At 67.6% G+C, this 55,992-nt stretch carries 57 protein-coding genes (2 of these 57 only partly in view); 26 read left to right on the forward strand and 31 right to left on the reverse strand.

What is annotated here, in order from left to right; translation table 11 throughout:
- Positions 1-978 carry the 5' portion of a hypothetical protein gene (locus tag AC6EKW_RS07445; RefSeq protein WP_498514067.1) on the reverse strand. It extends 150 nt beyond the left edge of the window, so 978 of the gene's 1,128 nt are visible here — the first part of the coding sequence; its start codon is at positions 976-978; its stop codon lies off the left edge, out of view.
- A gap of 60 nt (positions 979-1,038) precedes the next feature.
- Positions 1,039-1,911 carry a glycosyltransferase family 39 protein gene (locus tag AC6EKW_RS07450; protein WP_498514068.1) on the reverse strand — a complete coding sequence of 291 codons (873 nt, stop codon included), beginning with the start codon at positions 1,909-1,911 and terminating at the stop codon, positions 1,039-1,041.
- Positions 1,912-2,122: 211 nt separating this feature from the next.
- On the opposite strand from AC6EKW_RS07450, the gene AC6EKW_RS07455 reads away from it, so the two are divergent.
- Positions 2,123-2,368 (forward strand): hypothetical protein, encoded by a 246-nt coding sequence (locus AC6EKW_RS07455; protein ID WP_498514069.1) that lies wholly within the window; start codon positions 2,123-2,125, stop codon positions 2,366-2,368.
- A gap of 6 nt (positions 2,369-2,374) precedes the next feature.
- Positions 2,375-2,812 carry a PIN domain-containing protein gene (locus AC6EKW_RS07460; RefSeq protein WP_273888025.1) on the forward strand — a complete coding sequence of 146 codons (438 nt, stop codon included), beginning with the start codon at positions 2,375-2,377 and terminating at the stop codon, positions 2,810-2,812.
- 72 nt (positions 2,813-2,884) lie between these two features.
- Here AC6EKW_RS07460 and AC6EKW_RS07465 read toward each other — a convergent pair whose 3' ends face one another.
- The 5 genes from AC6EKW_RS07465 to AC6EKW_RS07485 form a co-directional block, all read right to left on the reverse strand.
- On the reverse strand, positions 2,885-3,991 hold the full coding sequence (locus AC6EKW_RS07465) for a sulfotransferase family protein (RefSeq protein WP_498514070.1): 1,107 nt from the start codon (positions 3,989-3,991) through the stop codon (positions 2,885-2,887).
- Positions 3,992-4,077: 86 nt separating this feature from the next.
- Entirely contained in the window at positions 4,078-4,434 is a 357-nt protein-coding gene (locus tag AC6EKW_RS07470) for a hypothetical protein (RefSeq protein ID WP_273888023.1), read from the reverse strand.
- A gap of 64 nt (positions 4,435-4,498) precedes the next feature.
- Positions 4,499-4,852 (reverse strand): hypothetical protein, encoded by a 354-nt coding sequence (locus AC6EKW_RS07475; RefSeq protein ID WP_273888022.1) that lies wholly within the window; start codon positions 4,850-4,852, stop codon positions 4,499-4,501.
- 179 nt (positions 4,853-5,031) lie between these two features.
- Positions 5,032-6,456, reverse strand: a complete 1,425-nt coding sequence (locus AC6EKW_RS07480) for a sensor histidine kinase (protein ID WP_273888021.1) — start codon at positions 6,454-6,456, stop codon at positions 5,032-5,034.
- 3 nt (positions 6,457-6,459) lie between these two features.
- On the reverse strand, positions 6,460-7,140 hold the full coding sequence (locus AC6EKW_RS07485; RefSeq protein WP_273888020.1) for a response regulator transcription factor: 681 nt from the start codon (positions 7,138-7,140) through the stop codon (positions 6,460-6,462).
- A 141-nt stretch (positions 7,141-7,281) separates the two neighbouring features.
- Between AC6EKW_RS07485 and AC6EKW_RS07490 the strand changes: the two genes are divergently transcribed.
- Positions 7,282-8,256, forward strand: a complete 975-nt coding sequence (locus AC6EKW_RS07490) for a terpene synthase family protein (RefSeq protein ID WP_273888019.1) — start codon at positions 7,282-7,284, stop codon at positions 8,254-8,256.
- Here the strand turns inward: AC6EKW_RS07490 and AC6EKW_RS07495 are convergent.
- From AC6EKW_RS07495 to AC6EKW_RS07520, 6 genes are all read right to left on the reverse strand, one after another.
- Positions 8,241-10,139, reverse strand: coding sequence for a putative bifunctional diguanylate cyclase/phosphodiesterase (locus AC6EKW_RS07495; RefSeq protein WP_273888018.1), 1,899 nt, complete (start codon positions 10,137-10,139; stop codon positions 8,241-8,243). The two genes, AC6EKW_RS07490 and AC6EKW_RS07495, sit on opposite strands and share 16 nt — an antisense overlap.
- 130 nt (positions 10,140-10,269) lie before the next feature.
- Entirely contained in the window at positions 10,270-10,539 is a 270-nt protein-coding gene (locus tag AC6EKW_RS07500) for a 2Fe-2S iron-sulfur cluster-binding protein (protein WP_273888017.1), read from the reverse strand.
- Between the two features lie 82 nt (positions 10,540-10,621).
- On the reverse strand, positions 10,622-12,928 hold the full coding sequence (locus AC6EKW_RS07505) for a universal stress protein (protein WP_273888016.1): 2,307 nt from the start codon (positions 12,926-12,928) through the stop codon (positions 10,622-10,624).
- A gap of 216 nt (positions 12,929-13,144) precedes the next feature.
- Entirely contained in the window at positions 13,145-13,882 is a 738-nt protein-coding gene (locus tag AC6EKW_RS07510; RefSeq protein WP_273888015.1) for an ABC transporter permease, read from the reverse strand.
- The gene (locus AC6EKW_RS07515; protein ID WP_273888014.1) at positions 13,879-14,730 is read right to left on the reverse strand and encodes an ABC transporter ATP-binding protein; all 852 of its coding nucleotides are present in this window, start codon (positions 14,728-14,730) and stop codon (positions 13,879-13,881) included. Before AC6EKW_RS07515 ends, AC6EKW_RS07510 begins: the two co-directional genes overlap by 4 nt.
- Before the next feature lie 2 nt (positions 14,731-14,732).
- The gene (locus AC6EKW_RS07520) at positions 14,733-15,350 is read right to left on the reverse strand and encodes a TetR/AcrR family transcriptional regulator (RefSeq protein ID WP_273888013.1); all 618 of its coding nucleotides are present in this window, start codon (positions 15,348-15,350) and stop codon (positions 14,733-14,735) included.
- 113 nt (positions 15,351-15,463) lie between these two features.
- Between AC6EKW_RS07520 and AC6EKW_RS07525 the strand changes: the two genes are divergently transcribed.
- Positions 15,464-15,664: a hypothetical protein gene (locus AC6EKW_RS07525; RefSeq protein WP_273888012.1), complete on the forward strand. Its 201-nt coding sequence runs from the start codon at positions 15,464-15,466 to the stop codon at positions 15,662-15,664.
- On the opposite strand, the gene AC6EKW_RS07530 is transcribed toward AC6EKW_RS07525, so the two are convergent.
- Complete coding sequence (locus AC6EKW_RS07530) at positions 15,665-16,813, reverse strand: MarP family serine protease (RefSeq protein WP_273888104.1); 1,149 nt, start codon at positions 16,811-16,813, stop codon at positions 15,665-15,667.
- A 66-nt stretch (positions 16,814-16,879) separates the two neighbouring features.
- Between AC6EKW_RS07530 and rlmN the strand changes: the two genes are divergently transcribed.
- Genes rlmN through AC6EKW_RS07545 form a run of 3 tightly spaced genes read left to right on the forward strand, consistent with a single transcriptional unit; the run spans position 16,880 to position 19,825 of the window.
- On the forward strand, positions 16,880-17,920 hold the full coding sequence (gene rlmN / locus AC6EKW_RS07535) for a dual-specificity RNA methyltransferase RlmN (protein WP_273888011.1): 1,041 nt from the start codon (positions 16,880-16,882) through the stop codon (positions 17,918-17,920).
- Complete coding sequence (locus AC6EKW_RS07540) at positions 17,917-18,396, forward strand: PH domain-containing protein (protein ID WP_273888010.1); 480 nt, start codon at positions 17,917-17,919, stop codon at positions 18,394-18,396. Before rlmN ends, AC6EKW_RS07540 begins: the two co-directional genes overlap by 4 nt.
- On the forward strand, positions 18,386-19,825 hold the full coding sequence (locus AC6EKW_RS07545; protein WP_273888009.1) for a PH domain-containing protein: 1,440 nt from the start codon (positions 18,386-18,388) through the stop codon (positions 19,823-19,825). The genes AC6EKW_RS07540 and AC6EKW_RS07545 overlap by 11 nt, the downstream gene beginning before the upstream one ends.
- Before the next feature lie 24 nt (positions 19,826-19,849).
- Here the strand turns inward: AC6EKW_RS07545 and AC6EKW_RS07550 are convergent, their stop codons facing one another.
- The 6 genes from AC6EKW_RS07550 to AC6EKW_RS07575 are packed head-to-tail and all read right to left on the reverse strand — an operon-like array spanning position 19,850 to position 29,064.
- A complete protein-coding gene (locus AC6EKW_RS07550) occupies positions 19,850-22,729 on the reverse strand; it encodes an AAA family ATPase (protein ID WP_498514071.1) in 2,880 nt (959 codons plus the stop codon).
- Entirely contained in the window at positions 22,726-23,883 is a 1,158-nt protein-coding gene (locus AC6EKW_RS07555; RefSeq protein ID WP_273888007.1) for a metallophosphoesterase family protein, read from the reverse strand. The genes AC6EKW_RS07550 and AC6EKW_RS07555 overlap by 4 nt, the downstream gene beginning before the upstream one ends.
- Positions 23,884-23,889: 6 nt before the next feature.
- Complete coding sequence (locus tag AC6EKW_RS07560; RefSeq protein ID WP_498514072.1) at positions 23,890-25,935, reverse strand: ATP-binding protein; 2,046 nt, start codon at positions 25,933-25,935, stop codon at positions 23,890-23,892.
- Positions 25,932-27,095, reverse strand: a complete 1,164-nt coding sequence (locus AC6EKW_RS07565) for a hypothetical protein (protein WP_498514073.1) — start codon at positions 27,093-27,095, stop codon at positions 25,932-25,934. The genes AC6EKW_RS07560 and AC6EKW_RS07565 overlap by 4 nt, the downstream gene beginning before the upstream one ends.
- A 33-nt stretch (positions 27,096-27,128) precedes the next feature.
- A complete protein-coding gene (locus AC6EKW_RS07570) occupies positions 27,129-27,716 on the reverse strand; it encodes a hypothetical protein (protein ID WP_273888004.1) in 588 nt (195 codons plus the stop codon).
- Positions 27,706-29,064, reverse strand: coding sequence for a M20/M25/M40 family metallo-hydrolase (locus AC6EKW_RS07575; RefSeq protein ID WP_498514074.1), 1,359 nt, complete (start codon positions 29,062-29,064; stop codon positions 27,706-27,708). The genes AC6EKW_RS07570 and AC6EKW_RS07575 overlap by 11 nt, the downstream gene beginning before the upstream one ends.
- A gap of 118 nt (positions 29,065-29,182) precedes the next feature.
- Between AC6EKW_RS07575 and AC6EKW_RS07580 the strand changes: the two genes are divergently transcribed.
- From AC6EKW_RS07580 to AC6EKW_RS07650, 15 genes are all read left to right on the forward strand, one after another.
- The gene (locus AC6EKW_RS07580; RefSeq protein ID WP_273888002.1) at positions 29,183-29,680 is read left to right on the forward strand and encodes a hypothetical protein; all 498 of its coding nucleotides are present in this window, start codon (positions 29,183-29,185) and stop codon (positions 29,678-29,680) included.
- 94 nt (positions 29,681-29,774) lie between these two features.
- Positions 29,775-30,497 (forward strand): hypothetical protein, encoded by a 723-nt coding sequence (locus AC6EKW_RS07585; RefSeq protein WP_273888001.1) that lies wholly within the window; start codon positions 29,775-29,777, stop codon positions 30,495-30,497.
- Between the two features lie 79 nt (positions 30,498-30,576).
- Complete coding sequence (locus AC6EKW_RS07590) at positions 30,577-31,125, forward strand: CAP domain-containing protein (protein WP_273888000.1); 549 nt, start codon at positions 30,577-30,579, stop codon at positions 31,123-31,125.
- Between the two features lie 163 nt (positions 31,126-31,288).
- Positions 31,289-31,741 carry an LPXTG cell wall anchor domain-containing protein gene (locus tag AC6EKW_RS07595; protein ID WP_273887999.1) on the forward strand — a complete coding sequence of 151 codons (453 nt, stop codon included), beginning with the start codon at positions 31,289-31,291 and terminating at the stop codon, positions 31,739-31,741.
- 129 nt (positions 31,742-31,870) lie between these two features.
- Positions 31,871-32,671, forward strand: coding sequence for a tetratricopeptide repeat protein (locus AC6EKW_RS07600; protein WP_273887998.1), 801 nt, complete (start codon positions 31,871-31,873; stop codon positions 32,669-32,671).
- A gap of 144 nt (positions 32,672-32,815) precedes the next feature.
- Positions 32,816-34,333 carry an O-antigen ligase family protein gene (locus tag AC6EKW_RS07605; RefSeq protein ID WP_498514075.1) on the forward strand — a complete coding sequence of 506 codons (1,518 nt, stop codon included), beginning with the start codon at positions 32,816-32,818 and terminating at the stop codon, positions 34,331-34,333.
- Positions 34,334-34,343: 10 nt separating this feature from the next.
- Positions 34,344-35,264, forward strand: coding sequence for a sulfotransferase family protein (locus AC6EKW_RS07610; RefSeq protein WP_273887996.1), 921 nt, complete (start codon positions 34,344-34,346; stop codon positions 35,262-35,264).
- A complete protein-coding gene (locus AC6EKW_RS07615) occupies positions 35,248-36,387 on the forward strand; it encodes a glycosyltransferase (RefSeq protein ID WP_273887995.1) in 1,140 nt (379 codons plus the stop codon). Before AC6EKW_RS07610 ends, AC6EKW_RS07615 begins: the two co-directional genes overlap by 17 nt.
- Positions 36,363-37,136 (forward strand): WecB/TagA/CpsF family glycosyltransferase, encoded by a 774-nt coding sequence (locus AC6EKW_RS07620; protein WP_498514076.1) that lies wholly within the window; start codon positions 36,363-36,365, stop codon positions 37,134-37,136. The genes AC6EKW_RS07615 and AC6EKW_RS07620 overlap by 25 nt, the downstream gene beginning before the upstream one ends.
- 41 nt (positions 37,137-37,177) lie before the next feature.
- Positions 37,178-38,416, forward strand: a complete 1,239-nt coding sequence (locus AC6EKW_RS07625) for a C39 family peptidase (RefSeq protein WP_273887993.1) — start codon at positions 37,178-37,180, stop codon at positions 38,414-38,416.
- A gap of 46 nt (positions 38,417-38,462) precedes the next feature.
- On the forward strand, positions 38,463-39,818 hold the full coding sequence (locus tag AC6EKW_RS07630; protein WP_273887992.1) for an exopolysaccharide biosynthesis polyprenyl glycosylphosphotransferase: 1,356 nt from the start codon (positions 38,463-38,465) through the stop codon (positions 39,816-39,818).
- Positions 39,819-39,937: 119 nt separating this feature from the next.
- Positions 39,938-41,413 carry a sulfatase family protein gene (locus tag AC6EKW_RS07635; RefSeq protein ID WP_273887991.1) on the forward strand — a complete coding sequence of 492 codons (1,476 nt, stop codon included), beginning with the start codon at positions 39,938-39,940 and terminating at the stop codon, positions 41,411-41,413.
- Between the two features lie 41 nt (positions 41,414-41,454).
- On the forward strand, positions 41,455-42,096 hold the full coding sequence (locus tag AC6EKW_RS07640; protein ID WP_273887990.1) for a hypothetical protein: 642 nt from the start codon (positions 41,455-41,457) through the stop codon (positions 42,094-42,096).
- A gap of 10 nt (positions 42,097-42,106) precedes the next feature.
- A complete protein-coding gene (locus AC6EKW_RS07645) occupies positions 42,107-43,720 on the forward strand; it encodes a flippase (protein WP_273887989.1) in 1,614 nt (537 codons plus the stop codon).
- Entirely contained in the window at positions 43,713-44,633 is a 921-nt protein-coding gene (locus AC6EKW_RS07650) for a sulfotransferase (RefSeq protein WP_498514077.1), read from the forward strand. Before AC6EKW_RS07645 ends, AC6EKW_RS07650 begins: the two co-directional genes overlap by 8 nt.
- Here the strand turns inward: AC6EKW_RS07650 and AC6EKW_RS07655 are convergent.
- Together AC6EKW_RS07655 and AC6EKW_RS07660 are read right to left on the reverse strand one after the other, a co-directional pair.
- A complete protein-coding gene (locus tag AC6EKW_RS07655; protein ID WP_273887987.1) occupies positions 44,630-45,229 on the reverse strand; it encodes a sulfite oxidase-like oxidoreductase in 600 nt (199 codons plus the stop codon). The two genes, AC6EKW_RS07650 and AC6EKW_RS07655, sit on opposite strands and share 4 nt — an antisense overlap.
- Entirely contained in the window at positions 45,230-45,913 is a 684-nt protein-coding gene (locus AC6EKW_RS07660) for an L-2-amino-thiazoline-4-carboxylic acid hydrolase (protein WP_273887986.1), read from the reverse strand.
- 376 nt (positions 45,914-46,289) lie between these two features.
- Here AC6EKW_RS07660 and AC6EKW_RS07665 point away from each other — a divergent pair, with 376 nt between their 5' ends.
- Positions 46,290-46,835 carry a helix-turn-helix domain-containing protein gene (locus AC6EKW_RS07665; RefSeq protein WP_273887985.1) on the forward strand — a complete coding sequence of 182 codons (546 nt, stop codon included), beginning with the start codon at positions 46,290-46,292 and terminating at the stop codon, positions 46,833-46,835.
- On the opposite strand, the gene AC6EKW_RS07670 is transcribed toward AC6EKW_RS07665, so the two are convergent.
- The 3 genes from AC6EKW_RS07670 to AC6EKW_RS07680 are packed head-to-tail and all read right to left on the reverse strand — an operon-like array spanning position 46,828 to position 48,313.
- Positions 46,828-47,016 carry a PCP reductase family protein gene (locus AC6EKW_RS07670; protein ID WP_273887984.1) on the reverse strand — a complete coding sequence of 63 codons (189 nt, stop codon included), beginning with the start codon at positions 47,014-47,016 and terminating at the stop codon, positions 46,828-46,830. The genes AC6EKW_RS07665 and AC6EKW_RS07670 overlap by 8 nt on opposite strands.
- A 56-nt stretch (positions 47,017-47,072) precedes the next feature.
- The gene (locus AC6EKW_RS07675) at positions 47,073-47,438 is read right to left on the reverse strand and encodes an Mth938-like domain-containing protein (protein WP_498514078.1); all 366 of its coding nucleotides are present in this window, start codon (positions 47,436-47,438) and stop codon (positions 47,073-47,075) included.
- A gap of 8 nt (positions 47,439-47,446) precedes the next feature.
- The gene (locus AC6EKW_RS07680) at positions 47,447-48,313 is read right to left on the reverse strand and encodes an NAD(P)-dependent oxidoreductase (RefSeq protein ID WP_498514079.1); all 867 of its coding nucleotides are present in this window, start codon (positions 48,311-48,313) and stop codon (positions 47,447-47,449) included.
- Between the two features lie 164 nt (positions 48,314-48,477).
- On the opposite strand from AC6EKW_RS07680, the gene AC6EKW_RS07685 reads away from it, so the two are divergent.
- The 3 genes from AC6EKW_RS07685 (at position 48,478) to AC6EKW_RS07695 (ending at position 52,539) form a co-directional block, all read left to right on the forward strand.
- The gene (locus tag AC6EKW_RS07685) at positions 48,478-49,431 is read left to right on the forward strand and encodes an ABC transporter ATP-binding protein (RefSeq protein WP_273887981.1); all 954 of its coding nucleotides are present in this window, start codon (positions 48,478-48,480) and stop codon (positions 49,429-49,431) included.
- On the forward strand, positions 49,409-50,131 hold the full coding sequence (locus AC6EKW_RS07690) for an ABC transporter permease (RefSeq protein WP_273844418.1): 723 nt from the start codon (positions 49,409-49,411) through the stop codon (positions 50,129-50,131). Before AC6EKW_RS07685 ends, AC6EKW_RS07690 begins: the two co-directional genes overlap by 23 nt.
- Before the next feature lie 74 nt (positions 50,132-50,205).
- Positions 50,206-52,539 (forward strand): penicillin acylase family protein, encoded by a 2,334-nt coding sequence (locus tag AC6EKW_RS07695; protein WP_498514080.1) that lies wholly within the window; start codon positions 50,206-50,208, stop codon positions 52,537-52,539.
- On the opposite strand, the gene AC6EKW_RS07700 is transcribed toward AC6EKW_RS07695, so the two are convergent.
- The 6 genes from AC6EKW_RS07700 to AC6EKW_RS07725 form a co-directional block, all read right to left on the reverse strand.
- Positions 52,536-53,381, reverse strand: coding sequence for an ABC transporter permease (locus AC6EKW_RS07700; protein ID WP_273887978.1), 846 nt, complete (start codon positions 53,379-53,381; stop codon positions 52,536-52,538). The two genes, AC6EKW_RS07695 and AC6EKW_RS07700, sit on opposite strands and share 4 nt — an antisense overlap.
- Before the next feature lie 17 nt (positions 53,382-53,398).
- Positions 53,399-54,202: an ABC transporter ATP-binding protein gene (locus tag AC6EKW_RS07705; RefSeq protein WP_498514081.1), complete on the reverse strand. Its 804-nt coding sequence runs from the start codon at positions 54,200-54,202 to the stop codon at positions 53,399-53,401.
- Entirely contained in the window at positions 54,169-54,384 is a 216-nt protein-coding gene (locus tag AC6EKW_RS07710) for a hypothetical protein (RefSeq protein WP_273887975.1), read from the reverse strand. The genes AC6EKW_RS07705 and AC6EKW_RS07710 overlap by 34 nt, the downstream gene beginning before the upstream one ends.
- A 383-nt stretch (positions 54,385-54,767) precedes the next feature.
- Positions 54,768-55,034: an OsmC family protein gene (locus AC6EKW_RS07715; protein ID WP_273888103.1), complete on the reverse strand. Its 267-nt coding sequence runs from the start codon at positions 55,032-55,034 to the stop codon at positions 54,768-54,770.
- Positions 55,035-55,235, reverse strand: a complete 201-nt coding sequence (locus AC6EKW_RS07720) for a hypothetical protein (RefSeq protein ID WP_273887974.1) — start codon at positions 55,233-55,235, stop codon at positions 55,035-55,037.
- Positions 55,236-55,286: 51 nt separating this feature from the next.
- On the reverse strand, positions 55,287-55,992 hold the end of the coding sequence (locus AC6EKW_RS07725) for an MDR family MFS transporter (RefSeq protein ID WP_498514082.1). The gene runs 833 nt beyond the window's last position; the window shows 706 of its 1,539 coding nt (coding positions 834-1,539); its start codon lies off the right edge, out of view; it ends in the stop codon at positions 55,287-55,289.

Below are 55,992 nucleotides of genomic sequence, written 5' to 3' on the forward strand. Positions count from 1 at the left end.
GGCCCGCTCGCATCGTACGAGCCCCAGGATCGTCCTCGCCCCCATCCAGGTCGGAACGGGCCTCGGAGGGTCACCGGTGCGCTCCAGCAACGCAAAACCAGCGTTTCCCTGATCCCTTCCTTCCTGGTGTAGCTTCACGAAGAGCCGGCTCTCCACCAGCCCGTCAGAAGACACCATAAGCCCGGTAAGTCTGGGATCGCCGGCAACCATCAGATAGCGGGCGTTTTCCTTCCTCAACTGATACATTATGTGTGGTATGGAATAAGAGAGCACCGTGCAGTTCGATTCATCCCTGCTCATCATCACCCAGAGGGCCCGCGGCGGGATCTGGTAGATGGTGTCGGTATCGACGTCCTGGGAGTATCCCTTGGCAGCCGTGGGGTTGGTGATCGGAGGGGATTGATCGAGCCCCAGGGTCGTCCAGCGGTGGCGCCCGCCGTCCTTGAAAACGAGGTACGACGCATGAAACGGCATGGTGACAACCATGCTCCCCGGAGGCACGTTCCTCTCCATCCAGCGCACCATGTTCGTGGCCTCCACGACGCTCCTGCCGCCTCCGGAGGGCCTGACGGGGTGATCGTAGAGCAGGTTGTGGACTTCTTCCGTGGCGACCACCAGCGGGTACGCACCCAGGATCAACGCCGAGACGGCGGCGATCCAGTCAGGGAAACGCCTCGCCTTCACATCGCGTGCCACGATGGCGAAGACGTCCGTCACGAGCACGGCGAGCGCGCAGAGCAAGAGGGTCTGCGGGATGAGAAACTGCCTCTGGTTCCATCCCTCCAGGGTCACGAACAGGACTATGGGAGCCTGGAACAACAGAGAGATGGAGAACACGCGCCACATCCGGCCCCCCTTCACGGCCCTCCAGACGGCGTAACCGGCCGCCACCGGCATGAGAGGCCACAGCGCGATGTAGGGCGCGAGGTGACTCGCGAAATAATCTCTCAGGGCGGCGAGCGATGCTTCCGGAAACACCGAGCCCCCGGTCTTCGACAGCAGCAAGAAGACGACCACGGGCCACACAGCGAGAATGCTCTAGCCGGTCCAGGATCGCCTGCGACCGCCGGCGAGAAACCGGTCGAAGGCACCGGAAAAAACGGATACCCCGACGAGCACGACGACCGCCGCCGCGCCCAGGGCCATCGGGCGCTGCAGATCGGGAGAGAGCCGCCCCACCAGGTATATCTGGCCGCTGGCGGCGTAAACCCAGGCCCACCACGGCAGGCAGGCCAGAACCACCCCGAGGTAGTGCAGGAAGGCCCTTCGCGACCCCCAACCGAAGAAAAGCACCGCCAGCAGCGCCAGAGGAAGGTTTACGAACGCGGTCTCTTTGACGAGTATGGCGGCGCCGAGCGCCACCCCGGACAGGAAAGCCGACAGACGGGTGTTCCGCCGGAGGGCGTGCATCAACGCCAGCAAAGAAAGGAGGTAGGCGGTCATGAGCACCGCGTCTATGTTGAGGGCCTGCTTGTTTATCGTAGTGTAACCAAGGAGCGTGACGGCCGCGGCGGCGACGAGCGCGGCGATGGGGGACGCGAGCCGCCTGACCAGCAGATAGGCGAGGAGGGGGTTGAGCAGCGCCAGGAGACGCACGGTGAGCGCCAGGGTTCCGGTATCCCGTCCCAGGAACGTCATCAGCCCGCCCAGCAGGCCCGGGAACAGGGGGCCTCTCTTGATGAAGGGTGCCCCGTTGATGAGGGTGTAGCCCCGGCCGGAGACCAGATGCCACCCGGCGAGGAGATATTGTTCCGCATCCTGGGCTAAAACCCACTCGTACCTGAACCATACGAGGGAAGGGATCGAGAGGAACAAGACGATGGGCAGGAGCGCGAGATCGGTCCACCCGAACCGGCGTGTGACCTTTCCTGATAGAGCTTTTGCCGAAAGCTTCCCGTCCGTACGCCTCATCCCCCCGGCCCGGATCAGAGCGGCGATCTCCTCGGATTATCGGGAAGTATAGAAAAGAGCCGTGCGAGGCATCAATGCCTCTCAGAACCGCTCGTAGCCGGGTCCGAGGTGAGAACTACCTATCGTGGACCACCGGCATATTTTGTGGCACAATGTGGCCATAATCTGGTCAGATCTTCCCCATGCGAGGAGTTTAGTGAGAGAAGTAGGAGTGAGAGAGTTCAGGGATCACGCCTCCAGCTACCTGTCCAGTGGCGAGCCTCTGGCCGTACGGAGGCACGGCCGCGTAATTGGTTTCTACTTCCCGGTGAAGCAGAAGAGCGATACGGAGGAGCTGCGCGCTGCTCTGCGCGACCTGAGCGAAAGTCTGGCAGAACTGCGGCGCGAGAGCAGCCTCTCGGAAGAAGAACTCGTTCGGGAGCTGGTGCCCCGCGAGCATGAAAGCCCGGGCAGTTAGGGCAGCTTGCGCCTGGTCATAGACGCCAGCACGCTCGTCGCGGAGCTGCTTCGAGAACGAGGACTGGAACTACTCGCCAACCCCAATCTCGATCTGTACGTACCCACCCGGATGTGGGAGGAGACCCGGCATGAGGTATCCAGGCGGCTCGAAGTCCGGGTATCCCGGGGGCTTCCCGCTCCGGTTGCCGCGCGCTTTTGGGACGCTGCCCTGCGTGTTAAGGAACACAGCGTCACGGAGGTACCAGAAGAAGTCTACGAAGGTTCGAAGGGCGAAGCGCTGTCCAGGTTACCACGGGATGAGAAAGACTGGCAGGTGGTCGCGCTCGCTCTTTCACTCGAAGCAGCCATCCTCACCGAGGATAGAGATTTCTTCGGCTGCGGGGTTGCAACGTGGACGGCAGACACCATGATCACCTGGCTGCAACGCCATGGTTTATCTTAGCTCGAGGATTCCTGCTTTTCTCACGCAAGACCGGGACCATGAACCCGGCAAGTAGTCGGCTTACCCGGCTCATCAGCTACTGTTTCGCTCGTAGCCGAGCCGGGCGAGGGTCTCGCCGGCCGTCTCCTCGAAGATCTCACGATCCTTCGGAGTGAAGAGCCTCCGCCAGTCGCCCGCCACGCCCTTGCGGAAGAACGAGGAGGCATCCTCCTCGCCGCGCCCGCGACCGCCGGAGAGACGCTCGAAGCTCTGCGAGCGGACGCACCCGGCGACGGTCTCCTCGTCGGAGACGGCACCGAGGAAGGAGAAGATGCTCCGCATGTGCCGTTCAGGGTCTGCGACGAGGTCCTCGTAGCGCACCTCCATGTAGCGGTCCCCGAGCAGGGCTGGACCATCCTGCGCCGCGCCGCCCGTGTAGGAGGACCAGTCGGAGGCGAGGGTTCGGAGCTGGTCCCCGGTGAAGATGCTCCTGCCGGAGCGGACGAAGCCCTCCGGGTCGGCGCGGTAGGCGGCGCGCTTTTCGGCGACCTCCGTCCCCTCCTTCACGTTGCCGAAGTTCCAGAGGTGGAAGGCGGCTGAGACGGCGACGTCGCGTCCGTCCCTGATTATGTGGATCACCCGCGCCTCGGGGTAGATGCGCGAGATCTCACGCACCATCCGGTCGTTGAGGAGCGGGGACTTGTCGCCGACGAGGCACTTGCCGCTCTTCAAGAGCTCCCGCGTCATGAAGTAGCCCGCGGCCATGCGGGTCATGGCTTCGATGTGTTCCCGCGGATCTCCGTCGCGGCTCCAGACGGAACGTTCGACCCAGAGCCTCAGGTACTCCGCGTCGAGCAGAGCCTCGTAGAGCGAGCTCGCCGGGCGGTCGACGCCGTTCTTCTTCAAGGCTTTGCGCTTCCATCCCGCGCCGAAGATGCGCCCCTCGCCCCGGCAGAGGACCTCGGGGTGGGCGTCGAGCATCCGCATCAGCCAGGTCGTCCCCGAGCGCATGAACCCGACGACGAAGAAGACGGGCGAGGCAGCCTCCGGCGGCCGCAGCCCGCATCTCCGCAGCTCCTCCTCGAGCGCGGCGATGCGGGCGTCGCGGGCCGAGATCTCCCGGCGAGCCCGCGCCCCCGGAACGAGACCGCGCACGAAGCCGGCCGGGTCCCTCAGCGCCCGTCTGGCCAGCCTTTCCAACCTCTCGTGCGTGTCCGGAGCCATCTTCCGCGGCGAGCGATACGGCATGCGGGTATTCTAAGCCAGGACGGCCGGGTTTCCCCGCCTCACGAGCGGCGGGCTTCGATCATCTCCTTGAGCTCTCTCCAGCTTATAGTCTGCACGGCGCTCTCGAAGCGCACCTCGAGCCCCCGGCGCGTCAGGCGGACTTCACCTCTCCCGCGGTCGAGCCAGCGGTTGCTCAGCGGCCCCTCCGCGAGAACGGCCCGGCGGGCCCTGCGCCACCCGAAGCGCCGCAGGTTGTACTCCAGGTCCCGGTAGCGATACAGCCAGCAGGCGTCGGATACCGCCTCGTAGAGAGCGTGTGGATTATCTTCCTCCCAATACCGGATCCCGTCCTCGCCGGGGATGGCATCGGCTCCCGTCCTGCGGACACCCGGAAGCCGCAGTCCAATCATCTTCATCTTCTCTTCCCATCGAGTAGACAAGTGGTGGCCCCGGGTCTCCGGGGCCACCGAGATAGAGGTCTTACTTTCCGCTGCTTCCGGCGGTATCCGGAGCGCTCTGGTCACCCTGCTGGAGCTGCTGCCCGGGTCCCTGCTGCAGGTTGTCCCTGTCGGGCCCCTTCACCTCACCGGATTCGGCCTTCTCCCCGGCATGCTCTATCCCATCCGGGCCCTTCTGGTCACCCTGCTGCACGTTGTCGGGGTCGGCCTTGGTGTTCTCCTGGTGAGCCTGCTGCTGAGCCGCGGAGACCTGACCGCTGGAAGCGGCGCTGGTGTTGTGGGTGGCCTGGGCGAGGGCGGTGCCCCCACCGAGCGCCAGTACCGCCGGTACGGCCATCGCCGCAAGGAGCTTCTTCCTGTCCATCTCGTTCGTCATCCTCCTGTTTCTGAGGGTCTTCTGGTTTCGTGTCCCGACGTTCTGGCTGCTTGCCTACATCTTCCTCTCCTTTCTCTGCTGTCGTGTACGCTCAAGTATTCGCCCGGGGGATGAGAGGGTGCTGAGCAGAGGGTGAGAGTCGGATGAATAGTCCGTAAGAATCTTTTGAGACTACCACCTCAGAGAAGATCGGCCCGCGTTCCGCCACCCGAAGGGAGGTCCTCGGGGAGCAGGAGGGTGAAGGTGGAGCCTTCGCCGACCCGGCTCTCCACCTCTATGGTGCCGCCGTGGGTCTCGGCGATCTGCCGGGCTATGGAGAGGCCGAGCCCGGCCCCTCCGGCGCCGCGCGAGGGGTCCACCCGGTGGAAGCGCTCGAAGATCATGGGCAGCTCGTCCTCGGGGATGCCGATGCCGGTATCCGTGACGGAGAGGAAGGGGGATCCGCCCCGGCGGCCCACCTCCACGGAGATCCGGCCGCCCTCCGGGGTGTACTTGACGGCGTTGTCGAGCAGGATGGAGGCGGCCTGCAGGATACGCTCCCGGTCGCAGTTCGCCTCGACCGGCCCCTGTGGGGGACGAAACTCGACCTCCACCTTGCCCTGCGCGGAGGCGCGGGCGGCGTCGGTGGCTTCGGAGGCGATGGAGGCGAGGTCGTGCCGCCCGAGGTTGAGTGGAGCACCCTCGTCGCCGCGGGTGAGGGCGAGCAGCGACTCGACGAGCGAGCGCATCCTGCCGGACTCCTCGCGGATCGCGCGCACCGCCTCCCGCGCGGTCTCGGGGTCCTTGAGCGCCCACTCATCGAGCATCCGGGCGTAGCCGCTTATGGAGGTGAGGGGAGTCCTGAGCTCGTGGCTCGCGTCGGCGGCGAAGCGCCGCTGGCGGGCGAGGGCCTCTTCCCGGCGGGCGAACGCGGCCTCCAGCCGGGCGAGCAGGGCGTTTATCGTGGTGGTGAGGCGTCCTATCTCGTCTTTGGGGTTCGCCACCGGCAGCCTCTTGGCGAGATCCCCCTCCCCCATCTCGCGGGCGGCGACCACGACCCTGTCGACCGGCTTGAGCGCGGCGCGGGCCAGGATGTACGCGCCGGCGATCGAGAGCAGGAAAGCCGCCCCGATCCCGGCGGCGAGCACGGCGGAGAAGTCCTCCAGAGTCTCCTGCGCACCCTGGTAGGGCTTTCCCGCCTCGACGATGCGCAGAGCACCGCTGCCCTTCAGCCGCACCGGGACGGCGTAGACGTAGTCCGGGGCCTGGTTGGAGAGGTTCGCGGTGCCCGAGGCCGGTTTCCCGCTCCTGGCCGCCTGCTTCCAGACGCCGTCGCGGGAGCCTCCCTGGACGCCGAGTCGGAGCGTCTCGCCGACCACCTTGCCCTGTCCGTCGCGCACCACGACGAAGACCCCCTCCAGGGTGAGCCTCTCGCGGTTGCTCTCCTCCAGGGTGCCCCCCGAGCGGATGGTCTTCGCCACCGAGACCGCCGCCTGCCGGACCGTGTTCTCGGTGTTGGAGAGCAGCGTGTCGCGCACCAGGACGTACAACCCGATGCCGAGCACGAGCAGGATCACACCGATCGCCAGCGCGTTGAAGAGCGTAAGACGCCAGCGGATCGGCAAGGCCTACCGCTCCTCCCGGAGCGCGTACCCCACGCCCCTTATGGTGTGGATCAGCTTCTTCTCCCCCTCCACGTCTATCTTCCGCCTCAGATACCCCACGTACACGTCGACCACGTTCGTCGAGAGCGCGAAGTCCTGCTCCCACACCCGCGAGAGCAAAAGGTCCCGCGAGAGTACCCGCCTCGGGTTCTGCGCCATGAACTCGAGCAGCTCGTACTCCCGCGCCGTGAGGTCTATCTTCCTCTCCCCCCGCCTCACCTCCCGCGTGGAGCGGTTTATCTCGAGGTCTCCTACCCGCAAGACCTCCTCACCCTCCACCCGCCTCAACAAAGCCCGCATCCTCGCCAGCAGCTCCTCCACCTCGAAGGGCTTCGTCAGGTAGTCGTCCGCCCCGTAGTCGAGGCTGTGCACCTTGTCCTGGGTGCTGTCGCGGGCGGTGAGCATGATGACGGGCAGCTTCTCCCCGCGTTCCCTGATGCGCTTGAGGACCCCCACCCCGTCGAGGCCGGGCAGCATGATGTCCAGCACGAGGATCTCGGGCCGGAAGCTCTCCAGCACCTCGAGCGCCGAGGGCCCGTCGTAGACACACCTCACCGAGAGCCCCCGATGCTCGAGCTCCAGCTCCAGAAAGCGGGAGATCGATCGATCATCCTCGACTATGAGAACCCTGGTACCTGGCTTCATGCTCTTCCACCTCCTCGCCTCGTAAGACACGATTCTATATCTTCCCCCGATCTGCTGAGGGAGCGCTGAGAGATCCTTGCGGGTGGCGGGACGAAGTGTGAACATGCTTGCCTGGAGAGAACTCCCGGCAAAGGAGAACAGATGAAGACGAGACCAGCGGCGACCCTCCACGTCCCACCACTGGACTACCCCTTCCCGCCCCGGATGAACGAGCACGCCGAAACCGCCCAGCGCGGCACTTCGGGGTGGGTGAGGACGTTCGGGCTGCTGCCGGACGAGAAATCTCTGGCTCTCTTCGACGCGACGGGGCTCGGACACCTCGCCGCCCGCAACCATCCCGAGCTCGCCGCCGAGGATCTGCGCTTCGTCTCCGACTGGTACGCCTGGCTGTTCCTGCGCGACGACAAGGGGGACGCCTCCCCTGCAGGCCGTGATCCCCGCAGGCTCTCGTCCGCGGATGGCAGGTTGCTGGACGTGCTCGAGGGCGCCGAGCCCGGGGAGGAAGACGAGCCGCTCGCCCACGCCCTGCGCGACCTGCGGGAGAGGACCCTCGGCTACCTGCGCACCAACTCTCTGCCCGGCGTCTGGATGCGGCGGCTGGTCCGGGCCGTCAGGGAGCACCTCGAGGCGACGCTCTGGGAGGCCTCGAACCGGGCCAGGGGAGTTGCCCCCTCCCTCGAGGCGTACGTCAGGATGCGCCCGCTCACCGGCGGGCTCTCGATCGTCACCGAACTCGTCGAGATCGTCCGCGGCCACCACCTCCCTTCAGAGGTGCGCGAGCACGCGGCGGTGAGGCGGCTCACTTCGGCCTCGCACAACGTCACCTGCTGGGCCAACGACATCATCTCCCTGAAGAAGGAGCTCGCCGCCGGCGAGGTGAACAACCTGATCCCGGTGCTCCAGGCCGAGCGTGGTCTCTCCCTGCAGCGGGCGTTGTGGGAGGCGGCCCGGATGCACGATGCGGAGGTGGAGGTCTTCGTTGAGACCTCACGTACCCTGCCCTCTTTCGGACCCGCCGTGGACGAGATCCTGCGGCGCTACGTCGTCTCGCTCGAGGCCCGCATGCGCGGCGTCCTCGACTGGTCGCTCGGCTCAGAGCGCTACCGCAGCGAGTGAGCGAGGATCCTCTCAGCCTCCATAGCGTCCACCGGTTTCGAGAAGAAGAACCCCTGCGCGTAGTCGCAGCCTGCCCGGCGCAACCTCTCCAGCTGCTCCCCGGTCTCGACCCCCTCGGCTATGACGTCCATCCCCAGGCTGTGCGCGAGGGTGGTGATGGTCTGTACGATCTGCGCGCCGTCCGCCGAGCCCACGTTCTCCACGAAGGCGCGGTCTATCTTGAGCGCGTCCGCGGGGAGGCGCTGCAGAACCCCGAGCGAGGAGTAGCCGGTGCCGAAGTCGTCTATGTGGATCCTGGCCCCCAGCTTACGCAGAGAGCGTGCGGCGGGCTCGGCGCCGAGCATTATGGCGCTCTCGGTGACCTCCAGCCGGAGGTGATGGCTCTCCAGCCCGCTCTCGGAGAGAGCCTCGGCCACCTGAGCGGCGAGGGAGGGCTGCGAGAGCTGCACCGCGGAGAGGTTCACGCTCACGGTGAGCGGGCGGTGCTCCGGGAACCTCTCCAGCCAAGTCTTCGCGTCCCGGCAGGCCTCCCGCAACACCGCGTCGCTTATCCGGGAGATCAGACCGGTCTCCTCCGCGAGCGGGATGAACTTCGCCGGGGAGACCTCGCCTCGTTCCGGGTGCCTCCACCTGGCGAGCGCCTCGAAGCCGACCACGGCCCCGCTCCTGAGCGAGACTATCGGCTGGTAGCGGACGTAGAACTCCCCCCGCTCCACCGCCCGCCTGAGGTCGTTCTCGAGCCTCAGGGTCTCGAGCACCCGCTCGCGCATCTCACCGGTGAACACCTCGTAGCGGGCCTTGCCTTCCCGCTTGGCCTGGTACATCGCCGTATCCGCGTCGCGCAGCAAATCTTCCGGGCTTTCGTACCCGCGAGAGTCCGGGATGACCCCGATGCTCGCGGTGGTATAGAGCTCGTGTCCCCGTACGTGGAAGGGATGGGACAGGGCTTTCTGCAGCCTCTCCGCCACCTCGAGAACCCCACGTGTGTCCCGGGCGCTCTCGACCAGCACGGTGAACTCGTCCCCGCCGATCCTGGCGACGGTGTCATCCGGACCGACGCTGGCCTCGAGCCGCCTCGCCACCTCGACGAGCATCCCGTCCCCCACCGCGTGCCCGAGTGAGTCGTTGACGTTCTTGAACCGGTCGAGGTCGAGGAAGAGCACGGCGAAGGGATGTCCATCGGCCCCACGTGCCCGCTCGAGCGCCTCTTCGAGCCTCTCCGAGAAGAGGACGCGGTTGGGCAGCGCGGTGAGGGGATCGTGTGCGGCGTCGTAGAGGGCCCTCTCCTCGGCGAGTCGGGCCTGTACCAGCGCCCCGACCAGACGGCTCCTGAACTGCCAGAGCAAAAGCAGCACGACCGCGACCGCCGCGGCGAGGGAGGCCACGTGGAAAGGCGCGGCGTACCAGCCGGGAAGCCGGGAGGCGGAGGGTGAGATCTCGCCGAGGACGGCGATGACGACGGAGACCATCCAGGAGATCACGAGCAGGTAGCGCAGCATCTTTCCGCTCGCGTAGGGCAGCGCCACGCCGACGGCGAGCAGCGGGGCGAGGATGATGACGGTTATCAGGAAGGGCTGTGCGAAGGCGACCACGATGCAGGCCAGAAGGAAGCCGCAGCAGACGATCGCGATCGCGGCGTTCGCCCGCTCGCTCCTCCTGGCCCACCTGCGCGCCACCTCCAGCGAGAGCCCGTAGGCGAACAGCGTGACGCCGGCCACCCCGGAGCCGAGATCCCGAAAAGCGGCGGAGGCCCCCACCTCCAGCAGGCCGAAGGCGAGGACGAGCGGCACGAGCCACCTCAGAAACTGCCCTATCTGATGCGCCTGGCCGGAGATCTCCTCCACCAGCGTCTCCTCGCCAGGCCGCCCGGGGGGAACTTTCACCCCCACCTCCCGGCCTCGCCCTCCACCTATCAGATAAGATGTGATCATCTCGATATTATCGGAGGGAGGGGCGTCCTTCTTTAGCCGGAGCTCGAAGGGAGCGTAGGGATCCCTCCCCCGCACGAGCCCCTCAGGCGTCGAGCACGACGTCGGAGAGGGGGCTGCCGATGCAGATCAGACGATATCCCTCCGCAAGCTCCTCGTCGGAGATCGCAAACGCAAGCTCCTGGTCTATCTCCCCCTCGAGGCACATCTGCATGCAGGTGGTGCAGGTGCCGCTCCTGCAGTCGTAGGGGAGGTCTAACCCGTTCTCCTCGGCCTTCTCGAGGATGTACTCATCCTCGGAGCACTCTATGGTGATGCCGCTCTTCTTGAAGGTTACCCTGTGCGTCTTCGCCATCGCGCTTCTTCCTCACACGGAAGCCCCGGCCCGAATCGGAGAGCAAGACCGGGGCTCCCGCCGACAGATCTGAAAACCGTCTTCAGCTCTTCTCTTCGAAGTCCTCCGGCGGCGCGCCGCAGACCGGGCACTCCTCGGGCGGCGCGACACCCTCCATCTCCTCGCCGCAGACGGTGCAGACCATGGTCACGGTCGCGACCGGGTGCGGCGCGCCGCCGTCCGGAGCCTCTATCTTCTCGCCGGTGTCGCGGGCGAGCTCGGCGATGGAGATCTTGCCCGTGATCACGTCCTCCATCGTGTTCCGGGCCCCGGAGAGCGCGTCCTCGACCAGCGCGAGGTCTATGTGGTTCGTGCCGCGCTCGCGGGCGAGCTTCTCGGTCATGTTGCGCGAGATGTTGCGCATGAAGCCCTTCGGCGCCCGCTCCAGGCGCTCGACGGCCTCCTCGGTCCAGGTGAACTCCTTCGAGCCGCCCTCCGGGACCAGCTTCCCGGCCTCCTTGAAGGCCCGGTGGTCGATCGGACACTTCCCACCGCTCTCGCGCTCGACCTTCTCCCTGGCGTGGTGCACCGGGCAGCCGCTCGCCTTCGGCTCGGGTGCCTCGCGCCCGGTCTCCTCCCGGTAGCACTGCTCGGCGTACTCGCGGGTTATCGTGGTGTAGCCCTTCTTGAGCGCGCTCTTCTCCACCCGGGCCTTGACCCGGCGCTTCTCCTGCCACTCCTCCAGAGAATCGAGGAAGGCTTTGGCGTCGTCGGTCCAGTGCAGCTCGCGCCCGTCGTAGACCCCGGAGCGGTTGAGGTTCTCACCCTCCGCGGCCCGCGCGATCTCGGCGTCGACCGGGTGGAAGTGGGTCGGGTCGGACCCGCAGACCGGGCAGCGGGCGGGCTTGCCCTTCGCGATGTAGTGGCACACGTCGCACTCGTAGCGGTCCTTGCCCTGCGCGGCCCGCCGGATCTCCTCCTGCACCTCCTCGGAGACCCCGACGAGGTCCCCCTGGTCCTCGGCCTTGCCGAAGCCGCCGCGGCCGGAGGAGAGGATCTCCTCCTTCTCGGAGGAGCCGTTCTTCCCGTGACCGTTCGAGGAGGAGCCGTTCTGCTTCGTGCGCTCGTCGAAGTCCTGGAAGAGGGAGTCTATCGGGGCCTCCTCGCCCGCGGCCTCCCGCTCGCGGATCTGGTCGCCGATGGCGTGCATGCTCTCCATCGCCCCCGGCGGGAGGATGTTCTCGATCACCTCGTCTATGACGCTCTCTGTGATGACCGTATAGCCCTTCTCGATCGCGTAGCGCAGGACGGCGCCGGTGGCCATCCCGACGACGAAGCCCGGGACCCGGTCCATCCGGGCCAGCGCCTCTTTGGTCCAGGTCATGTGCTCGGCGGCGGTGTAGAGGTCAGGCGCCTGGTACTCGTAGTTGCCCACCAGCACGTTGGTCGGCAAATAGCGCATCATGTTCTCCGAGTTGGACCCGATGTCCATGTCCTCGTCGGAGTGGTAGCCGATGCGCCCCATCACGACCAGCGTCGGGTTGACCTCTTTGACGTACTTGAGCGTCTGCTCGAAGGGCTTACCCGCAAGGAGCGTCGTCTTGAGATCCACGCCCTCGTCGGCTGCTATCTTGCGGGCGACCTCCAGATGGGCCGTGTAGATCTTGGCGAGCCCGGAGTCGATGATCTCCTCGTGCAGCTTCTCCTGCTCCTTGAAGCGGAAGACCTTCTGCGCCTTGGTCGAGAGCACGCCCGCGATGGAGTGGAACATCGCGTAGTGGAAGTACGGGTCGAAGACGGCTATCGCCTCGACCTCCCCGTCGAAGGCCCGCGCCAGGTCTATCGCTCTCTTGAGGCCCCCGAGCGACTTCGCCGAGCCGTCTATCGTGACCACGATGTGCTCGAAGGGGTTGCGGTCGAGGTCCTTGACGATCAGACAATCCGCCTTCTTCAGACGCCTGACCACCCGCTCGGTCACCGAACCGAGGACGGTGTCCTTGACGGCGGCCATGCCCATCGCGCCCATCACCACCAGGTCGTAGTCGCCGGAGTTGACGTCCTCGACGATGACCTTGAAGTTCTTGCCCTCCAGCGAACGCCGCACGAGCTCCACCCCGTACCGCTCGCACAAAGGCTCCAGCACGTCGATGTAGGAGTCGGTTATGATCTCCAACCCCTTGGTGATGAGCTGGTCGTGGATCTTGCGCTGGCGCTTCATCTCGTCCTCGTCGCGGAACTCCTCCGGGAGCCCGCTCTCCATCTGCCTGAAGCGCACGTCGTGCATCCTGGCGGCGTAGGCGTGGCAGCCGGCGACCCGCCCGCCGAAACGGCGCGCCACCTCCACCCCGATGACGCACGCCTGGTTGGAGTAGTCCGAGTTGTCTACCGGAACGTAGATCTCCTTGTACATAGAACCCCTGCTCCCTAGCTTTCCAGGACGCGAGAACCGACGCTGATCACGCCAAGGTGGTCTCCCTCTCTACATCCCCGCAATCTATCTCTCCGCCTCCACCTCGCAAATGAAAACGTTCACAACACATACGTAACGGCCTATGATATCGCTTCATGATAGCTTTTCGTCCTCTTCGATTCTACTCGTGTGTGGGACGAATATCACGCACGTGGATCATTCGGGATCCCGGAGGGTGAAGGAAGCGAAGAGCAGCAGGACGGCGCCGTAGCCGACGAGCACGGCGAGGCTTCCCCACGCGTGCTCGAGCGAGCCGCTCGGGGAGATGACCTTCTGGATCACGTCGTTCGCCCAGAACAGGGGGAAGAGGTGTCCGAGCCAGTCTGCCCATGTGGGCAGCTTCCCCACGTCGACGAGCAATCCCGAGAGGAAGACCGAGGGGAGTATGATGAGCGGGATGAAGGGGAGGACCTGGCTCTCGCGGCGGGCGAAGGTGGAGACGAAGATCCCGAGCATCACCGAGGCCAGCGCGAGGAGCCAGATCACGACGAAGAGCGTAAGGAGGGTGCCGGTACCGTAGTCGAGTCCGAAGAGCCATATCACCTCGGTGAGTGCCGCCAGCGCCTGCAGGGTGGCCAGCCCCAGGTAACCGACCACGTAGCCGCCGATGATCTCGGCCCTGCGAAACCCGTTCACGAGCATACGCTCCATGGTCCCCGCCGTCCGTTCCTGCACCAGCGCGATGGCGCAGAGCAGAAAGGCGAGGAAGTGGACTATGAACGCCGCCACCGGCACCGCGTAGCGGGCGACGTCGAAGCCGGGCGGCAAAGTGTCGAAGAACAGTTTGAGGAGGTAGACGATCACGAGCGGTGCGGCGATGGAGAGGGCGACGAACCTGCGGTTGCGCAGGAGCTGCCTGACCACTCGCCCGGCGACGACCATGGTGAGCTTCATCCTTCTCCCCCCTCCTCGATGAGCGAGAGCACCACCGTCTCGAGCGAGTCGCTCTCGACCTCCACGGCGGCGACGTCGGGTGCGAGCCCGTAATCCTTCAACGCCGCCGCGAGATCTTCGGGACGCCCGCCTATGGTCTTCTCTTCTTCCCCACCTTCTCTTCTGATGCGAAGGTGGGTCTTTCCCATGCGCAGGATGCCGCGCGGCGTCTCCGAAGTGACGATCCGGCCCCGCCGCAGTATCGCGACGCGGTCGCAGAGCATCGCCTCGTCCATCAGGTGCGTGCTGATGAACAGTGTGGCGCCTCCCCCGGCGAGCTCCCTGAAGGTCTCCCAGAACCGGCTCCTGAGCCGGGGGTCCACCGCCGCCGTCGGCTCGTCGAGGAAGAGGACCCGCGGCCGATGAACGAGCGCGCAGGCCAGGGAGACCCGCCGCTGCATCCCGCCGGAGAGCGTGTACACGGGGTCCCTCGCGCGTCGGGACAGGTCGGTGAACTCCAGCACCTCCGCGGCTCTCCGCCTTGGATCGGACACGCCGTGGGCCGCTGCGAAGAACACGACGTTCTCCTCGGCGGAGAGGTCGTCGTAGAGGGAAGGGGTCTGGGGCATGTAGCCGATGCTGCGCCGCAGCTCGCGTCTCTCCTCCAGCGGGTCGAGCCCGAGCACCCGCGTCCGTCCCCCGGTGGGCCGCAGGGAACCCACCAGCGCCTTTATGAGCGTGGTCTTCCCCGCACCGTTGGGGCCGACGAGCCCGAAGACGGCTCCCTCGGGGACGGCCAGGTCCACGCCCCCGAGCGCTTCGACCCCCCCGTAGCGTTTTACGAGCCCCTCCACCTCTATGGCGTACATCGTTATTCCTCTTCCAGTCTGAGCCCCTCCAGGAGCACCCCGACCGCGTTTTCCACGTGCTCGTCGTCGGTGAGCCCATCCTCTGTGATGGCCGGCAAAAAAAGCTTGCCCCCTGCTTGCGGGAGCAGCATCCCGATGAAGGCCCGCGCGCTGGAGCGGACGTCGTGCGGACGGAGCCTTCCAAGCTCGACCTGATGCGCCATGTAGCTCTTCAGAAACCCGAGTATCCTCTTTATGACGGCGTTGCCGAAGATCTCGGCGATCTCAGGCCGTCTCATGGCCTCGCCCACCAGCAGCCGCGCCATCTTCTGGACCGTCGGATCGTCGAAGGTCGAGAGGTACCTTCTGGCTATCAGCGGCAGCACCTCCTCCGGCGGACGCTCCAACAGTTTTGCCGGCTCCCGCACCGCGCGCAACACCGGAATCCGCGAACTCAAAACCTCCCTGAAGAGCGCCTCCTTGTCCGGGAAATACCAGTAGATCAAAGCCGGAGAGTTCACCCCGGCAGCCTCCGCAATGTCCTTGATCGTGGCCCCGTTGAACCCTTTGGCCGCAAACTCTTCGAACGCCGCCTCCAGGATCTGCTCCCGCCTTCCCGGCTCTCCTCGCTTACTCGCCACCAAACGATCCTCTTCTTGATTGAATATTCAATTTATTCGTTGCAGTGTAGTTCAGGGTGAAAGATGTGTCAATCACCTGGGAGGCTGCTGGTGGCTGGTAACATATCGCCACGATGTCCGAAAGAGAAGAAATCCTCGCGCTGGAGAGCGCGGTCACGGCGATAGAAGAGGCGGCTCAGGCGGTCTCCCGCGAGGTCGAGCGGGGGCGGTTGGGAGAGGCTTCGATCGCCCGACTCTCGCGGGTCGAGGCCGAGCTCGACCGCAGCCGGCTGACGCTGGAGAAGATCATCCGGGAAGAGACCTCCCGCGGGTAACTACTTGGTACAGGAGCCGGTGCTCACGGGGGCCGTGCGTCCTGCGGCGAGGGAGAGGTAGCGTTCCACGACCTGGGTTGGTATGCCGTAACCGGCGTGGTCGGAGTCGGCGCGGCTGGCGAAGATGGTGGCGACGACCCTTCCACCGCCGTCCACGGCCGGCCCGCCGGAGTTGCCGGGCCGGACGAAGACGCGGAAGCTGGTCACGGTACGCTCCACCGGGCCCCGACCGTAGGCGTTGGTGGAGATCACCTGCTGGGTCTCGCCGGTGCGCCCGGGCTGGACGTCGAGTGGTCCGTTGTCCGGGAACCCTATGACGGCGACCGGCTCGCCGGCCTCGGGCACGCCGAGCGGGAGCGGGCGCATCCCGAGGTGGTGCACCTTCAGGATCGCGATGTCGTTCCTCGGGTCGAAGAGGACGACCCGGGCGGGCATCATCGGGCCCACGCCCCCCGGCTGCACGCGGGTGAAGCTCTCCCCGGCGACGACGTGGGCGTTGGTGACGATGGTGTTGGGGGCGGCGACCCAACCGGTACCTTCGATGCCGTAGCCGCAGGCCACACCGGTCACGCGCACCACGCTCGAGCGCGCGGCCAGCACCTCGGGGTCTTCGAGTATCCTGCGGGTCGGCGTCGGGACGTCGGCGCTGGGACCCTGTATCTGGGGGAGCGGGTCGAGCTGGGCGACGGCGCGGGTGATGAGCCCGGTCGGCATCCTCTGGTCGAGAGCCTGGAGGATCCGGGAGTCTCTGGCGAGCGAGCCCAGCCCGGTGAAAGGCGGCGCCTTCATGGCGAAGGTCCCCGCCACCCAGATCAGGGTCAGCGCCAGGGCGAGCCCGAGCGCCGCCCCCCCGAGCCCGTCCAGGGCCCCCGATATGGGTCCCTTGAGCCGGGATCTGAGCGCGCCGCCGATCGTTCGGGCGATCACGTCACCGAGGATCGCGAACGCCACGATGCCGACCAGCGTGATCGCGACCCCGGAGACGGGGTTGCCGTCCCGCGGCAGGAGCAACGGAGCGATCCGCGAACCCACCGCGGCCCCGACGACCATGCCGGCGAGCGAGAACGCCCCGGCGAGAAAGCCGGTGCGTGCCCCCCGGAGCGCTCCCAGGAGGGCGATGACCACTATGAGGACGTCGAGGATGCTCATGTGCACCAGAATTCTACAGCCGGAAGGTTCCCTTTACCCCGGCGAGATCGCGGTTACAATCGTCCCATGCTGGCGCGCGACCTCCTCCCGGACGTACACGGAGTCCTCGAGGCCCGCGGGGAGCCCTCCTACCGGCTCTCGCAGGCCTACCGGGCGCTCTGCGTCTCTTTCGTGCGCGACTGGGAAGAGTGCACCGTCCTGCCGAAAGGCCTGCGCGCCGAGCTCAACGAGAAGGCCCCGGCGGCCACGCTCGAGCTGCTCAGGATCGCGCGCTCGAAGGACGGAACCCGCAAGTACCTCTTCCGGACCCATGACGACCACCGCATCGAGACGGTCATGATCCCGGAGAAGGACCGCCGCACGGTGTGCATCTCGACCCAGATCGGCTGCCCGATGGGCTGCGCGTTCTGCGCCACGGGGCTCCTGGGGATAAAGCGCAACCTGAAGGCGCGCGAGATAGCCGAGCAGGTCTTCGTCGTCACCCGGGACATCGCCCCCGAGCGCGTCTCGAACGTGGTGGTGATGGGGATGGGCGAGCCGTTCCTCAACTACCGCCAGATGATCCTGGCCCTGAGGGTCCTCAACGATCCGGACGGCTTCAACCTCTCGGCGCGCCACATCGCAGCCTCCACCAGCGGGCTGGTGGACAGGATCCGACGCTTCGCCGACGAGCCGGAGCAGTTCCACCTGGCGATCTCGCTGCACACACCCTTCGAGGAGGAGCGCCGCCGGCTCATGCCGGTCGCCTCGCGGCATTCGATCTCCGAGGTGATGTCCGCGGCCCGCTACTACGTCGAGAGGACCCACCGCAAGCTCTTCTTCGAGTACACCCTGCTCGCCGGCGTCAACGACCAGCCCCGCCACGCCGAGGCGCTCGCCACGCTGCTCGACCATCCGCTATATCATCTGAATCTTCTTCGCTTCAACTGGACGGATACGGGCTTCAGCGCGACCTCCCGCAAAGACGCCCGCGGGTTTCTCGGGATGGTGCGCGAGCTCGGGCTCTCGGCCACCCTCCGGCCGAGCCGCGGGGCGGACATCGACGCGGCCTGCGGTCAGCTGGCGGCGAAGGACCTCAGAGGCCGCCCGGCCGTCACGGCGGGGTGAGCGAGGGACCCTGCCGGAGGCTCGATCCTAAGGCCAGGACCCTCTGGCGTGTGCACGGCACGCTGTTCTCCCCACCCGTGCTGGCGGCGGGCGGGGGCGGCAGCTGGGCGTTGCTGGAGAGGGCGCAGCTTCCTCCCTGGCTGGCCTTCTCGCCGGGCGTGGCCGCCGCCGCGCTCGCGCTCGTGCTCGTCACGGTGCTCCCACCCGCCCGCTGGCACCGCTGGCGCTACGAAGTCCGCGGGGAGGAGGTAGACCTGGAGCGCGGCGTGCTCTGGCGGAGGCGTACGCTGGTCCCGCTCTCGCGCGTCCAGCACGTGGACACTAAAAGCGGCCCGCTGCAACGCCGCTTCGGGCTCGCGACCGTGGAGATCTACACCGCAGCGGGCTCCGAAGAGATTCCTCAGCTCGCCGTGTCGGTGGCCGACGAGCTGAGAGAGAACATCTCCGCCCTGGCGCAGACCCACGATGTCCTCTGAGAACGCACGCCGTCTGCACCCGGTGGCGGTGCTCTTCGAGGCCGTGCAGATCACACGCCACTGGCTCGGCGTGCTGCTGGGCGGTGGCGTCGCGGCGCTGGCGAGCAATGGTCTTCCGGTGCATGTGGTCGTCGCGGCGGGGGTCGCACTCCTGATCTCGGGTTCGGCCGTCTGGGGGGTGCTTTACTGGCGGACGACCTCCTACTGGATCGCGGAGGGATCGTTCGTGCTGCACCGGGGGGTGCTGAGCAGGAAGCAGCGGACGATCCCGCTGGAGCGCATACAGTCCGTGGACGTGGTGCAGGGCGTGCTGCAGAGGCTCTTCGGCGTCGTGGAGGTGCGCGTGGAGACGGCAGGGGGTGGTTCGCGCTCCCCCGAGGCCGTCCTTCCGGCCCTGAATCGGGAGGCGGCCGAAGCGCTGCGCAGGGAGCTCGAAGGCCCCGGTACGGCGGGCGAAGGCAGGAGGCCCCCGGACAAGACCCTGCGGCGGCTCTCGACCGGGGATCTGCTCCTCGCCGGGGCCACCTCCGGTCAGATCGGGATCGCTCTCTCGCTCATCGGGGCCGCCTGGCAGGCGGCGGACAACTTCCTCCCGCAAGACCTGACGCTCCGTCTGGCCGAGAGGTTCGCCCCCCACTCGGCGGTGGGCTGGGCATCGCTGGCACTCGCCGCCGGGCTGCTCGCCTGGCTGCTCTCCATCGGGGGCACGGTCCTGGCCTACGCTGGCTTCACCCTCTCGCGAGAGGGGGGGATGTTACACATAAGGCGCGGCCTGCTCGAACGCAACGAGGCGACGCTCCCCGTCTCCCGCATACAGGCCGTCCGCATCGTCGAGGGCGTCCTGCGCCAGCCCCTCGGCCTGGTGACGCTGCGCGTGGAGAGCGCGGGCTACGGCAAGGACGCGGGCGTCTCGACGACTTTGTTCCCTCTGCTCCCGCGCACCCGCGCCCACGAGTTGCTCCTCGCCGTCGTACCCGAGTTCGCCGCCGACCCCGTCCTGCACCGTCCCCCCGCCCGGGCGCGACGCCGCTACGCGATCCGCTCCGCCCTCCCGGCCGCCGCGCTCGCCGCCGCCCTGATCCTCCTGTTCACCACCCTCGCCGACGCCGGGCCCCCGGGTTTACTCCCGGTGCTCGTCGTCCCGCCGGCCCTCCTCTACGGCCTGCTACGCCACCGCGACACGGGATGGGCCATCTCCGGGGACCGGCTCGTCCTGCGTACCCGCCGGCTCTCCCGGACGACCACCATCATCCCCCTGCGATGTCTGCAATCGCGCAGCGTGGTACAGAACCCTCTCCAGCGCCGGGCCCGCCTCGCCGGCTTCCAGGTCTCGATCGCCTCCGGCAGGGGCCGGGTGCACACGACCATAACCGACCTTGACGCCGCAAGCGCGCACACCCTGCTGGTGCGAACCGGGAGCCCCGCCTGAGCGACCTCCGGGGTCACGCGGGGATCACGGCCGCCCGGGAACGTCCGCACCGGAGTACGCGGAGGCCGGGCGGGGGAGCTCAACGCGCTGGACGGTGCTCTTGTTCTCTTCGTCCTCGCTCACGAGCCAGAGCTCGTCCAGCAGGGCCGACTCCTGTATGTCCCCCACGTGGGAGATGATGAAGACCTGCCCGAAGGTGCGCTTCAGACGATCGAGCGCCAAAAGCACGTTGTTGCGCCGCTCGCCGTCGAGGGATCCGAATACCTCGTCGAGGACGATGAACCCCGGCGCGTACCCCGAGCTGCGGGCGGAGATCATCTTCGAAAGCGCCACGCGCGCCGCCAGGCTCACTATGTCCGCCTCCCCGCCCGAGAACCTCTCTATCCCGTAGGCGTCCGAGAGCCCGTCGAAGAGCAGGATGCCGTAGTCCTCGTCGAACTCGACCCGCTCGTAGCGTCCGTCGGTGAGCGTGCGGACCATCTCGCTGGTCTCGGCCTGCAGGGCGGGTCGGGCCCGGCCGCCGAGCCGGGCGTAGAAATCCTTGAAGAGCTCGTTCATGCGCCTGAGACGGGAGGCGAGCGCGGCCTGCTCGTCGGCCTCCTTCCGCTCCCGCTCGTGGCGGGAGATCTCACGCTCCGCCGCCTCGAGCGCGTTCTCCAGGCGCATCCACTCCCGCTCGAGCTCCTGCGCCCTACCCCTCTCCTCCTCGAGGCGCGCCTCGGCGAGCCTCAGCTTCCGCCCGGCGGCCGCGTAGGCCTCCTCGTCGAAGCCGAGCTCCTCGAGCCGACCCCGCAGTTCTCGCGCCCTCCCCTCGGACTCCTCCGCGGCCGCGCGCGCCCCTTCGAGCCTCCGTTCCAGCTCCTCGCGTTCGGCGATGCGCCGCCGCATCGCAGCGACGGTCCCCCGGATCTCCTCGAGCCTCGCCTTCTCGCGGGCGAGCCGGTCACGCTCGGCGGGCTCGTAGGAGACCCCGGCGAGCCCTTCGAGTTCCGACTCGATCCGTTCCGCCTCCGCCCGGTACTCGAGGAAGCTCTCGACGAAGCCCTCGAGGAGGGCTCGGGAGCCGCGGAAGCGCTCGAGCCACGACACGCGCTCCTCCGCACGACGAACCTCCCCGGCATCGGGCGGGGGACCGGCGAGGAGGGAGCGCCGTTCCTCGAGCTCGGTGCTCCGGCGTGAGATCTCTTCGAGCCTGCGCTCCAGGGCGGCCGAGAGTTTCAGGTGATCCTCCCGCAGCGAGCGCCAGCGCGCGAGACGCCCCTCGAGCTCTCGTAGCCTCCGGTCACACTCCTGTGCCCTCTCCCTCAGCTCCCCGGCCCGCGCCAGGGTCTCACGGGCCCTCCTCAGGAAGCCCTCCACCTCGTCCTCCAGCGTTCCGAGCACCTCCTGGTACTCGTCCTCCCCCTCGAAGCCCCGGTGACAGGTCGGGCACTCTCCCTCCGCCCCGGCCTCCTCGACGATCTCCGCGGCCCGCTTCAGGTTGCGAGCCTGCCGCTCGTCGGCCCGCGCCGAGCCCTCGAGAGAAGAGGCCTCCCGTTCGAGCGCCCCCTGCTCCTCCCGCAGCCTCCCGACGGCCGCCTCCAGGTCCTCACCACCGGAGACCTCGTGCAGGCGCTCCTCGAGGGCCGCGAGGCGGGCCCGCTCCTCCGCGGCCGCCGCTTCCATCCCGCGCAGCTCCGCGGCGGCCTCCTCGACCGCGGCGTGTCCTTCCGCGAGGTCCTCGAGGTTCCTCAGGTGCTCCTCCGCCGAGCGTGCGGCCTCGGGGACCTCCCGCCGCAGGAGGTCCAGCGCCGCCTCGGCCTGCCGGGACGCCTCGGACATCCCCACGAGCTCTCGCCAGCCGGGAACGGGTTCGCCGGGCACGTCGAGGTCTTCGATCAGGGCCGAGATCCGATCGAGGGCCTCCGCGGCCCGCCGGCGGGCGCGGGCGAGATCTCCCCGCAGCTGCTCGCGCTTCTCAGCTTTTCTGCGCGCCTCTTCGAGCCGCGCGAGGTCCCGCTCCACCTCCGGCAGCCGCCCCAGCTCCGGCTCGAGCCGGCGGACCTCGCGCTCCTCCTCCGCGAGCCTGGCCAGCCGGCCCTCCAGGTCCCGCCCCCTCTCCCCGGCCGACTCCCGCTCCGAGAGGGCCGCCTGCAGCGCCGAGGAGAGGCGGGTGTGCTCCCGGTAGAGCCCCTCGAGCCGCTCCCGCTCCGAACGGGCGGAGTCGAGCTCTTCCCTGCATCCCTCGACGCGTCTCGCGGCCCCTTCGCGTGCCTCTTCGAGCTCCTCGCGGCGACGCAGGAGCTCCTCGCGCCGGGAGACGAGCTCCCGGTACGCTCCCTCGTCCAGGCGTCCTGCGAGCACCTCGGCCCGCTGCCGGGCGGCCTTCAAGTCCTCGTTGAGCAGCTCCCGGGCCCGCTCCACCCGGCTTATCCCGAGCAGCCTCGCCACCTCCCGCTGCCGGGCGACGCCGGTGATCCCGGAGAAGAACTCGAGCTCCTTCTGGCGGGCGAAGAAGGTGGCCTCGAAGGCCGGAAGGTCCATCCCGAGCAGGTTCTCCCTCACCCATCGGGTGACCTCCTCCGGTCCCCCGACGAGCTCCTCCCCCGAGGTACCGAGGACGTGGGCTTCCGCCCTTCCGCTCCTCAGCGACCGCTCGACGGTGAACGAGTCGCCGTCGGCGTCCAGCGTCACCCGCACGACGCTCCTGTCCCGCGTGGACCCACCGCTCCAGGGGATGAGTTCGTTCCTGAACCGGTCCCGGCCGGCCCTCGGGCCGAAGAAAGCCCAGAGGATGGCCTCGAAGATCGTGGTCTTCCCCGCGCCGTTGGCCCCGACGACGCCGATGGCCCCCTCGGGGGGCTCGAGCTCGAGCGGCTCGCGGAACTGCTTGTAGTTCTCCAGGTAGAGCCTCTGCAGGATCACGCCGCTCCTCCCCTCTCTTCCTCCCCGGCCCGCTGCAGATACCCGAGCCCACGGCGCAGGAAGTCCTGCGCGAAGCCTTCGTCCATCTCCCCGTTCTCACGCCGGGCGCGCACGAAGCCCTCGAACTCCTCCTCGAGCGGGCCGAAGGTCGCGGAGGAGGGCGCCTCCTCCGCTCCCCCGGCGCCCGCCTCCGCCCCGCTCACCTCGAGGCTGAAGTTCAGGCAGCGCCCCCGCAGCTCGCGCAGGAGGGCCCGGTCCACCTCGCCGCCTATCCCGGACGCGGCTCCGGTCACCTTCAGGCGGACGATCGCCCCGTCCAGCTCCTCCCGCGAGACCCGCTCCCGGATCGCCTCCGTGAGGTCCGCGCCGTCCATCCCGCGGGCGTCTATCGCGGGCAGGTCGATCATGGGGCGGGCCGCGATCGGGACGTGTTCGATCTCGAGCCCGTCCCCGGAGATCTCCACGAGCGCGAAGCCCGGCTCGAAGTCCACCTCGGCGAAGCTGAAGCGCTCGGTCGCCCCGGCGTAGCAGGAGGCCTTCCCGTGCCGGCCGAAACCGTGGTAGTGGCCGAGCGCGACGTAGTCGAAGCCCAAGTCGAGCACGCCCTCCGGCAGGTCGACCTGGCCGAGCTCGTGCCCCTGGATCTCGAGCCCGGGCACGGTGCCGTGGGTGACCAGGATGTTCAGGTCGGCCTCCCCGTCGGGGTTCACCACGAGGTCGCGGTCGGCGACCGCCCCGTGCGGGAGCAGGGTCACGCAGACCGTGGCCCCCCCGGCCTCGAGCCGGACTTTATCCGGCTCGAAGCCGTAGGCGAAGTCCGCCCCGAGCAGGTTGGCGTAGGCCAGCGCCGCCGTCGTCGAGCGCAGGCGGGGGGTCTCGTGGTTGCCGGCGATCCCGACGTAGGGTATGTCCTCCCTCAGGATGCGGTGCGACTCCCGGAGGAAGTCCACGATGACGTGCGTCGCGGGCCGGATGGTGTCGAAGACGTCCCCGGAGTGGACGACGAGGTCCACGTCCCGCTCCAGGATCGCGTCGACGGCCCGGCGGTAGGCGTCGCTGGCGTCGACCTCCCGCTGGTTGCGGTGGGTCTTGGGGCAGAGCTTCGCGTAGCGGCTGTACCCCAGGTGGGTGTCCGAGACGTGGGCTATGCGCACCAGGGTTCAGCCCTCCAGACGGTCTATCCCGCGCAGGATGCGCGAGCCCCTCCCGTCGTATCTGCGGGCCCCGCCCCCGAGCTCCCTCTTCAGGACCCGGTACGGGTCCCCCCGCATCCCGTTGCGAAAAGACGCCCTCACCCTGTTCAGCTCCTCGATCACCTTCTCCTTCGGCACCCCCTCCACCAGCGCCCGCACCTCCGGCAGGGAGGGCGGGGTGTGCCCGAGGCTGCGGATCGTGGCCTGCACCTCCTCGGCTATGTCGAGGTTCCGGGAGCCGAAGATGTCCGTCCCCTGCCGGCCCATCAGAACCGGCGGGCGCGGGAAACGCCCGAAGACCGGAACGGCGTAGTGGGCGTGGCGCAGCAGCAGGCGCCCCTTCTCGAGCGAGAGCAGCTCCTCGCGGGTCGTCTGGGAGAACGAGCGGTAGCTGGCGTTCGTGATCTCCTCGTCCCCGATCCTGCCGTAGAGGCTCGTCGCGGCGTTGCCGACGACCTCGTCGTCGACCTTGCTGCGAAACTGCTGCGCCCCGAAGAGCGTCAGGTTCAGGTGCCGCCCGCGGGCCGAGATATCCACGAGCGTCTCCTTGAGCGGGGAGCTCTTCGCGCCGGAGGGCGCGTACTTGTTGAGCTCGTCGACGAAGATGATCAGCTTGTCCACCCCCAGCTTCCCCTGCTCGGCCATCTCCCAGATACGCCCGATGACGCTGGTGACGATCAGATCCTGCGGCACCCCGGAGAGCTGGGAGATGTCCACCACCCGCATCTCCCTGTCCTCGAAGGGGGCCTCCACCCGCGGCAGCCCGCCGTAGTCGACCCTCCCGTGCACCAGGAGCCCCGCGCACTTGCTCGGCAGGCCGCTGAAGCGGTTGTACGCCTTGCGGATCGTCGCGAGGTGGTGTCCGTGCCAGGCTGAGACGGTCTTGCCGTCGTCCTCGGCGTCCTGGACGTAGTCTTCTATCTCGCGCATGAGGCCCTCGTAGTCCGCCATGGTCCTTATATCGCGGGCCTTGAGCTCCTCGACGAAGCCGCGGAACTTGTCGTCGTAATCTGCGGGGTCGAAGATCCTGCCGGCGTAGGGCAGGACGTCCCCGAGCTCCCAGACGATCGGGTATACGCACCCGCTCTCCGCCGGGGTGTTGCGCAGCGTGTTGAGCTCGCCGGCGGAGACGGAGGCGGCGTCCAGGGTTCCCACCTCACCACGAACCCCGTAGCGCAGCGGGGCGAAGACCCTGAAATTCTCGAAGGGCCTCTCCTCGAGCCCGAGCGCCCGGTACATCCGGCGCTCTTCCTCGCTCAGGCCCCCCTGACCGGCCTGCTCGTAGCGGGCGGCGAGATCCGGGGCATCCTGCGGGGGCTCGACCGGCTTGTCCAGGAACAGCAGGTCCGCGCCTTTGACGTTGAACATCAGGGCGGCGACCTTCTTGTCGGGGACGTTCTGGAAGATGCTCGCGATGGTGAAGAGGGCGTGGCTGGTCTTGGTGGAGAGCCCGCTCATGCCGGTGATGTTGAGGTGGCCGGCCTCGGGCCCGAGCAGGTAGTCCTCGTCGACGTACAGCGGGGTGCGCTGCGGGTCCCCGTCGACCTCGTTGCCGTTCTCGTGCAAAAGCAGCGGGATCCTCCTGCCGGAGAAATCCTCCACCCCCAGGGCGAACTCTATCGCCCGGCGGGTGGCGAAGTAGACCGGGCCGCTCCTGACCGGCCGCCGGCTCTTCCGGCCCGGATCGCGGTGGCAGGTGTCGAGGACGCGGGCGCACCACACCAGGATCTCGACCCGCTCGGAGAGCGCCTCCAGCGCCGGGTCGCCGTCGTAGGCGTAGAAGTCGTCGAGGAAGCTCTCGAGGTCTGAGTAGCGCCGGGGGTCGTCGAGGACGGCGATGGCCGTGGCGTCCTCGCTCTCGGCCGCGACGATGTGCCCGATGTCCAGACGGCGGGCCGCCTCGGTCTCGGCCGTCCAGAAGTAGAACTCGTGGGCCGTGGCCGGGTACTCCTCGCTGGTCACCACGCGACCCACCGGGCCGGATCTCTGGTCTATGAACTCCGGGTGTATCATCCTCGTCCTCCCTCGAGAGCCGCGATCTCGCGTTCGAGCCTGTACCGGGCGCGCCTGCCCTCCTCGAGCAGGGGCTTGAGCAACCGCTCGACGTGGGCGATCGGGTAGATCATCGAGTGCCAGCGGGGGTCGGGTTTTGCGAGCGGGGCCCGCTCGGCGAGCAGCCAGCGGCTCACCTCGTCGAAGACGTCGGTGCTCTTCTCCCCGGAGGGGCTCGGCACGACCGTCTCGACCCGTACCAGCCCGGCGGTGGCGTCCGCCCCCTCCCCGGAGGCGTAGGCCGGGTGCAGCCTGACGTACCAGGAGGCCCGCTCCTCCTCCTCCCTCCCGGCCTCGACCCTCTCCTTCCGCCAGGGGGGGACGAAGGCCGTCGTCCTCATCCCTTCCTCCAGCTCGAGGAGCATCCGCGCCTCCTCCCCGCCGAAGAAGAGCCTCCTGGCCCCCTTGACCAGCCCGGCGGCGTTCGCCACCGGGAGCGGCAGCTGTCCGTCGACCGCGATCCAGCCGTCACCCGTCTCCATCTCGGCCCACCGGCGCAGGAGCTCGGCCTCGAGCGCCCCGCGCAACGCGTTCGCCCTGCGGTAGGCCCGGCCCTTGAGCGCCGGGTAGTCGGCCGGGTCCGTCTCACCGTGCAGCACGGAGTCCACGAGGAGCATCTCCTCCCCCGAGGAGATCGCCCCGGCGTCGGAATCGACGAGCGGGAGCCCGCTCTCCCGAAGGGTCTCGCCGAGCACCTGGATCCTCTCGTCCCCGCCGCTCACGGGCAGGATCACGGCCCGCAAAACCCGAGGTACGCCCTCCACCGGGAAATTTCTCAGCCTCCGGCCCTCGCGGCGCGCGATCCCGGCCGCCACCGTGGTCACGACGACCGGCACCATACCGACCCGCCCGATCTCCTCGGTCCTCTGCACGCCGTCGAGGAAGTACTCGAACCTGCTCGTTTGAGCGGGCTCTCCGGGATCGCGGGCGACGACGGGATCGTGCTCGAAGGCGTCGAGCGTGCGGCTTCCACCTCCTCCGTCGGGTTCCTCCTCGAGACGGAAGCTTTCCCACTCGAGGTTCGCACCTCCGGCGTGGAAGCGCAGCCCGGCCTGCGAAGCCTGGCTGAATGCCTCCCCCAGCAGCCGCGCGAACTTTCCGGCCCCGCTCTCCGCCTGCATGCCCCCAAGTATACGCGGGCCCGGGGCGCGGGACTATCCCTCCACGCCGGGTTCCGGCACGGGGAGTTCGAAGTTGCGGCTCGCGAGCGCGAGCGCCCGGCGGAAACTCCGGCGCTCTTCGGGGGTGGCGGAGAGGTGCTCGCGGGCCATCCCAAGCACTTCCTTCGCCTCCGCGCGCCGCTCGTCGTCGTTGGGGATCACCTTCGAGAACGCGTACTCCAGATCCCCCTCGCGGGCGGCGTAAAAGTGGAACGGAAGCTCCCGCTGGCGACCGAGACCCGAGAGCGCAGCATCCCCCGAAACCCGCAGGACGTCGATGACGGTCGCCGCGGAGAGCACCTCCGTGGCGTCGTGGTAGATGCTGAAGGCTAGCCTCACCACCGGACCGAAGGACGTTCTGTAGAGCTCCAGGCGGCGCACGATGCGCGCCGGCCCCCGGGCCGACTCGATCTGCCCCTCCCCGGCGGCGACGACGACGTGCGCCCGCGGCGGGCGCATCGAACCGCGGGCGCGGGTGCCCATCAGGCGTGCCTGCGGCGCCTCCGCTGCCGCTGCAGCCAGGGTCCGGCGCAGTCGCTCCGGAAGCTTCAGCCCCGTCGAAGCCGACGTCCTATCGCTCATCGGCGAAGCGGCGGAAGAAGCGGGTGAAGTACGCCACGGTCTCGAAGTAGTCCTCGAGCCTGACGCACTCGTTGGGGGAGTGGATGCGGCTGCCGGCGAACGCCACGTTGCCGGTCATGACCGTAGGGATGCCGAGCTCGGTGGCGATGAGCGAGGTCGGGCCGCTGCCACCGATGGTCGGGTAGACGACGGCGTCGTCGCGGCCGCAGTCCTCCCAGGCGGCGACCGAGGTCTTCACGACCGGGGAGTCGACCGGGGTCTTGGCCGGCTCCACGCCGTGCATCTCGACGACCTCCACGTCGTCGAAGCCGTGCTCGTGGAGGTGCCGGCGCAGAAGCTCGACCACGGCCTTCGGGCTCTGTCCGGAGACGAGGCGGAAGTCCATCTTCACGAAGGCCTCTGCGGGGACGATCGTCTTCGAGCCGGGGCCGGTGTAGCCGGACTGGATGCCGGCGATGTTCGCCGTCGGGCGCAGCAGGTACTCCTCGAGCACCTCCCGTCCAGAGAGGTTCCGGTCGAAGGCGGAGACCCCCCAGGACTCCATGAGCGCCCCGCCGTCGAAGGGGATCTTCGCTATCGCCTCACGGTCTTCTTCGGTGGGCTCGTCGGCCATCTCCAGGAAGCCTTCGAGCGTGATCTCGCCGCGCTCGTCCTTTATCGTGCGCAGCACCTGCACCAGCCGCCAGACCGGGTTCGGCGCGATCCCGCCGTACATGCTGTGCAGATCGTGGGAGGCTCCGCGCGTCCTGAGCTCGACGTAGGCGAGCCCCTTGGTGCCGCAGCAGACGACGGGCCTCCCCCCTTCGTCCTTCGCCCCGCCCTCCCACAGGCAGGCGTCGGCGGCGAGCCTCTGCGCGTTCGACCTCACGAAGCTCCCCAGGTTGGGGCTCCCGATCTCCTCCTCGCCCTCGACCAGGAACTTCACCCGGAAGGGGAGCTCGCCGTAGAGCCTGCGGTAGAGCCTTATGGCCTGGATGCGAGAGAGCACGTCCCCCTTGTCGTCGGCAACCCCGCGGGCGTAGAGGACCCCGTCGCGCACGACCGGCTCGAAGGGGTCGCTCTCCCAGAGCTCCAGCGGCTCAGGCGGCTGCACGTCGTAGTGCCCGTAGGAGAGGAGCGTCCTCTCCCCCTCCCCGAGCTCCGCGTAGACCACGGGGTGACCTCCGGTCTCGACCACCTCGACCTCGGCGCCGAGCTCCTCGAGTTTCTGCCGGACCCACCCGGCACCCTCCCGGAACCGCTCGCCACCCTGAGCGGAGATCGAAGGTATCCGCAGGAACTCGACCAGCTCCTCGAGGAACCCCTCCCTGGCGTCATCCAGCAGCCGGTTCAGATCGTCCGCCGCCATGCCACCTCCCTCTCGTCGACTCCTCCGAGAGATTAGCATTTTCCTCCGGGGAGGCGGTGGTTCTGATATATTTCGGGTATACGCAGAAGAGAGCGCCCCCGTCCACGGCGGAGAGAGGATGCCTTGCCACATCGGATATGACCGGTCCCCGAAACGGCGCCACCACCGGGACCCGGACGAGTTCCTCGGCCTCGACCTGGAGGACATGAGCCCGAAGGCCCAGGCCGTGACCGGGGTCGTGGTCGGGGGGATCATCCTCACCGGGGTGGGGCTCCTCCTCGTCTTCCACCCACAGTTCTTCTGGCTGATCTTCGTGTTCGGCTGGCTCGTCTTCCCGGCCATCAGGCTCTTCGCCAGAGGGATCGCGGGGCTCGCGGACGCCCGCGAGATGTCCCCCGCCAAAGCCGGCAAGGAGAGGGAACTGCTGCGGGCGCTCCAGGCGCGCGGGGAGCTCACCCCGGCGCAGGCCGCGCTGGAGACCTCGCTCTCGGTCGCGGAGGCCGACGAGATGATGAAGGGGCTCGCCGAGGGCGGACACCTGGACGTCCGGGTGCACGGCGGGGCGCTCTACTATTCGCTCTGGAAGGAGAAAGAGGAGGAGACGAGGGGCGGCTGAGAAGATCCCGCGGGGTGGTGATCGTGGTATCATTCTTAGAGCTTGGAAGAGGGGTTGACCCGTACCAGAGCGGGGGACGGACAGGCTAAGCTCTATGGAAGAGAGAAAGATCCCGGAAACCCTCGAAGAAGCCTACAGGCTTCGGGACGAAGCCGAGGACCCGGAGACGCGCGAGTTCTACCAGGAGCACGTCTATCGTCTGCGGCGCGAGGAGTACCGCGCGCGCGGGATACGTACCGAGATCTCCTCCCGCCGCCGCGAGCGTCAGAGCGCCATCGAGTTCTCACGCGAGATGTTCTTCCTGGAGGTCTCCGAGCTGGCCGGAAGAGAGGGCCCGCAGGTCCAGCAGGAGGCGCGCCGCTACGCCTCCAGGCTCGACACCCATGCTTTCCTGAAGCAGCTCGCCTCCCCGAGCTCCAGGGCCGTCGACCTCTACCGCCGCAACTACCTGGAGCTCCTGAAGCTGGGCAAACCGCCGGCCGAGGCCTACTACCTCTCCCGCATCATCGGGCTCGCCGGCAACGAGGAGTTCCGGCAGGCGATCGACTCCATCCGCCAGACGGGTTACCCGCACGGACGCTTCACCTACGCGCTGGAGCGAGCGGCGATCCAGATCCGGGACCTCCCGGGCGGCATGATCCTGATCCTGCTGACGTTCTTCGCCTCCTTGTTCGCCTTCGTCTGGGCGACGGGCGCGTGGGGCAAGGCGAGCCCGGGGACGATCTTCTTCGTCTCCTTAGGGCTCATCGCGGCCGGGGCCCTGATGCTGGTCTCGGCGGTGTTCATCGTCACCTTCATAAGATCCATAAACAAATAGTCAGCCGGGAGGAAACCGCTCCCCTCATCCGTTAACATACCCTCTGGTTCTTCGAGCGAACTCGGAGGGGGGTTCGATCATGAGACATCCCGTGCTCGCGCTCTGCGCGGTGCCGGTCGTCGCGCTCGTCATCCTGCTCTACTGGGACACCTCGATCCGCGCAGAGACGCCAGCGAGCTCGTCCGCGGGAGGGTACGTGAGAAAGTGCGGTGGGGGTAGGATCTTCCTGAAGGCAAAGGAGCGGCGCACCTTCGTGCTCCACAACCGGATCCGACGTCGCCACCACCTCAGAACTTTCTGCCTCAACCCGAAGCTAGAACGCGCCGCCCGGGCTCATTCCCGAGCCATGATAAGACGCGATTTCTTCGCCCACGGTAACGTCGGCCGCAGGCTGCACCGCTTCGGTTACCACTGGATCCGCTACGCGGAGAACATCGCCTGGGGCCAGAGATACAAAGGATCACCCCGGAACATCGTGCGCGCCTGGATGCACAGCCCGCCACACCGCCACAACATCCTCGATCCTCGCCTGCACGAGATCGGGGTCGGCACCAGCGCGGGAACCTACAGGGGTTACAGACACGTGACCATGTACACCGTGGACTTCGGAACCAGAGCCAGACGCTGAAAAACCCTCACAACAGAGGGTTGTACATACCAACAACACCACACAATATTGAGCAATGTTAAGGAAAGCTAAGCAGGTGCGTTATTTTTGGTTGACGCGCATATTTTGACGTGGGAAAATTCATCCCCGTCAGGGAGGGTCCTCGAGACAGGAGGTAGAGGATTTGAAGAAGGTAATGCTGTTGGCCGCCATGCTGGCGATGGTGCTCGCCGTCGCGGCCCCGGCCTTCGCGCAGGCTGCCGGGTCCAACGCCCAGAGCGGTGGCGCGGCTGGTGCTCAGGGTGGCACGAACGACGTGCAGTGCGTGCAGAACGCGGTGCAGCAGGAGGCTGGCACGGTCCAGTACAGCCAGTACGGCAACAACTACAACGTCCAGCAGATAGCTCAGACTTGTAACATCAGCGTGAGCCAGGTGCAGAACATCATCAGCTCCATCAGCAGCTCGGCTGCCAGCTCGCAGTACTCGAGCAGCGCCTCCGTGAGCAGCGCGGCTTCCTCCGCGTCCGGTGCGGCGGCCAGTGTTCTCCCGAACACCGGTGGTGCTTCGGTGGTGGCGCTCGGCGCTGGTGCGCTCCTCGTCGGCGGTGGTCTGCTCGCCCGCAGGATGCTGAGGTAGTCACCGGCGAAGACCGGTTCCCAAGGGTTAGTGTAACGGGCCCCGATGAACGGGGCCCGTTACATCTTGTTTCTTGTATTCGGTTGGGGATGCGGATATCCTCTGGTGCGGTGAGAGTGCTTGACTCGTGTGATCCTGAGAATCTCCGCCGGGTTGCTGGTTGGCGTGCTGTTCATGCTCGCCCTTTCGATAAGGCTCTCCGACCACTACATGAGCGAGGAGCAGCGTCTGGCTGCGGCGGGGGATCACAGGGGGGCGATGCAGAGCATAAGGACGGCGGCGAGGCTCGATCCCTTCAGTCCGGAGCCGCTGGAGCTACAGTCCTACCTGCTGCAGACGCAGGGCGACGACCGTGCGGCGGCGGAGGCGTTGCGCGAGGCGATATCGCGTGATCCCCACAACTTCGCCCTCTACCTCCTGCTCGGCAACCTGCAGGCCTCCAGGCTGAACGACCTCGCGGCCGCGGAGAAATCGTACAGAGAAGCCCTCCGGCTCAACCCACACGCGACGATGGTGAGCGACGCGCTCGCCCAGGTGTTGGTGAGGGAGAACAAGCTGAGGGCCGCGGGCAGGGTCTACCAGCAACTCGAGAACGCCAACAAGATCACCGTCCAGGGACTCTACGACCTGGGTCGGATCTACGTGCGCACCGGCAAGCCGGAGAAGGGGCTCAGGTACATCCGGCAGGCCAGGTTCCGCCTGAAGAAGATGATGCGGGGCACGAGCGGCGCCGACAGAGCCCGGCTCGAGGAGCTTTCGAAGTCGATGCAGCTGGCGATGGCGGACGCGCTCGTGGTCGAAGGCAAATACGCCCAGGCGCGGCATCTGCTGCAGCACAGCGACGCCGCCCAGGCCCCGGCCATACTGCAGCTGATCGAGACGGATCCGGCGGGGTACCGCCGGCAGGTGGAGAACAGTGCCATCTACTGATGGAGTACTCCGCAGTGTGGGCGGCGCTCCCGGCGGCTCGATGAAGTCCCGTCGATCTCTCGCCGGGTTGTCGCCCGTGTCCCCCGACGCGAAAGCCGACGTTCGAGGCTTCGTCCTCGACCCGCGAACCCCGGGAGCCCGGCGATGACGGAGAGGCCCGGGAGATCCCTCGTCACGTACAAAGCCCTCGTTCTGGACGTCCTGCTCGCCGCCACCTGCTACGGCATGATAAGAGACGGCCTCTACACCGAGGAGCTGTGGCTCCCGGTCGCCGCCGCCATCCTCGCGCTCCTGTTCGTCACGCTCTTCGCGGAGCGCTATTTCGAGGACATCCCGGCCCCCGGGTGGGTTCTCACCGGCCTGCTGGCGGTGCTGGCGGGCATCAAGGGCATCTCGCTGCTGTGGACGACGAGCGACATACTCACGGTGGAGGAGACCGTACGCTCCTCGATGTACCTGGCCACCTTCCTGCTCTCGGTGGGAGCACTCTGCCGCCGCTGGCAGCCCGGGCTCTTCATGGACCTCGCGGCGCTCACGGTGCTCCCGGTCTGCGTCTACGGGCTCTTGCAGAAAGCCGATCCCATCAGGTACCCCGTCACCTCCTTCGGGGGAGTCAGGGTGGACTCCACGCTCGGCTACGCCAACACCACGGCCCTGGTGCTCGCGATGGGCGCGCTGCTCATCGTGGCGCGCATGACCCAGATGAGAAACGCCCTGGTGCGTGCCGTGTACGCGGTCTTCGCCCTCGCCTACCTCACCACCCTCTACCTGACCGTCTCACGCGGGGGGCTGGGTTCGATGGTCATAGGGGCGGTGGTCCTCCTCGCGCTCACCAGCCGCAGGCTCGGCACGCTGGCCAACCTCGCGCTCCTCGCCGCGCCGGGGCTCTGGCTCGTACGGCGGATAGATCACACCCGGGGCCTCATGGAGAACGTCCCGGACCCGCAGAAGCTCGCGGCGGCAGGGGCGTTCCGCACCGACCTCGCGCTGGCGCTCGTGGCGGCGTTCCTGCTCCAGTTCGCCTACGCCGCGGTGGCACGCCGCAGCACGCTCTCGCCCACCACGCGGCGCCGGATCGGCGCGCTCGTGGCCGCCCTCGTCGTCGTGGCCGGTCTGATCGGAGCCGGCGCGCTGGTGGAGAAACACGGCGGTCCGGTGGACACCTACCGGACGCTCATCAACAACCCGGACTCGACCAGGAACGTCAGCGACCGGCTGGCTTCGGCGAGCATAGGCTTCAGAAAAGACTACTGGAAGGTCGCCTGGCAGGAGTGGAAGCGGCATCCGCTCACCGGATCCGGGGCCGGCACCTTCCAGTACACCTGGCTCAAACACCGTCCGGATTACCAGGGGGTGAAGCAGGTGCACAACCTCTACCTGGAGCAGGGGACGGAGACCGGGCTCTTCGCCTTCCTCGCGATCGTGGGCTTCGCGGGGTACCTGGTCTTCTACACCGCCCGCGCGACGCTGCGTGCGAGCCCGACGGGCGAGCGGAGGCTGCTCCTGGCGGGGATGGTGGCCGCGATCGTCGCCTACCTCGTCTCCTCGGCGTTCGAGTGGCACTGGTACATTCCCCCTTCCACCCTGCTCTTCTTCACGCTGGCCGGGGTGGCGGTGAAGCTGTCCTCGATGAAGGACTGGGACGCCGGGGAGAAAACCTGAAGGAGGAGCCGTGAAGGGCCGGACGCTCGCAGAGCAGGCCCTCTCGGGGCTCTACGTGGACGTCGGAGGAGACGAGAAAGACTCCGTCTTCGTCGCCGGGAGCGGGCGCAGCGGCACGACCTGGCTCGCGGAAGCGCTGTGCGCCCGCGGCGGCTGCCGGCTCATCTTCGAGCCCTTCTGCCCCTGGAGGGTAGGGACCGTCCACCACTTCTCGAGCAAGCAGTACCTGCGTCCCGACGACGCCCGCCCGGAGTACCTCGACCCCGCGCGCGCCATCGTCACCGGCCGCATCCGCGATCGGTGGACCGACCGCCTCCACAAGAGCTTCGTCGCCCGCCGCCGCGTGATAAAGGACATCCGGGCGAACCTGCTGCTGGGCTGGCTGCACCACAACTTCCCGGAGATGCCCCTGATCCTCATCATCCGCCACCCCTGCGCCGTCGCCGCCTCGCGGCTCTCCCTGGGCTGGCGCGACAACCTCGAAGAGGTGCTCTCGCAGCGGGACCTGCTCGAGGACTTCCTCCGGCCGTTCGAGCACCAGATCCGCCGCGCCGGGACCCCCTTCGAGCGGCACGTCTTCCTCTGGTGCATAGACAACTACGTGCCGCTCGCACAGCTCGGCCCGGGCGCGCTGCACGTGGTCTTCTACGAGGAGCTCCTCGCCGACCCGCAGACCACCCTCACCCGCCTCTTCCGCGCGCTGGGAGAGGACCGGCCCCCCGGCAGGGTGCTGCGGAGCCTGAGGAGGCCTTCGGCGACGAGCGGCCCGGGCGGTCTGCGGGTGAGCCGGGCGCAGGCCGGACGGGTCGAGCGGATACTCTCGCTCTTCGGGCTCGAGCGCATCTACGACGAAGACGGCCGCCCCGACAGGAAGGAACTCACGCGCATCATGGAAGGGGGGACGCAGCCCGACCGTGCAAAGGGACACTAGAGGAGATCTCCCGACCGTGGTGCTGCTCGCCGGGGTCCGGTGGGACTTCCTCTGGCAGCGCCACCACGAACTCGCCGTCCGCTTCGCCCGGGCCGGCTACCCGACCGTCTTCGTCGAGACCACGGGCTTCTCGCGCCCGCGCCCGGACGCCCGGGCTCTTGCGAGGAGGCTCTCCGGCAGCGGGAGAGGATCGCCCAAAGAACCCGCCCTCACCGTATACTCCCCGCTCACCCTCCCGCCGACGAACCCACTCTTCAGGGCCGCCGACCGGCTCCTCCTCGTCCCCCGGGCCGCGGGGGACCTGCGCGCTCTCTCCGGCTCTTCCCCGGTCGTCATCGCCTACCTGCCGACCGGGGCCACGCTGCGCCTCGCCTCGGAGCTCAACCCCCGGCTCCTGGTCTACGACCTCTGCGACGACTACACGGCCTTCCCCGGGGCCCCTCCAGGGGTCGAAGAGAGCGAGCGGGAGCTGCTCGGGCGCTCGGATCTCGTGCTCTGCACCTCCGAAAACCTGCTGCAGAAGGCGCGGAGGGTGAGGCCGGACGCAATCCTCTGCGGGCCCGCGGCCGACTGCGAGCGCTTCGCGTCCCTGAGGAGGGCGGAGCCCGTCCGCCGGGTGCGCACGGTCTGCTTCTTCGGGGACATCGGCGTCCACCGGCTGGACCTGGAGACCCTGGAGAGTGTCGCGCGCTCGGGGTTCTCCCTCAGGCTCGTCGGCAGGCTCGACCGCACCTCCCGCCGCCTGCTGCGAATCCCCGGCGTCGACCACCGGGGGGAGGTCTCCCACGAGAGGCTCCCCGAAACCCTGCGGGGGGTGGACGCCTTCGTCCTGCCCTACCGTTCGGGGAAGCTCACCCGGGCGATCTTTCCGGCCAAGACCTACGAGTGCCTGGCCACCGGGCTCCCCGTCGTCACCTCCCCGCTGCCCGCCTTCGCCGGTCTGGAGGATCTCGTCTACCCGGCGCGAAGCCCCCGGGAATTCGTCGGGGCGCTGCGCAGCCTCGGCAGCCTGGAGACGCTCCAGAAAGCACGGAGGAGGATATCCCTCGCCGAAGAGAACTCCTGGGAGAAGCGCTTCTCTCAGGTGGAGGAGCTGTTGTGGGAGCGGATGAGAGACGGGTAGAGATCCTCGGCGTCGGCGTCGACCCGCTCGAGGTCGGCGAGCTGCACAGAAGGCTCGCCCGTGCCGTCCGTCGGGAAGAGCACGCGCTCTTCATGAACGTCAACGCCCACGCGTTGAACCTGCTCTACGAAGACGAGGAGCTGAGAAGCTTCTTCGGCCGGGCGCAGGTAGTCTTCTGCGACGGGGCCGGGGTGATGCTCGCGGCCCGCCTCCTCGGGAGGCACATACCGGAGAGGATCACCTACGCCGACTGGATCTGGCGTCTCGCCTCCCTCGCCGCCGCCGAGGGATTCACCCTCTACTTCCTCGGAGGACGTCCCGGGGTCGCCGACGAGGCAGCCCGTAACCTGCGCCGCCTGAACCCGGGCCTCGAGGTCCGCGGCACCCATCACGGCTACTTCGACCACCGCGCCGGGAGCCCGCAGAACGAAGCCGTGATAAAGCAGATAAACACCGCATCCCCGGACATCCTGCTCGTCGGGATGGGGATGCCGCTGCAGGAGCGCTGGCTGATGGAGAACTGGGAACGCATCGACGCCCGGGTCGCCCTCACCGGAGGGGCGGTCTTCGACTACGCCTCCGGGCGTCTGCGCCGGGGGCCGAGGCTGCTTACGGACAACGGCCTCGAGTGGCTCGCCCGGCTCTTCATCGAGCCCCGCCGCCTCTGGCGGCGTTACCTGATCGGCAACCCCCTCTTCCTCTGGCGCGTGCTGCGCCAGCGGTCGCGTGGACGGCCCCGCCGGCGGTAGGGTAGACTACCGCCATGAATGAGGGGGGAGGTGGGTATGGCATGCTGCGCAGGAGCCTCGGGGCGGGTCTGTTCGTTGTGCTCTCCGCCATGATGTTGTTCTCGTCCGGCGCCACGGCCCGGGCAGGGGCCGCCCGTCCTTACGTACACTTCGACCGCTTCGACACCCACCGCGCCCTCTCGGAGGGGCACCGTGACGCCGTGGTGATCTCCAGGAACGCCGGCGGCACCGCGACGGTCCGGCTCGGCGCCCACCCGCACCGGGGCACGGACAGGAGCGGCAAGTACAACGGCGGCGCCTTCTACTGGGGCTCGATCCTCTCCCCCGTCCACCGGCCCGGCATCGCCTTCGACACCCTGAACCCCTCGTGGAACGGCTCGACTCCCCCGGGAACCTGGATCGAACTCGACGTACGGGTACGCTCGGGGGGGAGCTGGACGCGCTGGTTCGACCTCGGCATCTGGGCGAAGGGCACCGGCACGATAGAGCGCCACAGCGTCGACGGGCAGAAGACCGCCCGCTGGCAGGTGGCGACCGACACCCTGCAGGGCCGCGGGCGCGTCTTCGCCGGAGCCTACCAGTACCGCCTGAAGCTCTTCACCGCGAAGAAGGGGATCTCACCGGGGGTACGGGCGCTGTTCTTCACCACCTCGAACTCCTACCGCGCCGGGGAGCCGCTCGGCGTGGGGCCCGACCGGAGGATATGGGGGAAGAACCTCGCCGTTCCGCCCCGCTCGCAGATGGTCTACCCCGACGGCGGCGAGGTCTGGTGCTCACCGACCTCCCTCTCGATGGTGATGGCCTACTGGGCGAAGAAGACCGGGAGGGAGACGCTCGACCAGCCGGTCCCGAGGGTAGCCCGCGGCACCTACGACCACGTCTACGGCGGCACCGGCAACTGGCCGTTCAACACCGCCTACGCCGCATCCTACGGGCTCGTGGGCTCGGTCAACCGCTTCTCCTCGCTCGGCCAGGCGGAGCGCTTCATCGGTGCGGGGATCCCGCTCGTCGCGAGCGTCGCCTGGCACAGGGGCGAGCTCGACGGCGCCCCCATCCCCTCGACGGAGGGTCACCTGCTCGTGATCCGGGGCTTCACCCGCTCCGGGGACGTCATCGTCAACGACCCGGCGGCGAAGAGCGCCGCCGGGGTCGAGCGGGTCTACGAGAGGGACCAGTTCCGCAAGGTGTGGTTCGAGACCGGCTCGGGCGGGATGGCGTACCTGGTCTACCCGCGGGGTCACCAGCTACCCTCGCACACCTACGCCCGGGGCAGCTGGTAGTCCTCCAAACCCCTCCCCCCGAAGGGTTATACTCCGGAGGGGTGAGATGAGAGAAGCGATCAGGAACCTGCTGAGCAGCGGGGTGCTGCGCCGTCCGGCGAGCGTCCTGATCCTTCTCCTGATCGACGCCGGATCGCTGGGCGCGGCCCTCTCCCTGGCCTCGGGCTCCCTGCATCTCGTCCCGGTGCTCCTGGCCGTGCTCGTTCCCGTCTTCGTCTCCTGCGGGATGTACGGGCGCGCCTCCAGCCGGCGCAACCCCGGCGCGCTCGTCGGGGCACTCCTGTTGTGGGCCGCGCTCGTGGTCGCCGGGGCACACTTCTACCCGGAGAGCGGGCTCCCGGGCGAGGAAGCAGTGGCCGCGGTGGTGTTGTTCGGCCTCCTCTCCATCCCGCTGCGCCTCCTCTACGAGCGAGGTCTCGACACGGTCTACCGCCGGGGCATCGGGCTCATCCCTACCCTCATAGTCGGGGACGAGGCCGGCCGCGAGAGGCTCAGGCGCCTGCTCGACCTCGCCCCGGGAGCCTATACCCCAGCCGGGGAGGCAGGTCTCACCCCGCAGGGACGCGTGGACATCGACGAGCTGCGCCGGACGCTGGAGGAGAGCGGCGCGAAGCTCGTACTCCTCGCCGGTGCCGAGCGCCTGCCGGACGACAACCTGCTCGAGGTCTTGCAATCGGTGCGGCTGCGCGGGGTACAGATGTGGGTGGTCCCGGGAGCGCTGGGCCTCATGCGGCTGCGTCCCTCCGTCTCCCGGAGCCTGGGCGTCCCCCTCCTCGACGTGCGCTACCCCCGCCTCGACAACTTCCAGCGGACGCTCAAGCGGGCACTCGACCTGGCGCTCTCCGCCACGGGGTTGCTCGCGTTGCTGCCGCTCTTCGCCCTCGTCGCGCTCGCCATCAAGCTGGACTCTCCCGGCCCGGTTCTCTTCCGGCAGAGGCGGGTCGGCGCCGACGAGAGGGTCTTCACCTGTTACATGTTCCGCTCGATGTACGAGGGGGCCGAAGAGCAGCAGGAGGAGCTCGAGGAGGCCAACGAAGCCGACGGCATCCTCTTCAAGATAAGGGACGACCCCCGGGTCACCCGCGTGGGCCGGTTCCTGCGGCGCTGGAGCATAGACGAGCTGCCGCAGCTCATCAACGTGCTCAAGGGCGAGATGAGCCTCGTCGGCCCCAGGCCCCTCCCGCTCAGGGACCACGGGCGGATGAAAGAGGCGCACAAGAAACGCCTCGCGGTCATGCCCGGCATGACCGGCTACTGGCAGATAAACGGGCGCGACAGCCTCTCCTTCGAAGAGATGGTCCGCCTCGACCTCTACTACATCGAGAACTGGTCCCTCTCGTTCGACATCAAGATCATCATCCTCACCATCGGGGCCGTGCTGCGCCGCAAGGGCGCCTACTGAGCTCGAAAGAAGGGGTATCATCGCGCCCGGATACCGGGCTCCGTCTGGGTTAACATATCTGCTATAGAATACGCTGCGGTCTCTGAAAGCCATCTTTGCACGACGACGAGGAAGGGGCCTTGGACCGGACGAGGATCACCCGCAAGAGCTTTCTCAAGGCCACCGGGGCCGGCGCGGCGGGAGCCGTTCTCCTGGGCTCTTCGGTCGCCGCCGGGAGCAGGTACCAGAGTTACCTTCCGAAAGGCGGCTCGAAGATGAACGTCATACTGGTGATAATAGACAGCCTCCGACGCGACCACGTCGGTGCCTACGGCAACCGCTGGATAAAGACCCCCAACCTCGACGCGCTGGCGAAGGAGAGCCTGGTCTTCAGCCGTCCCTACCCGGAGTCCCTTCCGACCATCTGCGCCCGGCGGGCCATCCACACCGGCACCCGCACCTGGCCCTTCCGCAACTGGCACCCGGTCAGGGGCGAGGGGTACATGCCGTGGGGCTGGGAGCCCATCCCCGACGGGCAGACGACCCTCGCCGACGTCCTCAAGCAGAACGGGTTCGCGAACGCCCTGATCTCGGACACCGACCACCTCTTCAAGCCCTTCTACAACTTCCACCAGGGCTTCGACGTCTTCGAGTGGGTTCGGGGGCAGGAGAAGGACCACTACAAGCCCGCCTGGACGGTCTCCGAGAAGGAGATGAGCAAGTACCTGCTCAAAGGGAACAAGTTCCGGGTCCACGACACCATCCAGCAGTTTCTGGCCAACACCGCGGGGCACAGGAACGAGACCGACTGGTTCGCGGCCAAGGTCTTCGGCGGGGCCGCGGACCTGCTCGAGGGCCTGCGGGAGAAGCAGCCCTTCTTCCTCGTCGTGGACAACTACGACCCGCACGAACCGTGGGCGCCGCCGAAGAAGTACGTCGATCTCTACGACGACTCCTACCACGGACCCGAGCCCATAGAGCCCGACTACGGCCCGAGCGACTATCTGACCGAGGCCGAGCTCAAGAGGATGCGCGCGCTCTACTCGGGCGAGACCACCCACGCCGATCGATGGCTCGGGCACTTCCTGAACAAGGCGGACGAGCTCGGGGTGCTAGACAACTCGCTCCTGATCCTGCTCTCCGACCACGGGCACTGCCTGGGGGAGCACGGCTACGTCGGCAAGCCCTACAACGCGCTCTACCCGGAGCTCACCGACACCGTCTTCCTGATCCGCCACCCCGAAGGCAAGGGTGCGGGGAAGAAGAGCGACTACTACGCTTCGACCCACGACGTCGCCCCCACCATCCTCTCGGCGATGGACATATCTCCCCCCGCGCAGATGCAGGGGACGGACCTCTCGCCCATCCTCGAAGGCGGGGAGCCCAAAGAGAAGCGGGACCACTTCACGCTCGGCTACGACGCCTACGTCTGGGCGCGCGACGATCGGTACCTGATCCACGGCCGCTACGACGGGACCCAGATGCAGCTCTACGACGTGAAGAACGACCCGGACCAGAGGCACGACCTGGCGGGTAAGCACCCGGATATCGTCCGTCGCATGTTCCGTGACTACGTGCTCAAGGACGCCGGTGGGCCCCTGCCCCACTACTCCTAGGCATGCCGGCTGCGGGCCGTCGGCGTGGAAAGGAGCAGGCTTTGACCGAAAAATCCACACGTTCCCTGCTGCGGGCGCTCTCCGTGGCCTGCCTCATCGGGGGGATCCTCTGGGCGCTCTCACCGCTCGGCGTCCACCTCTCGGAGGTGAAGTTCAAGAGCCCGAACTTCTTCTGGAAGCTCTTCCCTTCGGCCCCGCTGATGCTCGCCGTGGGGCTCATCGGGCTCCACTCCTGGCAGCGGAACCGCACCGGCTGGACCGAACGGTTCGCGTTCCTCTTCACCCTCTTCGGGCTCCTCCTCGTCATCGCGGGCGACGTCATGCTGTTCTGGCTCAAGCTCGACGAGGTCTACCTCACCGCCGCGCCGGGTTACCGCACCTTCCGGGTCGGGCTGTTCGCGCTCGCCGCCGGGGCGATCCTCTTCGGGCTCGCCTCGGCCCCGGCGCGGGCGCTCCCGCTGTGGGGCACGCTCCCGCTCACGATAGGCGCGTGGGCCGGGCTCATCGCCTTCTCCGAGAACCTGGGAGGCCTCGGAGCGGCGCTCTGGATACTCTTCGGCGTGGGCTGGGCGTGGATGGGCTTCGCGGCCCTCTGGGAGATGGCGGCGGGCCTGTGGCGCAGAAAGAACGGGAAGGAAGGGAGCAGGAGGGCAGCCCCTTCTCCCGGCGGAGAACCTCTATAATCCTCCGCTAATGGACTCCCGAGGACAGGACAGGACGGGCGGTCTCCCGGGCAGGGAGCCCGAGCAGGACATAGCGCCCGGGGTCACCCCGACCGGACGGGACGACACCTACGTCGCCCGGGTCGCCCGCGGTGCCGGGATCAGCACGCTCGGGCAGGGGGTCGGACGCCTGCTAGGATTCATCACCCAGATCGCCATCTCCAGGCTCTTCGGCGCCGAGACGTACGGCTTCTACTCCTCCGGGGTGGCGGTCGTGACCGGAGCACAGACCGTCTCCCGCTTCGGCATGGAGAACAGCGTCGTGCGCTACGTCGCCCACCACCGGGCGAAGGGAGACACCCCGAGGGTCAAGGGCACGATCGTGCAGACCGTCCTGATCACGCTCGGGATAAGCCTCGCGCTGGGCGCGGCGCTCTTCTTCACGGCCCCCTTCGTCGCCACCCACCTCCCGAACAGCAGCCCTGAGATGGCGACGGTCATCCGGGCGTTCGCGTTCGTGTTGCCGTTCTTCGTGTTCATGAGCATGGTCGCCTGGGCGACCCAGGGCTTCCAGACGGTCACCTACGCCGCCTACGTCCAGCAGTTCGCAAGGCCAGCGCTCTTCCTGGTGCTGCTCGGCGTCTTCTATCTGTTCGGCAGGAGCGTCACCAGCGTCATAGCCGCCTACGGCGCCGCGATGCTGCTGGCCGGGCTCCTCGGGGTGTACTTCCTGAAGAGACTCTTCCCGCCGCTCTTCGACCGCCGCGTTCCCCCGAAGATGGAGACCCGCGAGCTCTTCAAGGTCTCGATCCCTCTGAGCATCGCCACCGGGGCCCGCTACCTGGACAACCAGTCGGCGGTCCTGATCCTCACCGCTTTCGCCGCCGGAGCCCCGGTCGGGATCTTCAACGCCGCCGCCCGCACCGCCACCCTCTCGACGATCGTGCGCTTCGCCTTTTCCGGCATCTTCTCCCCGATCATCTCCAGCTTCTACGCCCGGGGCGAGCTCGATCAGCTCGGCAGGCTCTACAAGGACGTATCGCGCTGGATCTTCATCGGGGCCTTCCCCATCTTCCTGGTCATCGTGGTGCTCGGGCACGACATCCTCGCGGTCTTCGGCAAAGACTTCGTCAGGGGGGAGAGCGCGCTCTGGATCGTCGCGGTGGCCCAGCTCTTCAGCGCCTCGGTCGGGACCACGCCGCGCATGCTCGCGATGACCGGCCGCCAGAACATCGAGATGGTCGCGACCACCTCCGCCGCCATCCTCGGCGTGATCGTGAGCCTGCTGCTGGTCCCGCACTTCGGGATAATCGGGGCGGCCGTGGGGATGGCGACGGCGATCGTCGCGGAGAACGCGGGGACGATGGGTGCGGTCAGGTGGAAGATTGGCTTCTGGCCCTACAGCCCGGAGTGGCTGAAGCCGCTCATCGCGGGCGTCGTCGCCGCTCTCGCGACCTACTTCCTCGGCCTCTTCTTCCCGGTTCACATCCCGATCGTGCGGGTGGCCGCCCTGGGCGTCTTCCTGGGGATGGTCTTCCTCGCTGTCCTGCTCCTCCTCGGCCTCTCGGAGACGGACCGCGAGTTCCTGCGCACCTTCTGGAACGTCGCCCGCAGGTACCTTCCACGGAGGCTGGGGCGTGGTTAAGGTCCTCTACGTCGTGGGCCTCGGGCGCAGCGGGAGCACGATCCTCTCGAACTCCCTGGGGCAGATCAGGGGGTTCTTCTCGGCCGGCGAGCTGAACTTCCTCTGGCGGCACAACGTGCTGGAGAACCGCCTGTGCGGCTGCGGGAGGCCGTTCCACGAATGCGCCACCTGGCAGGAGATCATGCGGCGCGCCTTCGGCGGCCCGGACGAAGACTTCGCCCGCGAGATGATCCGGCTACAGCGGGCCGGCACCCGCACCCGCCACATCCCGCTCATGCTCGCCCCCGGAGGGTGGAGGCGGATGGAAGGCCGCATCGGGAAGCTCCTCGCCTCCTACGGCAGGCTCTACGAGGCCATCGGCGAAGTCGCCGGCAGCCGGGTGGTCGTGGACTCATCGAAGGAGCCCGCGCACGGCTACGCGATGTCCCACGCCCCCGGCGTCGAGCTCTACGCGCTGCACCTCGTCCGCGACCCCAGGGCCGCCGCCTACTCCTGGCAGAAGAAGAAGCGCCAGCCCGACACCGAGAACCGGGAGTACATGTTCAGCTCCCCCCCGGCCCGCAGCGCCGTCATGTGGAACGCCTGGAACGCCGCCGCCGAAGCCCTCTGGCGGAAGACCCCGGATAGATACCTCCGCCTGCGCTACGAGGACTTCGTCGCCGATCCGCGTGCGAGCTTCCTGAGCATCCTGAAGCTGGTGGACGAGGAGGACGCCCGCATCCCGCTGACCGGAGAACGCGGGGTCGAGCTCGGCGTGAGCCACACCGTCTCCGGCAATCCCAACCGCTTCGAGACCGGCACCGTCGAGCTGCGAGAGGACCGCCGCTGGCAGACGGAGATGTCCCCCCGCGACCGCGCGCTCGTCACCGCACTCACCGCGCCGCTGCTCTCGCGCTACGGGTACCGCCCCTAGAAGCTGAAGCTGTAGCGCTGCTCGCGCCAGGGGTCGCCGTAGTTGTGGTAGCCGTTCTCCTCCCAGAAGCCAGGCCTGTCCTCGGCGAGGAGTTCGATGCCGCGCACCCACTTCGCGCTCTTCCAGCCGTAGAGGCGCGGGACGACGAGCCTCAGAGGATACCCGTGCCCCGGCGAGAGCGGCTCGCCGTCGTGGTGGGTGGCGAAGAGGACGTCCTCCTCGTATAGCTCTTCGAGCGGGACGTTGGTCGTGTAGCCGCCGTCGCAGAACACCGAGACGAACTCCGCCTCCGGCTCGGGCTTCGCGAGCTCCAGGATGTACTTCGCCTGCACGCCCATCCACAGGTTGTCGAGCCGGCTCCAGGAGGTGACGCAGTGCATGTCCGCCCTCACCTCGACCTTCGGGAGCCTGCCCCACTCCTCCCAGGTGAACCTCAGGGGGTTCTCGATAAGCCCCTCGACCCGGAAGTCCCAGCTCTCGGGGTCGAACCCCGGGGTCGGCCCGGCGGTCAAAACCGGCCACCTCTCCCCCACCAGGTACTGCCCGGGCGGCACCCGCTCGCGACCCCGCGCGGTGTCTATCTCGATACGCTTCATCTACTCCGCCGGGGCCTTCTCTCTCTTCCCCGGCTTGCGGCCGATCTGCACCATCTCCGGCTTCACGCCCCCCGCGGGACCGTCGCCGAGGGCCTCATCCCTGTACTGGTAGACGCCGCGGCAGGTCTGCCCTCCGGTGGTCCTCTTCTCGGTGTAGGAGAGCTTCACGTTGGGGTTTATCGCCTTGACGAGCGCCTTCTCGTAGGTGGAGAAGGCGGCGCAGGGCTTGACGTCCCAGCCGGGGACGCCCTCCTTGCCCATCCCGCCGAACCACGGGCAGCGGTCGGCGTTTATGACGTACCGCCCCTCCTTCTGCTCGGTCAGCGTGATCTCGATGTCGAAGAAGCGGTTGGCGAGCATGACCACGTCGACGGTGTCCTTCATCGTCCTCACGCCGAGCTGCTCGCGCAGGTCCCGCCCCTGCTTCTCCCCGATGCGGCTCATCGCGAGCTGCGCTATCTTTTGCCCGTTGTAGCCGAGGTCGTCCGCCGCCCGGATCATCTCGTCCAGGATCACACCGGTCCCGCTCGACGCGGCCTTCCACTTGTACCACGAAGGCCCGGGCAACCCGAGCCGCATCGCGATCCGGGCGAGAAACAGGGGCAACCTCGGAAGACCGTAGACCTTGAGCCACTTCATGGAGATCGAACCGAACCCTTCCTTCGCCTGCAGGCTACGGACCATTATACCCGCCACGCGGGGAGACCCGACGTGTTATCATGGTTACAGGTTGTTGGCCTCTGGGTAGGAGGGAAGGGTCCGATGGACAGCTGAACCCGACAACCTTCCGGGAGCCATGAGGTGCCCGGACCGGGCCGGTGGTTGCGCGTCCGTGTAGCAGTGGGGGCGCTTCGCCGGCCCGGATATTTTTTGCGGATCCCGGCACCAGCCCACCGGAAACCTCCCCCTCCAAAACCGCCCGAACAACCAAACCCCACAGCCCGTCTAACATTCTTCCACGACTACTTCAAGACAGAAAATTAACAATCTACTATGCAAAAAACGGCTTGCGGAACAGGCATGCTATACTTACGGGTGAGTAGAGGCGTATGAAGAGGGCATGGAGAGGAACGAGAACATAGGGGAGCGGCTGGTCGAGATCCGACGGCTGAAGATGTGGACTCAGAGCAAGCTCGCCGAGGAGGCGGGGGTGAGTCCGACGACGGTATCGGGGATAGAGAGCGGCAGGATCTCGAACCCGCACTTCGGGACGGTACGCAAGCTTGCGCGGGCGCTGGGGGTCGATCCCCGGGGGCTGCTCTCGCCACAGGGGGGGCAGGGCCCTGCGACGGAGCCCGAGGCGTCGCTGGAGTGGGCGATGTCGGTCGGGGAGGACGAGTTCGAGCGGATGCTCGAGAGGTTTCCGCTCGCGGATCTCGAGCGTCTGTTGCGCGAGCTCTACGAGGAGTGCCGGAGGCTGCAGGAGCTCTACGGCGAATTCCCGGCCAGGAGCAACCAGCGCTGGTTCATAAAGCGTCAGATCCGCGAGGTCTACGCCCGTTCCGGGTCGATAGAGACGACGATCATGTTCCACCGCGAGGCACGCGAGGGGCGGCCCGCGGAACGGGCGGAGGAAGGCGGTAGATCGCGAGGCCGGGTTACTTGAAGCGGTACTGGCGGTAGGAGCGAGCGCTCTCGTCCACGTCGGCTTCGGTCACGCGGTCGCGGCCGCGGCTCGCGACGCGCTCTTCGATGCGCTTGCGGATGTAGCGGCGCATGAAGAAGGGGCTGCGCTTGATCCTGCGTTCGGCCTCCGGATCCCAGGTGATTTTCTTGGTCTCCGCCACGGCGATCTCCTCCTTTCGAGTACAGCGTCTCTCCTCGGTCATTATATCCCCAGCCGCTAGCAGGTCGAGTGCACCAGCGCACCCACCGCCCGGCCCTCTTCGCACAGCCGCTCGTAGAGTGCGGCGGCCTCGGGAGTTTGGAGAACATGCAATTCGATGCCGTGCCCCTCGAGAAATACCCTGGTCTCCGGCGAGACCCCGAGGCGGCCGTGGAAGCCGCAGCCGATGATCACCTCTCTGGCGCCCCTCTCGAGCAGCTCGGACACGTCGGCCGGTTGCACGCCGGGATGATGATGGGTTCCGGTCTCGCCCCAGTCCCACTCCCGCGCTCCACCGGGAAAGAGCTTGGCGTCCCGGAAAACGCCGCGATCCGTCTCGACCCTGCCCCAGGAGAGGCCGGTCACGCGCGGCGCGGGTCTCATCGCATCCCTCAGGAACTTTGCACACCCTCGTAGATGGCGGCCATGTCCTCCTGACCGTGGCCGGACTCGATCGCACGGTCGAAGTGTGAGGCCACGGCCTCGGAGACGGGCATCCCGAGAGCCCCTCCCGCGGCCGCTTCGAGGATGAGCCCGACGTCCTTGCGGGCCAGCTCGAGCGGGAAGCTCACCGGGTACTCTCCCTTTATCATCATCCGGCCCTTCATCTGGGCGTACGGTGAATCCATCTGGCCCCCCTCTATGATGTTCAAGAACCCCTCCGGGTCAACCCCGAGCGCGCGGGCGAGGGCTATCGTCTCGGCGAGCGCCCCGAGGAGCCCGTCGATCCAGTTGTTCGCGACCAGCTTCAGCCGGCTCGCCTCCCCCGCTTCGGGGCCGAGCCAGAGCGTCCTGCGTCCCACCGCGTCGAAGACGGGTGCGCACCGCTCCTTCAGCTCTTCGGGGCCGGAGACGATCACCACCAGCTCCCCCCGCTCGGCGGGCTGCTTCGTGCCGAGCACCGGGGCGTCCACGTAAGAGACACCGGCACGCTTCGCGAGCTCGGCCAGCTTCCCGCACCCTGAGACGCCCACGGTGCTCGTCTGCAGCCACACGCCGTCCCGGGCGAGAGCCCCGAGCACACCGTCCCCGAGCACTTCCTCGATGACCTCCGCCGTGGGGAGCATCGTGATCAAAAAATCCGCTCCCTCCGCGGCCTCCTCCGGACTTGCGGCGACCATTGCCCCCTCTTCCGAGAGGGGCTCGGCCTTCTCCCGCGTGCGGTTCCACACGCCGACCTCGAACCCGGCCTTCAGCAGGTTCCTCGCCATCGCCGCGCCCATGATCCCGGTTCCGAGCACCGCTATTCTCGTCGCCATCACAGACCCTCCAGACTCCGGACACTCCACACCCGACATCTACCCTCCACGGAGCCGCGGCTAACCCGGCGCCGGTAAACCGCTTAACATACTCCGCCTGCGAAAGAGCGCTAGAATGTTTCTTCGTGGTGGATTCGGACCAGTAAAAAGGAGACCCACGGACCTTGCCTCCGGTACTCGAGGTCGAAAACGTAACGAAGGTATACAAAAGCAGCGGACGCGGGGTCGAAGGTGCGAGCCTGCAAGTCGAACGAGGCGAGGTCTTCGGGCTCATGGGCCCCAACGGGAGCGGCAAGAGCACGCTGCTCGGCGTCGTCTCCACCCGGATAAAACCGGATGAGGGCTCCTTCAAGGTCTGCGGGCTCGACGGGGTGAGAGAGAGGCGGAAGGTCCGGGCGAAGCTCGGGCTCATGGTGGACCGCCCGACCCACTACGGCGATCTCACGGCGTGGGCGAACGCCTACCTCTTCGCCAGCTTCTACGGGATGGACGAGAAGAAAGCCGAGCGGGCGCTCGCGGAGCTCTTCGAGTACTTCGACCTGGCCGAGTACCGGGACGACAAGGCCAAGACCTTCTCCTACGGGATGGGCAAGAAGCTCGCCCTGATCGAGGCGATGGCCCACGACCCGGAGCTCCTGCTGCTGGACGAGCCCTCCGTCGGGCTCGACTACACCTCGCAGCTCGCCTACCAGCGCAAGATCCGGGATCTCGCCTCCTCCGGGACCGCCATCGTGCTGGCGAGCAACCAGGTCGACGAGGTCGAAGCCCTGTGCGACCGGGTGGCGTTCCTGCACCGGGGCAGGATCGTCACGACCGGAACACCGGACGAGTTGATCTCGACCCTCGAGGGGCTGCAACGGGTGGTCGCGCGGTTGCGGGTCCCGGTCGAGTACGATCCGGTACTCGAAGTCGAGGGTGTAAGGCAGGTCGTCACCGAGGGCAGGGACCTCGTGATCCACTGCGAAGAGAGGAGCGGCATCGTCGCCGACGTCGTCGCGGCGCTCGTGCGGGCGGGTGGGGACATCGTGACGCTCTCGGTCCGGCGCCCGAACCTGGAGGACGTGTACGTGAAGCTCACCGGGGAGGCTCTCAGGGATGAAGATCAACCCGCCGGATAGTTACTGGAAGAAGGACGTCGTCCTCTTCTTCAGCCGGCGCTTCGCGCTCGCCTTGAAGTTCCTCTACCCGATAGCCCTCATCGTCCCGGTGGCGGCGAGCGGCATCCCACCGCAGTACGGGGCGGCGGTGGTGGGGATCGTGGCGCTCATGGCCGGCACCTTCGGTGCGGGCGAGAGCCTGACGACGGATATAAACGACGGCATCCTGGTGCGCCTGGCGATGACCCCGCGCTCGCCGTACAGGATCACCTTCGAGATCCTGGCGGTGAACGCCGTGCTGGACTTCCTGCAGCTGTTGCCGGCGCTCATCATCACCTACATCCTGCATCCCGCCCCCGCCATATGGCTCGCGGCGACGACCTTCGCGGTCTTCCTGACGCTGTTCGCAGCGAACTGCATCGGGATCTTCATCGCCAACTTCACCACCTCCCCGGCGGACGTGCTGCTGTACGCGACCGCGATACTCTTCCCCCTGATCTACCTCTCCGGCTTCTTCCGCAACCGCCACCCGACCGGCGCCCTGGCGACCATCCGAGATTTCATCCCCTTCTCCTACATGAACGACGCCCTCGGGGTGGTCTTCGGCCTCAGGGGCACCTTCACCCCGGCGGAGATCTTCGTCTACCCGGCGATCATCTGCGCCCTCGTGGCCGCCGCCGTCTGCCTGACCGGCCCGAAGCTCCTCTCTCCCCGCACCTAGAGCCCACACCACCGGTGCTAGAATGACGGCGGGTGGGATTATCACCCGCTGAGTATCCGGAAGAGGAGGGGTCTTTGGCGGGGAGGGGAAGGCGCATTCTGCGCTGGCTCGGGCTGGCCGTGGCCGTGGTCGTGGCGGTTACCATCGTGGCCGGTGTGGGAGGATACCTCTACCTGAAGAGGAGCACGCTCCCGCAGGGGAGCGGGACGCTCAGGGTGGCGGGGCTGCACCACCCGGTCGAGGCGATCCGGGACTCCCACGGCATCCCTACGATAGAGGCGAGAGACGCCCACGACCTGTTCTTCGCGCTCGGGGTGGTCCACGCGCAGGACCGGTTGTGGCAGATGGACTTCCAGCGCAGGATCGGGCGCGGGACGCTCTCGGGGGTGCTCGGCAGGGCCACGGTGGAGCAGGATCAGTTCGTCAGGACCTGGGGCTTCTACCGGGCGGCCCGGGAGGCCTACCGCAACCTGGATCCGGCCTCGAAGCGGGTGGTGGACGACTACGTGGCCGGGATCAACGCCTACCTGAAGACCGACCCGCCGCTTCCGGTCGAGTTCCGGCTGCTCGGATACAGGCCCGCACCGTGGCGGCCGGCCGATGTTCTGGTGTGGGCCAAGCTGCAGAGTTTCGAGCTCTCGGCGAACTGGGACTCGGAGCTCGAACGCTACCGGCTGCTCGCGAGAGGGCTGAGCAAGAGGCGCATCGCGCAGCTACTCCCCCCATACCCCAAGGACGCCCCGACGGTCCTGAGCGGGGCGGACGTCTCCCAGGGGAACGTCTCGCGAGCCGACGCGGAGCAGGCCGAGGCTGTACTGCGGGCAGGCCGCTCGCTCCCGGAGGCGCTCGCGGCCTCAAACGACTGGGTCGTCTCCGGCCGGTACACCACGACCGGGAAGCCCTTCCTCGCCAACGACCCCCACCTCGGGCTGCAGGCCCCCTCGATCTGGTACCTGGTGCACCTGAAGTCCCCCGGCATCGACGCTACCGGGGCCTCGTTCCCCGGTCTTCCGGCCGTCGTGATCGGTCACAACCGCCACATCGCCTGGGGGGTGACCAACGTCGGGGCGGACGTGGAGGATCTCTACGTGATGCACGACGTGGACGGCGGCAGGGCCTACATCTACCGGGGGAAGGTGCGTCCCTACCGGGTGCACCACGAGACGATAGAGGTCAAGGGCGCAAAGCCCGTGCACCTGAGCGTACGCGAGAGCGTCTACGGGCCCGTGATCTCCGACGTGGAGAAGGTCCCCGGCGGCAGGAGCCTCTCGCTGCGCTGGACGAGCCTCGCCCCGAAGGACGGCACGATCGGGGCCTTCCTCGGCGTAGAGAAGGCGGAGAACTGGCGCCAGTTCAACGCGGCGCTCCGCAGCTACGTCGCCCCGAGCCAGAACTTCGTCTACGCCGACAAGGAGGGCAACATAGGCTATGTGGCGCCGGGCAAATTCCCGATCCGGAAGAAAGGGGACACCGGGCTCTACCCGATGCCCGGCAACGGGAGTTGGGACTGGCGAGGTTGGGTCCCCTACCGCGACTGGCCCCGGACGTTCAACCCCAGGGAGGGCTTCGTCGTCACCGCGAACAACAAGGTAACACCGAAGGACTACCCTTACACGCTCTCGCTCGAGTGGGCCGACCCCTACCGGGCGGAGCGCATCCGGCAGATGATCGAAGAGGTAACGAACTCCGGCAGAAAGCTCTCCCGGAAGGATATGGAGCGGATACAGTTCGACCAGAAGTCGCTCCTCTTCGAGAGCTTCCGGCCGGTCATAGAGGACATGCACCCCCTCACCGGGGACGGCGAGACCTGGCGGAAGCGGCTCCTCCGGTGGGACGGGAAGGTATCACCATCCTCGCGCGAGGCGGCGCTCTTCGAGGGCTGGTACGCCCGGCTCACCCGACTCCCGGCGAAGGAGGTCGGGGAGGAGCACTGGGACCACCCGCGTTACATCCTGAACGCCCTCGAGCACGGGGACAGGGCCTGCGGCACCCGGAAGGAGTGCCTCGCGTACGCCGCCCGGGCCTTCGACCGCACGCTCGAGGGGTTCGGTGGGAATGTGCCCCGGTGGGGAGACATCCACAAGACCGTGATAGACCACCCGGTACTCTCCAAGAGCCCGCTCGCCCGCTTCGCCGACCGGACCCTGTCGCACGGGGGGGACGAGTCGACGGTGAACGTCGGCTCCTACGACCCCTCGAGCTTCGAGATGACCGCCGGGCCGAGCTACCGCCAGGTCGTCAGCCTCGCCGACCCCGGAGACTCGCGCTTCGTCATGCCGATGGGCGAGTCGGGGAACCTCCTCTCTTCCCACTATGACGACCTGCTGCCGCTCTGGCAGGACGGACGCTACCTGCCGATGCGGGGCGGGAGGAAGGGTTCGGGGGAGAGGCTCCTGCTCGAGCCTTAACCGCTGCGCTTGAGCTTCCCGCTCTTCCTCGCATAGAGCTCGCCGAGGTGGAAGACCAAAAGCCCGAGCGGGACGAAGACGGCGCCCATCACCAGAAGCGGCCAGACGAAGCCCCACAGCGCGCCGAGACCGGCACCGTCCAGAAGCGCCTTCCTCACCCCCTCTAGCCCGTAGTAGACCGGGGAGAGGTGCGCGATCTCCTGCATCCAGCCCGGCAGCACGCCGATCGGGTAGTAGACGCCGGAGACCAGCAGGATCAGGGCGGAGATTATGTAGGTGACCTGCTGCCCCTTCTCCGGTGAGAGGAGCGGCATCACCGCCGCGATTACCCCGAACCCCACGAGCGAGACGCTGCACGCGCCGAGCACGACGAGGGCTCCCAGGTAATCGGCGTGCGAGAGGTCGAGCTCGAAGAGGAGCGAGACCGCGGCGAGGATGAGCGCGGTGCGCAGTATCCCGTAGACCACCGCGTAGATCCCCATCCCGAGGAGGTGGGTCACCCGGCTCGCCGGGCTCATGAAGGTGTACTCGATCGTCCCCTCCCACCGCTCCCAGCTCACCGTCTCGGAGAGCACGTCGAAGATCATCGAGAGGTAGCTCCAGATGAGCGCCCCGATGAGCAGATACGTCGTGAAGCGCGCCACGTCGATCCCGCCCCCGCCGGAGAGGACACCGGCACCTTTGCCGATGAACGTTATGGAGATGACGTTGACCGCGGTGTAGGTGAGCCAGACCAGCTCCCACATGAAGTAGCGCCGGGTGAGGTAGTAGTTCCTCTGCACGTACCCCCAGGTGGCAACGAGCTCTATCGCCCACCTGGGTTTCATCCCGCCCTGCCGCAAGGCACACCTCCTCTTCTTCAGGCCGAGGCCTGCTCGACGCCGTATCCGGTGGCGGCCATGAAGGCCTCCTCGAGGGTGCGCGCCCGGTAGTGCCGCTTGAGCGCGCCGGGTTCTTCGAGCGCCAGGATGCGCCCGCCGGCCATGATCCCGACGCGGTCGCAGAGCCCTTCGGCCTCGTCCATGTCGTGGGTGCAGAGCAGGATCGAAGCGTCTCGCTCCTCCCTCATGCGCCGGATGAGCGCCTGCACGTCGCGCTTGCTCGCCGGGTCGAGCCCGGTCGTCGGCTCGTCGAGCAGCATCAAAACCGGGCTCGTGAGCAGCGCCCGTGCCAGGGCTATCTTCTGCTGCATCCCGCGCGAGAGGTTCTCCATCGGCTCGGAGGCACGCCCGAAATCGAAGCCGATCTCCTCGAGGATCCGGCGTATCCGCGGGCGGGCCTCCCCGCCCCCGACCCCGTAGAGCTTCGCCCCGTAGAGTAGATTCTCCATCGCCGAGAGCTTCTTGAAGAAGCTGGCCTCCACGCTGACCCGGTTCATGTAGCGCTGCACCCGTTTGGGGTGCTTCACGGCGTCGATCCCGAAGACCTGGACATCCCCCTCATCCGGTACGACGAGGGTGGAGACGACGCGCACCAGCGTGCTCTTGCCGCTCCCGTTCGGACCGAGGATGCCGACGACCTCACCCCGGCCCACCTCGAACGTGACGCCGTCCAGCGCCCGCACCGTCTCCCCCCGCCGCCTCCTGAAGCCCTTGCGCACCCCCCGCAGCGTAAGGGCGGCCCCTTCTCTCAAAGCCGCCCCCTCGCCTCGAGGCGCTCCCATACGATGCGCCAGGTCTCCTCACGCTCGAGCGCGACCGCCGCCACGAACAACCGCCGCGCCACCCGCGCCCGCAGCGTCGGCCGCCCGCAGGCCGCAAGCCGCGCAAGCCTCCTCTCCTCCGCCTCTCTCAACCTCTCCCTCTCCCGTTCCTTCGCCACCTGATGATCTCCGTAGTACGACACGACCCAGACTCCTTCTACTCCGAAGCCGTCCTCAGAATGCCCCGCCCTCTCTCCCAAAAGGACCGGAGGCTACGAAAGATCCGGGTGCGGACGTACAAGACTTCGGGCCTCCGGTCCCGATGTCCGGAGGCCCTCTGGCAAAAGATGCCGCTGGTTCAGCGCATCAACGAGGGTGAGAGGACATCAGGGCGCACCTCTCCGCAGGCAGGCTGTCGGTCACCGCGATGACCGCCGCCGCGCTGTTCATAAGACGGATCAGCACCTCTCACCCCTTTCTGTCCTCGAAGAGATCTTCACGACTTCAGAGAGCTTAACACCGCCGCGAGAACTTTGTCAACCGAGTTACGCAAATTTCTCCAACATCGCTGCACAAAACTTAACAATCACCGGAGGGGTTCCAGCTCCAGGGTGCTGGAGATCTCGATGCTCCCGCGGATGGAACGGGCGACGGGACATCCGTCGGCGTAGAAGGAGAGGATGCGCTCTATGGTCTTACGGTCGTCCTCCCTCGCACGCAGGTGGTAACGGACGTTTATACGCTTGACGACGAGCACGTTGCCCTCCAGTTCCACCTCACCGGCAACCTCGGCGCTAAGGCCGGTGAAGGAGACGCGACGCGCTGCCAGCGCGCCCGAGAAGGTCCCGAGCAGTCAACCGCCGGCTGCGGCGACCAGGTAGTCGAGCGTGGTGGCGTGCGCAGGCTCCTCCTCCGGCGAGACCCCGTAGTGCCTGGCGACCTCACCGTGGACGCCGAACAACACCGGCTCTCCGTCCGGGGGGACGTAAGCGCGGCGGATCTTACCTTCGACCGGCTCGACCTTCACCCGGGAGACGTAGGCGACCTCGGCCATGTTGCACACCTCCTGCGGCGCTCCGCGTGTCGTAGTCGCGTATTTTTTACCCTAGCCGCGTTTCCCGAAACTCAGCGGCTCGAAGCGTCGGGGGGTGGCGAGCAGCACGACTATACCGAGGAGGGCGAAGGCGGCGAGCGCGAGGAAGACGTGGTGGGCGGCGAGGTAGAGACCGTGACGTACGTAGGAGGCGGCCCGATCGTCCAGGGCGTGGGCTCCGTTCCCGCCGAGCAGGCGGCTCGCGGCGTCGACGGTATGGGGGACGCGCCCCGAGATGTCCGAAGGAGCACGGGAGAGCCAGCCGAGCAGGGCGGAGTTGGCGATGGTGCCGAAGAGCGCAGCGCCGACGGCCTGACCGAGCTGACGGGTGAACATGTTGGCGCCGGTGACCGTCCCGCGCCGCTCCCAGCCGACGACCTGCTGCAGACCGACGACGATGGGGGTGGAGAGGAGGCCGAGCCCGAGGCCCATGACGAAGCTCCCGGCGGCGGCGAGCCACAGGGGGGAGGATTGCGGGAGGAGGCTGAAGACGACGCCGGAGGCCAGGCAGAAGAGGGAGCCGATGAGCGCGGTGTCGCGGAAGCCTATCCTGAGGTAGAGGCGCCCGGAGAACGTCGAGGCCAGCGGCCAGCCGATCGACATCACCGCGAGGGAGAATCCCGCGGCGACGGCTCCCGCACCGAGCACCCCCTGGGCGTAGGTCGGGAGGAAGGTGGTCAGCCCGATCGTGAGCAGCCCGAGCACCGCCGCCGAGAGG

The sequence above is a fragment of the Rubrobacter sp. M3-4 genome (assembly GCF_059772285.1).

Excerpts from the sequence above, each read along its gene's own strand:
- AC6EKW_RS07450 (WP_498514068.1), bottom strand. The coding sequence starts at position 1,911 with ATGAGGCGTACGGACGGGAAGCTTTCGGCAAAAGCTCTATCAGGAAAG.
- AC6EKW_RS07470 (WP_273888023.1), bottom strand. The coding sequence starts at position 4,434 with ATGAAGATGATTGGACTGCGGCTTCCGGGTGTCCGCAGGACGGGAGCC.
- AC6EKW_RS07475 (WP_273888022.1), bottom strand. The coding sequence starts at position 4,852 with ATGACGAACGAGATGGACAGGAAGAAGCTCCTTGCGGCGATGGCCGTA.
- AC6EKW_RS07485 (WP_273888020.1), bottom strand. The coding sequence starts at position 7,140 with ATGAAGCCAGGTACCAGGGTTCTCATAGTCGAGGATGATCGATCGATC.
- AC6EKW_RS07490 (WP_273888019.1), top strand. The coding sequence starts at position 7,282 with ATGAAGACGAGACCAGCGGCGACCCTCCACGTCCCACCACTGGACTAC.
- AC6EKW_RS07500 (WP_273888017.1), bottom strand. The coding sequence starts at position 10,539 with ATGGCGAAGACGCACAGGGTAACCTTCAAGAAGAGCGGCATCACCATA.
- AC6EKW_RS07505 (WP_273888016.1), bottom strand. The coding sequence starts at position 12,928 with ATGTACAAGGAGATCTACGTTCCGGTAGACAACTCGGACTACTCCAAC.
- AC6EKW_RS07510 (WP_273888015.1), bottom strand. The coding sequence starts at position 13,882 with ATGAAGCTCACCATGGTCGTCGCCGGGCGAGTGGTCAGGCAGCTCCTG.
- AC6EKW_RS07515 (WP_273888014.1), bottom strand. The coding sequence starts at position 14,730 with ATGTACGCCATAGAGGTGGAGGGGCTCGTAAAACGCTACGGGGGGGTC.
- AC6EKW_RS07525 (WP_273888012.1), top strand. The coding sequence starts at position 15,464 with ATGTCCGAAAGAGAAGAAATCCTCGCGCTGGAGAGCGCGGTCACGGCG.
- AC6EKW_RS07530 (WP_273888104.1), bottom strand. The coding sequence starts at position 16,813 with ATGAGCATCCTCGACGTCCTCATAGTGGTCATCGCCCTCCTGGGAGCG.
- rlmN (WP_273888011.1), top strand. The coding sequence starts at position 16,880 with ATGCTGGCGCGCGACCTCCTCCCGGACGTACACGGAGTCCTCGAGGCC.
- AC6EKW_RS07545 (WP_273888009.1), top strand. The coding sequence starts at position 18,386 with ATGTCCTCTGAGAACGCACGCCGTCTGCACCCGGTGGCGGTGCTCTTC.
- AC6EKW_RS07560 (WP_498514072.1), bottom strand. The coding sequence starts at position 25,935 with ATGATACACCCGGAGTTCATAGACCAGAGATCCGGCCCGGTGGGTCGC.
- AC6EKW_RS07565 (WP_498514073.1), bottom strand. The coding sequence starts at position 27,095 with ATGCAGGCGGAGAGCGGGGCCGGAAAGTTCGCGCGGCTGCTGGGGGAG.
- AC6EKW_RS07570 (WP_273888004.1), bottom strand. The coding sequence starts at position 27,716 with ATGAGCGATAGGACGTCGGCTTCGACGGGGCTGAAGCTTCCGGAGCGA.
- AC6EKW_RS07575 (WP_498514074.1), bottom strand. The coding sequence starts at position 29,064 with ATGGCGGCGGACGATCTGAACCGGCTGCTGGATGACGCCAGGGAGGGG.
- AC6EKW_RS07580 (WP_273888002.1), top strand. The coding sequence starts at position 29,183 with ATGCCTTGCCACATCGGATATGACCGGTCCCCGAAACGGCGCCACCAC.
- AC6EKW_RS07585 (WP_273888001.1), top strand. The coding sequence starts at position 29,775 with ATGGAAGAGAGAAAGATCCCGGAAACCCTCGAAGAAGCCTACAGGCTT.
- AC6EKW_RS07590 (WP_273888000.1), top strand. The coding sequence starts at position 30,577 with ATGAGACATCCCGTGCTCGCGCTCTGCGCGGTGCCGGTCGTCGCGCTC.
- AC6EKW_RS07605 (WP_498514075.1), top strand. The coding sequence starts at position 32,816 with ATGACGGAGAGGCCCGGGAGATCCCTCGTCACGTACAAAGCCCTCGTT.
- AC6EKW_RS07625 (WP_273887993.1), top strand. The coding sequence starts at position 37,178 with ATGCTGCGCAGGAGCCTCGGGGCGGGTCTGTTCGTTGTGCTCTCCGCC.
- AC6EKW_RS07630 (WP_273887992.1), top strand. The coding sequence starts at position 38,463 with ATGAGAGAAGCGATCAGGAACCTGCTGAGCAGCGGGGTGCTGCGCCGT.
- AC6EKW_RS07645 (WP_273887989.1), top strand. The coding sequence starts at position 42,107 with ATGGACTCCCGAGGACAGGACAGGACGGGCGGTCTCCCGGGCAGGGAG.
- AC6EKW_RS07655 (WP_273887987.1), bottom strand. The coding sequence starts at position 45,229 with ATGAAGCGTATCGAGATAGACACCGCGCGGGGTCGCGAGCGGGTGCCG.
- AC6EKW_RS07660 (WP_273887986.1), bottom strand. The coding sequence starts at position 45,913 with ATGGTCCGTAGCCTGCAGGCGAAGGAAGGGTTCGGTTCGATCTCCATG.
- AC6EKW_RS07665 (WP_273887985.1), top strand. The coding sequence starts at position 46,290 with ATGGAGAGGAACGAGAACATAGGGGAGCGGCTGGTCGAGATCCGACGG.
- AC6EKW_RS07675 (WP_498514078.1), bottom strand. The coding sequence starts at position 47,438 with ATGAGACCCGCGCCGCGCGTGACCGGCCTCTCCTGGGGCAGGGTCGAG.
- AC6EKW_RS07680 (WP_498514079.1), bottom strand. The coding sequence starts at position 48,313 with ATGGCGACGAGAATAGCGGTGCTCGGAACCGGGATCATGGGCGCGGCG.
- AC6EKW_RS07690 (WP_273844418.1), top strand. The coding sequence starts at position 49,409 with ATGAAGATCAACCCGCCGGATAGTTACTGGAAGAAGGACGTCGTCCTC.
- AC6EKW_RS07705 (WP_498514081.1), bottom strand. The coding sequence starts at position 54,202 with ATGGGAGCGCCTCGAGGCGAGGGGGCGGCTTTGAGAGAAGGGGCCGCC.
- AC6EKW_RS07720 (WP_273887974.1), bottom strand. The coding sequence starts at position 55,235 with ATGGCCGAGGTCGCCTACGTCTCCCGGGTGAAGGTCGAGCCGGTCGAA.